The organism is Shewanella sp. MBTL60-007, assembly GCF_019654915.1.
Lineage (GTDB): Bacteria > Pseudomonadota > Gammaproteobacteria > Enterobacterales > Shewanellaceae > Shewanella.
The window spans coordinates 1-55,427 of the sequence record NZ_BPET01000038.1 but is presented as its reverse complement, the minus strand read 5'-3'; the positions used below and the strand labels follow the sequence as shown (position 1 = coordinate 55,427).

The window sequence follows — 55,427 nt, the reverse complement described above, 5'->3', positions numbered from 1 at the left end:
CCCGACCTACAACAAACACCGCTTTTCCCTGCTTTTAACCGGCTTTTCCCATCTCGGCTTTCAAAGAAGAAACTAGATCCTAGGACGCTTCGCTTCTAGGGCGGGCTTCGCCCTGCTAGGAAAATCACAAACATGACGGGCTAAAGCCCGACCTACAACAAACACCGATTTTCCCTGCTTTTAACCGGCTTTTCCCATCTCGGCTTTAAAAGAAGCGGCTAGATCCTAGGGCGCTACGCTTCTAGGGCGGGCTACGCCCTGCTAAGAAAATCACAAACATGACGGGCTAAAGCCCGACCTACAACAAACACCGCTTTTTCCTGCTTTTAACCGGCTTTTCCGTCTAAGCTTTAAAAGAAGGAACTAGAGCCTAGGGCGCTTCGCTGCGAGGGCGGGCTTCGCCCTGCTAGGAAAAACACAAGCTTGACGGGCTAAAGCCCGACCTACAACAAACACCGCTTTTTCCTGCTTTTAACCGGCTTTTCCCGTCTCGGCTTTAAAAGAAGGAACTAGATCCTAGGACGCTTCGCTACGAGGGCGGGCTTCGCCCTGCTAGGAAAATCACAAACATGACGGGCTAAAGCCCGACCTACAACAAACACCGCTTTTTCCTGCTTTTAACCGGCTTTTCCCATCTCGGCTTTTACCGTCTCAGCTTGTACCGTCTTAGCCTTTCCTAGAACCTGCTTTTCCTAGTACCTAGAGCCTTTATTAACTTTCCCATCTTTTCCGTAAGCGCAGCGTTCTGTGAGTGACGCAGTCACGTTCCCTAGGCCGCAGGCCGTTCGGCTTTTCCCGTCTCAGCTTTTACCGTCTCCGCTTTAACGATCTCAGCTCGTTCCGCCTTAGCAAAGCGTCGCGACAATTTGATATATAGAAACAGCGACAAAAAGATCACTCCACCACCTATCAATTTTTGCAGCTCAAGCGTCTCTCCCAGCATAGTAATACTCAATAGCAGCGTCCAAACAGGCTCTAAGATCATCAACAATGCCGCGGTCTCCATACTCACCTTATACTGCCCCATAGTCTGTAATAGGTAGCGCACAGAGGTAGCGATTAAAGTCGAAATCGCAAACCAGATAATCAGATTACTGGAAAAGCCTATGCTATGGGGCTGGGTGTAAAACGAATACATCAAGCCAACTAAACCGACCACAAATAGCTGCAAGCAGATAGAAACCAGTGGCTTTAAATTACCGCTAACGCGTTTATTCATCACAAAGTGAACTGAGAGTAATGCCGATGCCAGCAAGAATAACAACTGACTCGACTCCATCTTCCAGCCATTGGTTAAGCTTAGCAACATCATGCCCGTCGTACTCACTGGCAAGGCTATCCAAAAGGCGTGGTTAGGTTTAACTTGAAACAGGAGCCAAGCGGTCAGTGGCGCGATGATCATCGCCAGACTCATGATAAATGCTCCCTCTGACAAACTGTCGCTAATCGATACCGCGTAGATCCAGACTTGCAATGCGAGCCCGAGAAAAACGCCTACACCACAGGCAGATAGCACCTGCCTCATACTCAGTTTCAACAGACTTTTATAGCAAAATGGCAGTAAGACTATGCTTGCCAATAGAAAGCGAGAGCCGATAAATAACTCACCAGGCATAGATTGCACCACAATTTTTGAGGCTACCCAGCCCACGGCAGCCAACAAGGTGGCGATAAATAAATACAAGACTCCGCGCATCAATAGCACTCTTAAAAAGGGGCGAATAGCCAATTAGAAAATAACATCAGCGTCGATAGAGAATGCATCCACTTCTACGCGCTAAAAACAAAATAGCAACCCTATCTCATGGGGTTGCTATTTAAAGTTTAACGACGGATTTTAATGCAGAACACACCGCTAAAGCTACTGACTATAATCACCGCGATTAGAAATGAATGAACAAGACAAGTAAAAGTAAACAAAGATTGAACACCCTGTAAACAAAGGGTTATCATCACGCCTTGATCAGCATTAAATATACAGCCAAACAATTATAATAAAAGGATAATTATTATATGAAGCTCCTAAGTTTAGTACTTTTTTTTGCCTTACTTTCTGGCTGTGGCGGTGGCTCTGATAGCGGCTCAACCCCCTCCCCCGAGCAACCCGATCCAACACCGAGCGATCCCTTAGCCAAATATATCGATGTTGATAGTGCCTATAGCGGCAATCGCTCAGCTGCAACTCTCAATGAAGCAACACTCGGGCAAGTCTATCAGTACATCGTGTCACTCGCTCCAGAGCTTTTGCCTGATTACCAAGATCATACCGGAGAGGTTGGCTCAAGCTGCAGTGGTGGAGGGAAACTCACTATTTCTGATGGCAATGCTGATAATGAAAAGCAAGTTTCGTTTGAGAACTGCGCTGAAGATGGCATGGTCACGAATGGCCAGGCAACGATTAGAGCTAATAAATTTTCAGCCAATGGTAGCCTAATTGATAGCACCATTATATTCGAAGATGTAAGGGTGACAAACTTGCTAGGCGAAAGAGTGCTAGCGGGCACAGCTCAACATATAGAGCATGGCGATGCTTGCCCAAAAACAGAGGGGCTATATAACTTGATGTTTACCGAACCAAGCTCCGGCCATCAAGTTTACTATGCCGACTTTACCTCTTTTCGCATCGGTGGCAGTAGCATTCTCTGTTCAGATAACAACGGTTTTACCGTTCGTGGGCAAGTATACGATTCAGACTTTGGTTATTGGCACCTATATACCTCAACGCCTTTCGTCCTTAACACAATGATCCCAACCTTAGAAGAACAGGGGACGCTTATCATCAGTGGTGCCGATGAAAATACCGCACAACTTTCTGTTGAGTTTTATACCCAACAAAGAGGTAACGTCATCTCAAATTATCCATTTTATCGAGTCAAACTCGATAGCCAAGGGGAAACAATCGAGTACATCTTCTTGCAGGAGTATTTCGACAACTCGATGCTGTTCTCGTTTGCTGATGATGACGCTGATGGAATGACCAATGCGTGGGAGCTCACATTTGGCCTTAACCCATTAGATCCTAGTGACGCCCAGCAAGATCTGGATGGAGATGGTTTTAGCAACCTAGATGAATTCACTCACTTTGGCCACCCAGCTAACGCAGAATTAACGCCACGGCTTGCTGATATCGGTATTTCACTCAGCCATACACCTAAAAATTATGGTGCTGCAATAGAAGTGTTAGCTTCAATAACGAGTAGTGCTGATTCGGCTCAAAATGCAGTAGTAGATATCACCTACACAACACAGGCTCCAACGCAATTTGATAGCACTCGATATCAATCGGACCGCTTATGCAATGTTTCGAACGACCACTTACAACTTTCGTGTCGAATTGACTATATCCGCCCCGGCAATCAATCTAATCATAAGGTGTATTTAACTGCCAATGAAGAACACACAGGCGCACTAACGAGTAGTCTTTCAGCTACAGCAAAGTATGTTGGCCATGATTTAAACACGACTAATGATAGCGCCTCAATCGAAATCGCTAGACTGCCTATAAATGCTCAATTTGGTTTTCAAGCGCCTTATGACCAGCACCACATTATGATGCTGACAAGTGAACAGGAGCAGGCTGAATTTATCTTCCACCAGCAAGAGACTGACTCAGGGAACTTAGATCCAATTGCAGGTTTTAAGGTAAAAATTCACGTCCCCGCATTTGTAACGCTCACTTCTGCTCAATGTTATGAACAGGATAGCTCCAGCTGGTATGACTGCTTAGAAAGTGATGAGCTTATTTTTACAAAGGATAGTTCTTATAACAAATTTAAGCTGACGGTTTCAGCTCAAAACCAAGGCGATGGTCTGATAGTCTTTACCGCCAGAAGCGACACAACCCAAGATCAGCTCCTTGGCTATGCCGAGTTTCCTATCGTCGCTGGGCAGCCAACCCTGTCACTTCAGCAGCAGATCGATGCAGCAGCAGATAACAGTACTGTTATGGTCCCAGCGGGCATTTACTTGGGCGCACTCGATCTCAGTAAGAAAACAACGCAACTCAAGGCGGAATCACTGGATGCAAAGCTATATTTTGATTTAGACAACGCCACAGCTTTTAGCGCCCCTAGCATAAAAATCGGCAACAATAGTCAGCTCAACGGTTTTACCATTGCGAGTCACTATATTCAGGTAAAACAAGGAAGCGCTGTCATAAAGAGCAACCTCTTTGATGGCACTGACTATCATCTAATTGGTACATTTATCCAGAGCTTTAGTGAGCTTACATTAGAGCAAAATAGACTAGTTGGCGCGGCGCTAGATACAGGGTATGCCTACGACTATGTGCGAGAAAGTTACCATTGCCCCTATATTGAAATTGGCAATTACGACACCCATGAGGCCACAACGACTACCGTCGTCAACAATATCTATTCAGGGAACTTGCTGACTCACCCGGATGTGTATTGGGCATGTGATTTTATTAGAGCTTATCCAAATGCTGAAATAACGATGAATAACAACACATTTCAAGGCATAGGAAAAATGCTTGAGCTAGTATACAGCGGCGCTGTCGCGCCGCATTATGACGCCACCATCAACAACAATATACTCTCTATGTCTCGCTTTTTAATAGAAAACGCCTCCTATTCTAGTAACCTCGCAGAATTCACTCCTAGCACATCTTTTAACCTGACAAATAACCTGATTTACCAAGTCGATACCCATTTTAATGATTTGCAAAATAAGCAGACCGAAATGGGCAGCATCTTTGTTGATCCACTTATTGATCACGCGGGTTATCCGCTAAGTAATTCACCAGCAATTGATGCAGGAATCGCCTCAGCGCTGGATGTGGATATCAATGGGGTAATGAGGCCCTTAGATGGTGATAATGATGGCTCAAAGGTCATTGATATTGGAGCGGTAGAGTTTCAATTAAACTAATTTAAAAACAATTAAATAGATGTTGAAGCCTCAAAACAAAAAGCGAACCCTAATTAGGGTTCGCTTTTCTATGTGAGCAAGAGCTTTAAATCAAATGCATTTAAAGTCGACTAGCATTATTACACAAATTACTTAGCAGCCGCTTTCGCTCGGGCGCTGTGCAACTTCTTATAGCTTTCGATCAAGCGTAAGTGTGGTTCAATCCCTTCTAGCGCCATGCTGGTCTTGGTTAGGCCGAAGAAACGCACTTCACCGCTAACTGAGCCAACCACGTTCTGCATGACTTCTTCGCCAAACATACGATTGAAGCTATGGATAAAGTGCTCAAGCTCAAGCTCGTCGTCCATTTCAACTTCAAGTACCGCATTGACCGCTTGATAGAATAGGCCGCGCTCAACGGTATTGTCGTTATACTGTAGGAAGTCCCCCACCAGCTCCATAGCTTCTTCAGCTGCGCCAAGTGCTAGATAGATTAAGATCTTAAGCTCGATAATGGTTAGCTGACCCCAAACGGTATTTTCATCGAAAACGATACCTATCATGGTACGGATATCGGTGTAGTTATCTAGTTGGCTCTCTTCTAAACGATTAACCAAATCCACCAACTCATCATCAGACAGTGAGTGTAAATTTAAGATATCTTCACGGTAATCTAACGCCTTGTTGGTGTTATCCCAAATCAAGTCATCCACTAGGTAAACTTCAGAGAAGCCCGGTACCAGCATACGACAAGCCGATGCGCCAAGCTGGTCAAATTCAGCTGTGTACACCTCTTTGCCTAAGGTTTCTAAGATGCCAAATAAGCCATCGGCTTCTTCTTGGTTAGTACCAGAGAAGTCCCACTCAACAAACTCATAGTCATGCTTGCTGCTAAAGAAGCGCCATGAGATCACGCCCGTCGAGTCGATAAAGTGCTCGACGAAGTTTTCTGGCTCAGTTACCGCCATGCTGTTAAATGTAGGCTTAGGGACATCGTTTAAGCCTTCAAAGCTGCGCCCCTGTAGCAGCTCAGTTAAGCTACGCTCCAGTGCCACTTCGAAACTTGGGTGAGCGCCAAATGAAGCAAATACGCCGCCGGTTTTCGGGTTCATCAAGGTCACGCACATTACAGGGAACTGACCACCCAATGATGCGTCTTTAACCACAACAGGGAAGCCCTGCTCTTCTAGGCCATTAATGCCTGCAAGAATGCTTGGATACTTCTCTAGCACTTGCATCGGTACATCTGGCAGTACAATCTCTTGCTCGATGATTTGACGCTTAACCGCGCGCTCAAAAATTTCAGACAAACACTGAACCTGGGCTTCCTGCAGATTGTTACCCGCGCTCATGCCGTTACTTAGGAACAAGTTTTCAATCAAGTTCGATGGGAAATACACTGTTTCGCCATCAGAGTGACGCGTGTAGGGAATAGTACAGATCCCGCGGTCGATATTGCCCGAGTTGGTATCGATAAGATTTGAAGCAGCAAGCTCGCCATCAGGATTGTAGATAGCGAGACAGTAATCATCTAGCATACCCGCTGGTAATGAGTCATCGTCCGTAAGCTCGAACCATTTTTCGTTCGGGTAATGCACGAACTCGCTGTTAGCAATCTCTTCACCAAAGAACTGATCGTTATAGAAGAAGTTACAGTTAAGACGCTCGATAAACTCGCCTAATGCCGAGCAAAGTGCGCTCTCTTTAGTGGCACCTTTACCATTGGTAAAGCACATAGGTGATGCGGCATCACGGATATGCAGCGACCACACATTTGGCACGATATTTCGCCAAGAAGAGATCTCAATCTTCATGCCTAAATCAGCTAGCATACCCGTCATATTGGCAATGGTTTGCTCAAGCGGTAAGTCTTTACCTAAGATGTAAGTACTAGCATCGCTGTCGCCTTGATTCATCAACATGGCATTAGCGTCGGCATCTAAGTTTTCAACAGTTTCAATCTTAAACTCAGGTCCGGTTTGCACCACCTTTTTAACGGTACAGCGTTCAATCGAGCGCAGAATACCTTGACGGTCTTTATCAGAAATATCATCAGGTAACTCAACCTGAATTTGGAAAATCTGATTATAGCGATCTTCAGGGTCGACGATATTGTTCTGCGACAGTCTGATGTTTTCAGTTGGAATATCGCGAGCCTTACAGTAAACCTTGATAAAATAAGCCGCACACAGTGCTGACGATGCTAAGAAGTAATCGAAAGGACTTGGCGCAGAGCCATCGCCTTTATAGCGAATAGGTTGGTCGGCCGTAACGGTAAAGTCGTCAAACTTGGCTTCGAGTCTCAAGTTGTCGAGAAAGTTAACTTTGATTTCCATTGAATATGATTTCCACTTAATAGCGAGCGTCGCCCTTGGCTCAGGCATGAGCCTTGCACTCAAATATGAACTGCGGCTCAAAGCGAGCCCTGAGGCCAGATGAACTTATTGGGGGGAATTATCGGTGTTTTTGGCGCATTAGTCTTGGGTTAATTACAGAAAAGCTCAGATTAGCGGCAATGAAGCACAATCACTACCGGCCTAAATAAGACTTAGGCAGGGGAGGTAAAAGGTGTAAATAGGACTAGCTTATTGATTCTTATCGGCTTCACGTTTGACTAAGATAAAGGTCAGGTACATTTTCGTCGGCAATGACAACACCATGCCAAAAGCCACACAGACGGCGCTGATGATAATCCCCCGCACTCCCATGGCTTCTACCGCCTCACTAAAATTATGAAGATAGAGCCCTAAAAGGATCAGGCACAGCCCAACGCAGATGCAGGTTTTTAAGATCAAAATAAGCTTTTGGTCCGTCATTCTCCCTCCATTAGTTCTAAGGCTTAAGATTCTAGAGCGCTTCGCTTTACAAAGAAGGAACTAGATCCTAGGACGCTTCGCTGCGAGAACGGGCTGCGTTTAAAAGAAGGTTCTAGATCCTAGGACGCTTCGCTGCGAGAACGGGCTTCGCCCTGCTAGGAAAATCACAAGCATGACGGGCTAAAGCCCGACCTACAACAGCCACTGCTTTCCGGCTTTTCCTAGTACCTGCTTTTCCTAGTACCTAGAGCCTTTATTAGCTTTTCCCATCTTTTCCGTAAGCGCAGCGTTCCGTAGTGACGCAGTCACGTTCCCTAAGGCGCAGGCCGTTAGGCTTTAATCGTCTTTGCTTTAAAAGAAGCGGCTAGATCCTAGGACGCTTCGCTGCGAGGGCGGGCTTCGCCCTGCTAGGAAAATCAAAAGCTCAAAACAAAAACCAAGCAAAACGCTGTATTCATTCCGTTTTTTCCTTCTTTAATCCTTCCTAGGCTCTAAGGTCTGCTTTTCCAAATACCTAACTCTTTGACGGGCTAAAGCCCGACCTACAACAGCCACTGCTTTCCGGCTTTTCCTAGTACCTAGTTGCTAAAACCTTCTTTTCCAGCTTTCATCGTCTTAGCTTTTAACCTGCTTTTCCCGTCTTTTTTTCTTCCTAGAACCTTTCTTTGTTTTCCTAGCACCTCGAACCTTCTTTTCCGGCTTTTCCTAGAACCTTTCTTTGCTTTTCCTAGCACCTCGAACCTTCTTTTCCTGCCTTTCCGTCAGTGACACCGTCACGTTCGTAAGGCCGCAGGCCGTTCGGCTCTTACCGTCTCTGTTTTTCCTATTCCGGATAGCCAGTAATGTCACGGATCTTGCCATAAAGTGGCTGTAGCTTCTTATAAATATCAAGATAGATCTCGTTATAGAGTCGCTTGTACATAAGATGATGCTGGTTATCGGGTTCGAAGCGCTCACCATCATGTACCATGGCCTTAATTGCACTGTCAAAATCTTCATGCAGCCCTAAGCCCACTGACGCCGCTATCGCCGCGCCCAGCCCTGATGTCTCAACCGTATGCGCCCTTACCGCAGGCAACCCAAACACATCGGCTGCAATCTGCATCGCGGCATCACTCTTCGCGCCACCACCAGAAACCCGTAGTTCCTTGACTTTACAGCCGCCCTTTTTCTCAATCGCTTCCAGCCCCTCTTTTAGGCCAAAGGCTAACCCTTCTAGAATGGCGCGATATAGGTGAGCGCGAGTATGCACATCACCAAAGCCGATCACAGCACCTTTGGCTTCGGGCTGCTTCACTCCCGGCCCCCAATAGGGTTGCAGCATCAGCCCCATTGAGCCAGGTGGCACACTACTCACTAACTCATCAAACAGGGCTTCGGCTTCGATCCCCGCCTGCAGTGCTTTTTCCTGCTCGATATGAGCAAACTGCTCTTTAAACCAACTCACCATCCAAAAGCCACGATAGAGCATCACCTCACTGCAAAATGCCCCAGCGATGGCTGAGGGATAAGCGGGCAAAAACCTTACAGCTTCAGTATAGCGCGGCATAGTCACGTTGATGGTGGCCGTGGTACCGAAGCTTAAACAGCCCACATCGGCGTTTTCACCACCGGAGCCGAGCACCTCACAGGCTTTATCAGCTGCGGCGGCAATCACAGGTAAGCCTTGGGGCAATCCGGTTTGCTCACTGGCTTTTTCGGTTATTTCGCCCACCTTTTCACCGGGCTTTAACAGCGTCAGCAATTGTTCGGGTTTTACATGCAGCGCCCGCCACTTCCAATCCCACCTTGGTGCCCATCTGTGCTTTTTATAATCGAAAGGCAAATAGCCTACCTGAGAACCTACTGAATCGGCCCATTTCCCCGTTAATCTGTGGTGAAAAAAGCCCGACAAAAAGGCAAATTTATGGGTCTTGTGCCAAAGCTCAGGCTTGGCCATATAGAGCCAATTGGGTTGAGCGCGGCTGCGAAAATTAGCAATGGTTTCGCTTAGTCCCAACAGCTTAAACAGTGGGTCCCACAGGCCTCCCAAACTAGATTCACTCTCGGCTCTACGCTGGTCGAGCCAGAGAATAGCCGGATATAAAGGTTCGCCCTCACGGTCTAACGGTAACATGGTGCCCCGCTGAGTGGTCACCGACATGCCTTTAATACGCCTCTTATCAACGCCTTGTTGCCAAAGTGCCTGACAGGCCGCACAAACATTTTGCCAATAATAGTCACCGCTTTGCTCGCACCAACCCGACTGCGGCGATTCATAGGGCGTCAGTTTGATCTGCGACTTAGCGACAAGCTTACCTTTTGCATCAAACACTAAGGCCCGCACGCTCTGAGTGCCATTGTCTATGGTTAAGATCCAGTCTGCTTGCTTCTCTACTTGTGCCTGGCTCTGCTGTTTTTTGTCTATCACAGACACTCCCTATTCACTTGTTGGCTCGGTAAGCGGTAGCTGGTATTCACTATCTGCTCGAATCGCTGCCACTCTTGCTCCGCCTTTGTGTTTGACCAAGCTAGATGCTGGCAACATAAAGATAATATCGTCTCTCGGTACCGACTAATCTCTATGCCCAATAACAATGCTAATCGGGTTCGGCGTAGCAAGAGATCGTCAAGATGCACCACACTCTCATTAGCCAGCGACCATTCAAGCTCTCGCCACTGGCAGCGGCTGATGCCTATCATTTCGGCGTTAGTCATCCCGGCAATTTGAGAGGCGAAATAACCAAAGTAGCCCTGTAAGTGCTCATCGGCGTAACCTAGTGTCACCTGACTAAAAGGCGCTCTTTTCAGCTCACCAGCAAAAAGGTTAGGGAACTGCTGTCGGACTCGATCCAATGTCTCCTTAGCCATCAGGTGATAACTGGTTAACTTGCCACCTGATACCGAGATCAACCCTGGCTTGGACCAGATAATATGCTCACGAGACTCTTTAGACGGCTCTTTGCCTTCTGTTTCATCCTCACAATAGATGGGGCGTATTCCACTCCAACAACTAACCACATCACTCTCGCTAAGCTCTTGTTTTGGGTAGAAGTGCCTTACCAACTCCAAAAGATAGTCGATCTCTTGCTGAGTGATCCCCGGCTCACGGTTTAGCTCGCCATGATGATCTAAGTCGGTTGTGCCTATCACGCTGCAGCCTTGCCACGGATAGATATACACTGGACGTCCATCTTGGGGGTGATAGAAGGTCAAACAGGCGGAGACGGGTAAACGCTCAAATGGCAGCACCAGATGGCTACCACGCAATGGCCTCAAGCCCCCGCCTTGCAGTTCATGGAGCTTGCCAGCCCAACTGCCAGTGGCATTGATGACACACTTGGCTTTAACACTGTACTCTGTGTTATCTGACGCTTGGCTATCTAAAGTATTGGTTAAAACCAGCCTTACACCGCTAACTCGCTCGCTGTTATCTTGGTTTTCCCCTCGCTCGATGAGAGCTGTCACTTTGGCATAATTCAGCGCCTGCCCGCCCGCGAGTACGCCATCTTGCAGTGCACGCAATACTAAACGCGCATCGTCGGTGACTCCATCGGCGAACAGGCTGACTCCGCTAATCCCATCGAAAGATAACTCCGACAGCCAAGTACGCGCTTTTTCCATACTCAGGGGCCGATGGTACTTACTACCAGCAAGCCTGTCGTAAATAGCCAGTACCCGCTGAAAAAGCGCCGCCGAGGGGAAGTCTCCCTTTTTATGCAGCATGATATAGGGCATCAAGTCCACCAAGCCCGGTAACTGCGCCAACATCACTTCTCGCTCTCGAGCCGCATCTCGTGTCATACGCCACTGACCCGTTGCCAGATAACGCAGCCCTCCATGAATCATTTTGGAGGAGCGGCTCGAGGTGCCCCAGGCGAAGTCATTTTGCTCCACCAGCAATACCTTAAGATCTTGATTAGCTGCAAGGTGGAAGATCCCTGCACCAGTTATGCCGCCGCCAATAATAACAAGGTCGTACTCAGCCTCTGCCTGAATAATGGCGTCAGTCGCCGCTTTCGCCGCCTGACTCAAGGTGTTCATGGCTGCGCCTCATCTTGGGTATAGATAGCCTTAAACAGCTTACCGGGATTTAACTGCCCCTTAGGATCGAAGCCGTTAAAATAATCCTGCAGTGAGTCAACCACACGGTCGCCTTTCTCCGTGGCTAGATAGGCAGCATGATCGCCCCCCACACCGTGTTGATGACTGATGGTGCCGTTACTCTCTACTATCAGCTTAGAGGTGGTCGATTTGAGTTTCTGCCATTGACGATAGGTCTGCTCATAGGTTTTCGCCACAGGAAACAGGTAAGTGGTGTAGATGCTGGCGCCGTCGCTATAGAGATGCGATAGATGAGAAAATACATGCACCTGACTGCCAAACTCTGCAAGCCCGCCTTTAAGGCTCTGCTCTATCTTCTCGGTTAACGGCTCTATGTTGGACCAATTAGTTGCCGTCTCTAAGGTGTCTATGGCATAGCCCATCTGCCACAAGGTTTCTCTTAAATAGGGGAAGGCGAAACGCTTATGCGCCCACTTCTTCCCTAGACTTTGGCCGGTATTCACCCCTTTAAATTGACGGATAATCCCCTTTAAGCGCTTATAGCGCTGACGGTTATCGCGCTTGTCGCCAGTTATGCCATACACCAACATGCATCTGTCATCGCCCACACCTTTTAGAGATAATAACTTGCTAAGCCAGTGGCGCTGAGTCTGATTAGCCGACAGAAAAAGCTGAGTCTTAGTCTCTATGCTATTGCTCAATCTAAGCATTGAAAGCGGCAACCCTTGCTGGATCACCTCACGGGCACAGGCGATCCCTTGCTGCCAATTCGGCATAAAGGCCACCCCAAAGAACTCCTGCTCCGGCACACGGCTGACCCGAACTTTCGCCTCGGTTAAAATGCCTAAGTGTCCCTCAGACCCCAACACCAGATGACGCCAATCCGGCCCCGCCGATGACGCTGGCAAGGTAGGAATAACGACCTTGTCCTCAAGTGTCTCAATCTCGCCTCCCGCAAACAGATTTTCTATACGGCCATAATGTAGTGATTGCTGACCACTGGAACGGGTCACCACCCAACCGCCTAATGTGGAAAGCTCGAAAGACTGCGGGAAGTGGCCTAAGGTGTAACCCTGAGCCTGCAGTTGAGACTCCAAAAATGGGCCCTTGACCCCTGCGCCAAAGGTGGCAAGTTGCGAGACTCTATCGAGCGCTAGCAATCGGTTCATCTTGCTCATAGAGATAGTCACGACAGGCTTGTCTGAAGCACAAGGGGTGATATGCCCTACCACAGAGGTGCCGCCGCCATAAGGAATAAGCTGCCAATCATTTTGCTTCGCGGCCTCGATTAAGGCGCGGATCTCCTCGCTACAGCGGGGAAAGGCAACCGCATCGGGAAACAAGTTAAACTCACCGCTCTTCATCGCTAGCCAATCAGGTAGACTTTGGCCTCGGGCGTGGCGCAGCCGCACTTCGGCGTCGATGGTATACAACTCGCTCTCTTCTAGACGCGATGCTGGCACCTTGGCCAACACCTCCTCCAGCGTGGCGATGGGTAATGGCTGCGCCTCACCGAGCGTCTCGGTAATAAAGGCGGCCCCATCTGCTGACAATGCCAAGCTTCTGTCTTTGTCGCCCCAGCCATTCCACTTTCGATTATCCTGCGCAGCTTTATCCATAATATTTGACCAATTTGCATACCGATAAATTTATCTTACAATGTTGCAACATCTTGTCAGTGACAAATATGGACATAATGCGCAAATGGGTTAAACCATGAAAATAAAGGAGGGAGACTAGTGACGATACAAGCTGAGTATAAAACTATCTCTATAGATTCAGCCTCTTCAGAAGCAAGCTATTCAAGCGGGATAGCTTTAGGCACGACATCCTTGCCCCCTGTCCAGCAATTTCTACAGGCGGCACGGCACTGCGGAGTTGAAATCGCACCTGCGCTTGAGCAGGCCAATATCGACCCCGCCAGCCTGCAAATCATAGAAAACCGCCTAAGTGGCGAGCAGTTTCAGCAGTTATTACACTACCTTATTGAGCAGGCAAAGCATCCACTATTTGGGCTCTATAGCGCCCGATTTATCCAGCCAGACCGCTTCTATCTGCTAGGGCAGATAGGGCTAAATTCAGATAATTTCGCTCAGGCCATCAAGCAAGTCATGCCCTTAGAAAAGCTGGTTGGCGACATGGGGATCACCGAATTAAGGGAGCATCCCCAAGGACTAAAGATGGTATGGCACTGCCAATACAGTAACCCACAAGTCATTCCTCACCTGATTGATAACGTGCTAGCGTCCTGGGTCAACTTTGCCCGCTTCCTTATGCAAGACAGCAAGGCCTCCCCCATAGAGGTCAAACTTTCACGGCCACAACCTGCCACCAAAGAGCTAAAACAGTATCAAGCAGTGTTTAACTGCCCTGTGTGCTTTGATCAGAGTGAAAATGCCATCCTCATAGATAAAGCCTTGCTACTTCGGCCACTACCAAGAAGCGATAATCAACAATTAAAACAGCTGATGAACAGTGCAAAAGCGCAACTAGAAGGCATTGGTGATGTCGACCAACTTAAGCTAGCCGCTGCGCGGATTATTCGCCAACAACTGGCCATAAGTAAAATTAACCGAGAGCTGATCGCCAGCCAACTGCACCTTAGTGGCAGAAGCTTACAACGACAACTGCTCAAGCAGGGCACCAGCTATCAAGGCTTAGTGGATAGCGTGCGCCACGATATGGCCGATTACTGGCTTAGCTGCAGTGAACTGTCTTTAAGCGAAATCGCGCTAGAATTGGGCTTTAGTGATGTGCGGGTATTTTTCCGCGCTTACAAAAAATGGAGCGGTCATACACCCCGAATAAAAACTAATTGTGAACCTGTGAGGGAAAAGAGATGAGAGTAAACTGACTCACACCATCTAAGACCGAGCCTTAACGCCACACAAGGATCTGCGTTAAGGCTCAGCTCTACCTTACTTTCTCACTTTCTCATATCGAACAGCGAATAGCGAATAGCGAATAGCGAATAGCGAATAGCGAATAGCGAACAGCTTTACATCGCTTGCTTCAACAGTTCAATAATGTCTTGATGTTCGCGATCAATCGCTAACTCCATCGCTGTAGAGTCATGAATATTCACTTGATGAATCGTCTCTGCCGCACCATTAGCCAGCAGTAACTCGACAATGGCAGTGCGTTCATTATGGACACCAACAATAGCCTCAATAAGTGCAGTATTGCCATCATTAGTTAACGCGTTAACGTCTGCACCAGCTTGCAGTAGTCGCTCGACCACCTCTTTGGTGCTGTTCTTCGCAGCCATGGTCAACGCAGTCTCGCCTTCATCGCCTTGGTGGTTTACCTCTGCGCCTCTAGCTAACAGCTGCTCCATTATCGGCAATAAACCATTGAAGCTGGCAATAATTAACGGCCGAGTACCATAGCTGCCAGTTTGGTTAGGGTTCGCCCCCGCCTCGAGTAGCAAGGTCACAACCTCTTCGGTACTACTCTTCACTGCATGATTAAGCGGTGTATTCTTGTACCAATCGCCCTGTTCCACATCGGCACCATTAGCAATCATCTTGGCAACTAATGCGGCATCTTTATCTAAAATACCCTGAATAAGCGCGGTAAAACCACTGGCATCTAGACCATCTTTATCGAAGCCATCTTCATCAAAACGATCGTCGTTTTCATCATCATCTTCATCGTCGTCTTCATAGTCATACTCGTAATCAGCGCCGTGGCCTTGCTCACGCTCCTCAATATAGGCGCTCAACCCAGGCCAATTACCGTGATCACAAAAGTCGTTAAATTCAACAATAGACTCTTCTGGCGACTTCTCGATTAAGGTTTCTAACAGCTGGGTCGACCACTTAAAAGTTTCAATTGGCGTACCTAAACAGTTGTGATGGAAAATGGCGATCTGCGCAGTGACATTATTAGCCTCAAAGGCGGTCAATAACATCTGTGATAGCGCCTTAATCTCATCTACTTCACACTCTAGGCTGAGTAACAGCAACTGTTTTTCTAATCTGAAGGCATAGATATCCTGCTCAATATGATCCAGCTCAGGGATCAGCAGTTTTATCCCTTTGTCTGCCGTCGTGCTTAGCTTCATACAGATAAAGTAGGGAGCATCGTAACTATCTAACTCATCAAGGTGCTGGCGTAAAACATCGTCCAACTCTAATCTGTCGAAAATATGACTGCTAAGCATGTAAACCTCGTTTTTGAACTATGACTGGGGCAAAAACAGGAGAGTAAAACAGGTATAAGAAGCCCCATAATGCGCAGTAGACTATGCCTTAGCAGATACAAGTACAAGTCGTTATTTTTAATAAGGATAAGTAAGGCTAAAAATTGCTTTTTTGGATCTAGTTATCAAGAATATATTTAAAACTCATTCTGATAATAGCTAACTGCTCGCCATGAGTAAGACGGCAGGCATAATAGCTTTTTACTCGCAAAACTCTTACTATAAGCACGAACTAATTGAGGCGAGTTCCTGTGCAGCCTGCAGTTAGACTAACTCAATGATGGAACCGTTCATCGCTTCAAGACAAGCTTTAATCCTTATGCCTATTATTAAACGACTCAAACAACCAGAAATCTACTGACGAGCTTGCAATCAAGTTTCACCGTCAACCATTTGTATTTTCTGGCTGATTTAAGCCGTTTTAAGATAGGTATGCCCAATGAAACATTGGACTAAAACAGAGAAGTTACATCAAACTAACACCAACCCTAATATCCATATTAAGGGAACTCATTCATATTACAGTGATTACTGGGATCAAGGTTTTGAACTGAGCGTTGTTCGCTACTTACATGGCGATGAACAAACCCGCGATGCCCCACCACCATGGCCAATAGACCAACTCTATATCGGTAACTACGTCTGCATTGGCGCAGAGACCGTTATATTGATGGGAGGAAACCATACCCATAGAGCAGACTGGTATTGCCTATATCCTTTTATGGAAATCATCGTCGATGCTTACCAAAGCAAAGGAGACACCCATTTAGAGGATAGCTGTTGGATAGGTATGCGGGCGATGTTGATGCCCGGAGTGCGTATTGGCGAAGGCGCTATCGTGGCGGCAAATGCCGTTGTGACTAAAGATGTTCCCCCATACGCCGTTGTCGCTGGAAGCCCTGCCAAGATCATAAAGTATCGCTTTGACGCAGCAACGATTGAGGCTCTGTTAGCGCTTAAGATTTATGAGCGCAGTGAAGCGCAGATAAACACCATCCTTCCTGCATTATGTAATAATGATTTAGCGCAATTAACCCATGTGATATCGGCTTTATAGCCGCTATGATGAGCAATGATTAGATTGTCACTTTTCATTGCTCATCGCACTTATCCATAAAAGTTGCTTATCAATGTTGCTAATAAAAGCGTATCGATAAATTGAATAAGCAAGAGCTGTGAAAGCATGACCACTGATTTCATGATGGCAATTTCATTAGCTATCCGCTCAGTCTAGACGCGAGTCTTGCGCTAAAGGCTAAAGTGATAAACCACAGCAGCAACTTGAGCCATTAAGACTGAAATAGATAAGTAAGAGTGTTACAATGCCTGCGCTATTTACGATAAGCTTACTTATCCCAATTAAATGACAAGACTTAAAGCCTTTGCGGCTCACAATAATTTATTGAATGTACCTTGGTAACAACACCTATCAAAGACCCAGTTGTATCCAAAATTTATCATTCAATAAATGTGAGGCTTTATGTCTATATCCATTTTTATGGCCCTTTTCATGGTGTCATTACTCGGTGCTATGTCGCCTGGCCAATCTGTCATCATGGTTGCAAGAAATACACTTGCAGGCGGAAGAGCGCAAGGTATCGTTACAGCCTGCGCTCACTCTATCGGAGTAGGTATCTACGCAGGACTGTCTCTGGCAGGACTCGCCCTAGTATTAAAAAACTCCCCCTTGTTCTACAACACCATCACCTATCTGGGCGCAGCATATCTGGCTTGGTTAGGTATTTGTTCGATTCGTTCAAAAGGTGGAATAACCGATAAACTCAGCAGCGGCAAACCAATGAGCCTTTATCAAGCTGCAAGAAGTGGCTTTGTTATCTCTATACTTAACCCGAAAATCATCATTTTCTATCTAGCCCTGTTTAGTCAATTCGTAGAAAGTGCTGACAATATGGTTAACCGAATCATTATCGTTGCGACACCGACAATTCTCGATGCGGCTTGGTACACATTTATCGCTTGTATCTTGTCTAAGCCATCAACCTTAATAAGGCTAAGGCTGCATGCTCGGACAATAGATAAAGTGTCAGGTGGGGTATTGCTGCTTTTAGCCGGACGTATACTAGTAAGCTAATCAGCAAGAAGGCCCCTATGGAAGGGGGGCACTCAGCGAAGTCGATAGCCCATCGGCTTCGCTATACTGTCTAAACCTTATGCGCTAACAATCTAAAAAAGAAAACGTCCCCTAATAAAGAACTGTTATCGCAAGGCTACCAAGTCTCCGCCTCGAAACGCGCCGTTCTCGCTTCAGCCTGAGTACAGTCGGTAAGGTGAATCAGTTCAGCGAGGGTAATATTCGGATCTTGCTCAATTAAGCGGACTAATTTGGCCGCTAACGGCTCTAACTTATCAGCATGGCTAAGCAACGCGGTATCGACTTTGCGAATAAGGTAAGCAAACTCTGTAGTGCCCGCACTTAGCTGCTGCGTTTTTAAATGCTGGCTAAGAGCTTGGATCTGCACAGCTTCACCCGTTAGACCCCAGTTTCTCGAACGGCGCACGCGCTTAAGCTCACAATTATATTGCTTAGCAAAAAGCTGCGCTTGCTTAACCACTTCACGGCCGATTCGGTGAATAAGTGAAGGAAGCGAGATGGCGATCTCTTGGTTCATAGAGGTGCTTGAGTCTTAGGTTTTGGGTTTTAGGTTCTAGGTTCTAGCTAGTTCTGGATTTAACTATATAGCGCTATTTTTTCAGCCCAGATGAAAAAACTCAAGCCATGTTGGTGGAGCAACGACTGAAAACAACAAAGGCCCAGATAGGCCTTTGTCTTGGGCTAACTTATCACGTTATCCCATAGGTAACTAGCTACGCTACAACTATGCGTTAGCTGGCATCATTTGCTGTCTTTTATGACGACGAAGGTGGAATACACAGTTAGCGACAAACCATACGCTACTAACCGCAATACCCGCAAGAGTTGAGCCAGTGATGCCCATCGCTAGATAACCGAGGAAGGCACCAAAAGCGACGGTAACGGCATATGGCAACTGAGTCATAACATGGTCCATGTGATGACAGCTCGCGCCCGTTGCCGATAGGATACTAGTGCTCGATATAGGTGAGCTATGATCACCAAATACAGAGCCAGCCAACACCGCCGCAAGCATAGGCATTAATAGACTTGCGTCACTGGCAATAGCGATATCACCAGCCAAAGGTAACATGATGCCGAAGGTGCCCCAGCTGGTCCCAGTAGCAAATGACATTCCGCACGCTAGCACAAACACTAAAGCAGGCAGAAGCTGAACCGGAATGCTGCTCTTAGTCAACGCTGCTAGGTATTGACCAGTTTGCATATCGCTCACCACAGTACCAATTGTCCAAGCAAACAGCAGGATAATAATCGCAGGCATCATAGCCTGAACACCTTGTGGCGCAGCAGATAACCATGTTTTTGCTGGCAACTTTAATCGTAGAGCTAATACGATAGAGACTGCGAGACTACACAGAGCCGCATATACTAGAGACGAACCTACATCGGTATGCTCAAGTGATGCAATCAAGCTAAACCCTTGGCCTTTTGCCGATAATGCCTCTGCTCCGCTCCATACCATGAAGAAGATGCTCGACAAGGTTAAGGTCGCAATCGGTAAGACCATATCAATCATGCCACCACGGCCTTGCTCCTCAGTGGTGATCTCAAGCCCTTGCGGACGCCCCTTAGACTCATCCCACAGCTTGCCCTCTTGTGCCCAGCGCTCGTGTTGACGCATAGGGCCAATGTCGAGTTGAAACGCGATCACGACAAGCACCATTAACAGAGTAAACACCGCATATAGGTTCATAGGGATCATCTGCACAAACATGGCAATTGGGCTGACATCGGTAATACCGTTTGTCACCAAGATACCGCCTAAGATCGCAATGATAAATGCCCCCCAAGAGGAAATAGGCATAATGACGCACACAGGGGCGGCAGTGGAGTCCAACAGGTAAGCCAGTTTTGCCCGCGAGATCTTAAACCTATCCGTGACCGGGCGGCAGATGGGGCCAACTGACAAACTGTGGAAAAAGTCATCGATAAAGAAAGCAAAAACCATTAAGCCCGTTAGCATATTGGCGCTGCGGCGGTCTTTACAACGACGCACTCCCCACTCAGCAAAGGCTCTGGTTGCCCCCGTGGCCGTCATCAGGCTGATCAAACCACCGAGCAGCAACATGAACAGCAACATATTGACGTTGCCGTTATTAATAGCGCCATCAGCCCAAAAGATGCCGGAGACAATATTAAACAGATAGTGCAGTGCATCAAGCGGATTATAACTGTTTAACAGTATAGCGCCGGCAAGAATACCAACCCCTAAGGATAACAGTACACGACGGGTCGTAATGGCGAGGATAACGGCTAACAGTGGCGGCACCACCGACAGCAGGGAATCGGAATATTGAACTAAATTCATGATCTCGTAACACCTATTATTTAGGTGGAGATCTACCAAAAGGATAGAGAAACAGATTTCAGTTGAAATAATACTTCTTACCCCTCTAATAGCGCTCCATAGACAACATAACTATGGCAGTCCTGCATTTGTTAAATGCAGACCCAGCGATTGTTGATGACGCAACAATAACTTCGGCGCTGACTCCTTTCTCCAGATGTCTTCGGTGTCACCCTCATTCTGGATACTTTTAGGCAGCGCGCCTCTACTCAAAGGATTAAGCCTAGATAATACTCATAGATTTGTGAGTTGCAAGAGTAATTACTCAAACATTGAAAAGAGTATGGGACTGCGCCTCTAGGTGTGAACAAATTTCGTTCAACAACGTGTAAACGTTCATTGGTGCGGTTAAAGTCACAGTGAATTCAACACAGGTATATTTCATTTAATAAATCTTCAGGCATTAAGATGCTAAAAAGGCCCCGAAGGGCCTTGGATGGGCGTCAAACTTAGGTATTTATGGCGGCTGTATAACTCAAGCTCTCCACCTTTAAACACTCTGCAGGGATGCCATGCTAAAGGTGAAGATAATCAGATACTGACCAGAGCCAGCAACCTAATACCAGTCAATCTAACGCTCAAACACGTGGTATTTTTCGATAGCAAATGTCTTACCTGTTGCGTGACAAGTTGCACAAGACTCGGATGTTGGCTTGGTGTACCACTCGCCATCATCACCCGCACCTTTCTCGGCACTTAACTCACCACCATTTTGGAGCATATGATTTAAGGCTTGGTCGTTGTCATGGCAGGCGTAGCAGTTCGCTAATACCGGGCTAGACATCTTAGTGGTATCGCCAGCATGATAAGCTTGAGCACGAATATACTGATTTGGTACCCCATAAAGATCGATGCCATCGGCATGACAAGCGACGCAGTTTTCTGCATTGAGCTTATCAGCTGAGTTAGCAGCGCCTTCCATATCATTTACCGTATTACCTCTACCCCAATGCATGCTGTGGACCATAGGACCAAACCCAGGTGCAGACATTTTTGACTTGCGGTCTTGGCCATTGTTATGACAAGCAACACAATCTATGCCGCCTTCTTGATAGCTACCATTCTTATGATAGTTACTCTCACTATTGTGACAGCTAGTACAGCTATCATTGGTGACTGCAAGACGACGCTCATAGTTACCAGCATCGGTAAATGTTGGAGGTGTTGTCTGTGGATCGGCAATCTCATAATAATCTGTTTCTGCAACATCAGAGTACGACGTCAAAGTCACCCCCGTATAGCCTGCATTTTCAAGATCTCCCAAGGCAAAGGTTAAGCGGGAGCTCGCTGCCAGATTTGAGTTTTCAAAGCCCGGTACAAGATCAGGATAACAGACCGATCGCGTACCATCTTCACGTTCAACGTACTGATGAGCACCATAGGCATTGGCTCGGCCAACTAAGGTATTGTGCTTGCTGTCATAGCCATGAATATAGGCGCCAGCATAACTTAAAGTCTCGCCATACAAATTGGCAATATTAAGCTGTGTCTGAGTTTCACCTTCGACTTTAAACAGTTTTAAATCGGTACATATTGCTCCAGTAGGTTTATCAGTCCAAGTTACGTCCTTGTCCCAGTATGGTGCAGATAGTGTAGTAGTATGTGACGCTCGGGTCTGTTGACGCTCTTCAATCCCTGATTTCGTCGCGTGAATAGCACGTACATCGACATCGTCAGCAAAAGCGGCAATTTGATCGTTCAGAGCAACACCTGACGCGTGACAATCAACACAACCATTGCCCGCGATGCTGGTGTTCATAACAGGCTCTGCGTGACAGGTATAACAATTAGTCACCTGGAAATCACGGTCGAATACTTGATGATTGATATGACCTATTTTTTGCAGCGTATTTTTCGCATAGCCACCATTTTCTTCGGTACGGGAGATATTGCCATGGCAGACCATACAGCCCGCTACAAAATCCACCTTGCCTTCTAGATCGATAGCGGTATAGCTAGGGTGAGGGAAATCAGATGTAGCGTAATCCACATGACAGGAATAGCAGGTCTCGGTTGTTGTAGTGTGCATGACTTCAGGTTTATCGACAATTAACGGCATGCTGCGAGCAATCGACACAGTATCATTAACTACAGCTCCGCCAACGCGTAACCAAACAATCCCTACGTCCCCCGCCTTCACATGCTCCATCGGCATCACAAAGCTATAATTCCCCGCTTCATTAATGCCCAGTGAGGCACCTTCAGGATTACTATCTTTTGTTGCATCAAAAGTACCATAGCCACCAAGAGTACCTTCTCCAGAGCGGCTTAATCCAATACCTTTTTCAGTTTGTATGGCGAACTTAGCTTCAGCCTTCTGCAGACCATCTATTATGACGCCATCTTCATTAACGGCTTGAAACTCAAAACTAATCTTACCATCTTCGATTGTATGATTTATTAACTCAATTTTAGTTTCCACAGATGTACCAACGGTGGGAGGAATATACTCGCCATCGTTACCATCTTTGCCATCTTTACCATCATCACATGCACTTAAGCTCATTGCTGCTGCAATAACTAATACTAAATAGCGTTTATTTAAATTCATCATAATCACCCTAATCATATTGTTGTTTTTATTGCGCATTAACAGTATTCATTTATTGCGGGGATAATTGTGACCTTGGCAACATTAGTTCAACCTCCAATAAACATTGATACGATATTGCTATTAAGTTCAATTAGTTAAATTGAGCAAAACATGAGTGGAACGGAGATCACAGATAAATATTATGACTTTGAAAAGTGAGAGATACCGATAACGAAAATATCGTTAAACGTCTCGATATATGTTTCTGATAATGGGCTATCTCGGCATTAGGTATTTGTATAGCTCATCGCTTTTATCACCATACTTATCTAGTCAGCACTTCTTTTAACTTAAGCCAAAAGCCTCAGAGCAACACGAAGAGACCACTCGTAACAAGTCACCTCATTAGGTAAACCAGCAATACAGAAGCAACTTTCACCACAAGCACAATATTCAGAGTGTCCTACCAATAAAGTGATAAATTGACCGTAAAAACAGTTATATATTTTGCCATTATTGCACCTCGACTCTGCTAATCCTCATAGGCTTGATTTAGATCAATGAGCTCCTACGCCTTTTCAGGTCATATAAGGGTGAGCTTGATCACAAATAGCATTCAGACTTTCTTACACAGCTCACACAAGCACGGCTTTAGATCTTTTTATGCCGATGTTTTTAATAATGAAACCAAAAATATTGAGGTACCCTATGGAGTTACTACCAAATTGTTATACCGATCTATGCGTTAATGGGAAATGGTTTCACTATGATCACGGAGCCAGTTCAGTGTTTATGCTAAACGGCAGCAAACCGCTCACTTTTGAATTAGATTCACTGCCCAAGACTGAAGATGAACTCGAGATGCACTTAGATGCAATCTCAAGCGAGCTAATCTAATTTGCTTTCAAAGCAAGCCTTCGTTATAGCCGCTTGCGAGTTCATCAAAAAATAGGCCACTCTCGGCCTATTTTTACTTATCAATAGCTTTGCCAGCTAAAAAGTACATTAAGCCCGTTTACCCTCCTGCGGCCAGCTAACGCAAGCTCGCTTTCCTGGCCTTAACTAGGTGATGAGCGGCTAGAGGAAATGGCTTCATAAAGCATCGTCAATTTAAGAGCTTAATGACGTAAAACTCTATGAATAACAATAAATACGCGACCTACATCTAGCCTTACCCTAAAAGTTAGTTAAAAATAGATCTGGACAATATGTAATTATCGCGTACTATTTGTCTCGCTCTGCTATTTAGAGTTATTAATGAAACATAAGTTAAAAAGTAAAATCTCAGTATTCCTTCGTTATTGTTGTTATCCTCAGTTTGCCCTTATCTTCATCGTCACATTAAATAATTCAATTTTCAGTGCATCGCATAATGCGACAATTTTTATGAATTTAAATATAAGGGACACATCATGTCTAATACATCAACTGGTCTAGTAAAATGGTTTAACGAAGAGAAAGGTTTTGGTTTCATTACTCAAGACAATGGCGGCGCCGACGTGTTCGTTCACTTCCGTGCAATCACTTCAGACGGTTTCAAGACTTTGGCTGAAGGCCAGAAAGTATCTTTCGAAGTAGAGCAAGGTCAAAAAGGCCTTCAAGCAGCAAACGTAGTCGCGCTGTAACTTCGTAAGTTGAGGTGAATGGTTTAGTCGCCATTCACCTCATTTAAAATAAAGTTTTCAACCAACTTGCTTGAGCTAAGTCTGCTTTAAACTAATTTAATTTAGTAAAGTAAGATTGAGTAATAATTTATACTGTATCTAGAAAAAGATTAACACTTCAAAAATCTGCTTTCGTATCTAACAATACGCTTCTGATCTACTTCGTTATATTCTTATCAATACAAATTAAACATTAATAACTTAAGGCAAAATTAGAGTCGGTATTATTTTACCTTCAAAATGTCTTAACTCCGGAGATAATTATGTCACGTTCATCAGGTCCAAAAAGATTTTGGTTTCATCAATCAAAAAAGAAATCAACACTAGCGAAAACAACTAAAAAAGGGTTTAAATGAGAGTAAATTTTAATATTTATAAAGATAACATTTCTTGGGATGCATTCATCCATCAGCTAAATAGCGATGTACTATTACGTCATGTTTTGGTGAAGGGGAATGTTGTAGATAGAAACATCGACTTTAGCTATTGCGATGAGACCCGCCAAGGCAAAATCATCAATAGTGACAATCAGCTTATCGGTAGCTTTTCGACCTCTTTCTAACAGGCCATGCAACGACAGCTAATCGTCAAGCTAAGCAGCCTTTCGTAATCCAATGCCCCTAAGATCAAAGCAGCAAAAACGATAAAGCAGGATGAAGGCAATTTCATCTAAGGTATAGCCTCTCACATCAATAGATGATGTAGCGACACCAGATCCTTCGCCTCACCCCACTTACCGTTAGAGCAGTTAGCTAAGCAGTTGTTGCGGCGCTTGGTAGCTAATATGTTGGTGGAAGCGCACAATCAAATCGTCCCGAGACTTGTCTATCGGCAGCTCGGCAGCAAAGCTCTTAAGCGCCTCCTCCACTCGATTCAAGTAACGACCATAGCCACCATCTTTAATGTCCTTGATGCCAGCAGCAATAGTAAAGCTCACCATCTCCACTAACTTGTCGCCATCCCAGTGGCGTATAAACTGCTGCTCCTCAATATTAGGGTCGAAGCCAAGCATCTGCACCTCATCGGTACCATCGACTTGATCGAATTTACTGTTACGCACAAGCGGCGTTAAGCCATTAGCTACCATAGCAATTCGATTTAATTTTTTAGCTGAAGCTGCTTGAAGGAAAGCATCTTCTAGCTTTTGATACAGTGGCGTAAAATCGCTAGTGTGTTCAGGTAATATTGCCTGCTTTAACTTGCGGCTTAGGGGTAACTTCACTGTGACGTAGCAAAGCGAACCGTGATCCTCTGGGATTGGACACTCTCTTGCTTTATACCTGTGGTTAATCGAACGTAGCTTATAGCCATAGGTCTCTTTATTGCCTTTCGACTTGGCGAACAGGTCGTAAGAAATATGCTGATGGTCACGAACCTTAATGGTGAGATCTTTCTCTGGCAGTTGTGGCATGAGCTTGGCGAGGAAAGACTGCACTTTGATATGGAAACTGGCCGAATGACTGCGGATCTCATCACCGGTCGCTAAGAACACAATCCTGATCTTACGGGCACGATAATCATCCTTTGTGTGTAGCGTTTGCGATTCATGATAGACAGGGTTGTAGAAGAAGATGAGCTGTTCGGCAGTTGGGAAGCAATAGGCTTCAGAATGAAAACGTACAACGGGTAACTTATCGTTAGTGATCACATGAAGGTTATATAACTCTTCCTGATCTCCAAGGCTGAAAATTGCGCGACTAAGAGTCTGATAACACGTCTTGTAATCGGGATAATGAGCCAGTAATGCATCGGTTACTTTAATTTCTGCGGTGATATATTGATTCGCCCGAACGTCCTTGGGAATGTACACTTTTTGCTGATGGCTAAGGGACATAAATACTCCTTGAGATAAGTTAACCATGTGTAGCGCTGTAGCAATGGTAACGATAAATGTTGACAAAAATGCTGCGATTGGCCACATTTTTTACCTACTAACAACATGGTACGCCTCGAATATGATTTATTTATTAAATCGACAGCTAAAAATACCCACTTAAGTCAAAATATCCGTAGTCATATTATCTCAAGAAACACGCCTCTAATTTAGACCCACAATCTATCGAACCTTTATTGTAAAGGGCCTATCAGAACCGGTGCGTCAGTTTGGGGATTTTTCAAAAGCGAGCGGCTGAACCTCCATGAGTATTCATATCTATAACGCCTACTCGCTCTTTTTATCTAGATCCCCATAAACCGCGCTAAGCACAGACTTGGTTACGCCCCTTTTTCTTAGCTTTATACAAGGCTTGATCGGATCGTTTCATTGTTTGCTCAAAGGTTTCACCACTTTGATGCTCGGCAACGCCTATGGAGATGGTGACACTCACCGTTCGCTGTTGGTTACTCGTTTTAGTCTTACCACGCTTAGCCTTGGATTGACTCTTACGCTGCTCATTTCGAAGCACAATATCGTACTCATCAATCGTCTGGCGCACCTCTTCGAGGTAACTAAGAGTCGACTGCGCATCCTTACGGGGGAAGATAATGGTGAACTCTTCACCACCATAACGAAACGCTCTACCGCCGCCGCGCACACCAGCAATTTTGCTGGCGACTAACTTCAATACCTGATCACCGACATCGTGACCATAGGTATCGTTGAACTTCTTAAAGTGGTCGATATCCAGCATAGCCACACTGTATTTACGCCCTAAAGCAAGCACTAAGTTAAACAAGGCTCGGCGAGAGGCAAGTCCCGTCAGTTCATCGCGATAAGCCAAAAAGTAGGAGTCGGTCAGCACAGTCAAAATATAGATAATGGCTAATACTGTCATCGAGGTTGCGAGGGAAACTAAGCCCGTAAACTCAAACTGAACAGTCCAAAGCGCGAGGGTGATAAAGATGGCGCTATTAACCAGATTCGCCTGCCAGAGTCCACGAATAAACACCAATACACCACACAGGTACAAGGGGGCTATGACTCTAACCTCCATGTCTATTAGACTAGGTAGTAGCTCATCAAGTTGTACTTTAAACTGGCGGTTAGCCCACAGCCAACCAAAACCGGCCGCAAAGCAAAGCCCGCAACCAACCACTCTTACCAAGCTGTGGGGAGATAACAGCCCCCTATCTTTAATAAAGGCAAATCCGCTAATAGTGAAGGCTCCGCCGAGTAAGAGCTGCTGTGAATATAGCTCCAGCAGCGCAGGCTCTAACAAAAAGTGGGTCACACACAGATAGTAAGTCAGCATGATCGCTGCCAAATAAGCTAAGCGACTTCGGTTAAACTGCAGCGCAATAATGATTGCGGCGGGCAGTAACCAATAGGGAAGCTGCTCTATCACCCCCAGCCATACCTGCAGGTCTGATTGATAGATCTCGGTCAAAGCTAGGCCAAAAGCCGTGAAGACAAGAGGAAGGAAAAAGTAACGGCAACGATGGTAAAAAGCAGACAAAACAAACCTCAATAATAATCGAATAAAACCCTTAGCTCTATACCGGCCTGCTTAAGCAAGCAGCACCACTACTCATACTTAATCTCTTATAAGCCACTAAATAAGCCATTACTTAGGTTAAATGCGAGTGAGTGATTCAGTCATCAAATGGGTTAAGGGTGATAAGTTCGAAACAGCAATACATCCCCTAGTAAGTCGACACTATTTTCATAAGATAAAGCCAACAGGGTGTATTATCATAGCAACTGCAAAATAACGCCTTTGTGGTCAATATCATAGATATAAAATCAACATAAAAAAAAGCCGCTATCGCGGCCTTTCTATTATCATTTCTGTCCCAATAAAAAGCAGAGCCGATAAGTTAATCGCCATTAGCCATTATCACTAAAACGATAACGAACACTATCACTCGTGTTCAGCCTGCTCTGGTCAAAGTCATCTAAACGATGGCGTTTGATCAACGCTCGTAAGTTGTCCACATAGGCCTGACCGCGGCTAGAGTAATGCAGCAGAGATTGCACCAGTTCATAGCCTGTTAACTTTTCTTGCGTCCGCAGCTGCTGCCGCAACAGCCTAAGCTCCTTGTAAGCCCTTGTTGTATTGAGATTATGCATATAGCTTGCAGTGCTCTGATATAGATCGCTAAATGCAGCCACCTTCACATGGCCGCCCGGCGTCGTTAAAAACTTGCCGCCATCGTGGGGCAGGTGCTCACCATAGAGATTATTGCCCGCGATGGCAAAATGGCTTGTGCCCCAACCGCTCTCATCGATGCCTTGGGCGAGTACCATGCCCGCTGGAATAATATCGATATGCAAAAGTAGCTCGGCAATCTCACCTGACTGAATCGCGTAAGAGTCTGACAACGTCTGCACCCAGCGCTTCTCGGCCTCAGACCACTGGGATTTAGGCTTAGCCGATAGCCTGTTTAGCTCATCTCTAACCAGCAAAATTCGCTCGTTCACCGCCTTGATAGTTGGCAAGAGTAACCGAATAAAGCCAGTTGTCTTTTGCGATACGGGCAACGCATTTAAATCGCTAGGCAGATTCTCAACATAGTAACTAGGCAATGTCTTGCTCTGCTCAACGGCCGTGAGCTGATAGTCGTTATCATCAAAGGCAGCGATAAGCTCCTTAGCTGAGTGCAGCATGTTAACGCTTACCTCAGGATAAGGCTGCAGAACTTGTTCGGGAGGCTGAGGCAGACTTAGCGGCAAGCTAGTACTAGCCAAGACAAAAGGAGAAATTAGTAAAAATAAACTAGCAAGGATTCTTGAACAGGACATTCGAGTGTTCTCAATAGAAAGGGAAAAGCCAGGCGAGCTCCCCAATATATCTCAGCCAAACCGTAAAAACTAGTTTGTGTCAGGCAGCTAACACCCACTGCCGCATGCCCTGATTAACAAAAAAGGCCGCTATTGCGACCTTTTTATTTACAAAGAACTCAGCAACTGTGTCACTGATTACTATTACTTGTAGAAAGCTTCTACCTGACCTTTAACTGTCATCATTAGCGGTTGTCCACGACGGTCTAGCGCTTTGTGTGAAGGTACTTTTACCCAACCTTCGCTGATGCAATACTCTTCAACATCAAAACGCTCTTTGCCGTTAACCTTGATACCGATATCAAACTCGAAAATAGCTTCCACATGGTGCGGGCTACGTGGGTTAACAGAAAGGCGATCTGGTAAAGCAGGTTGTGAACTCGTGTCAGTCATAATCGTGGCCTGTAATAAAAGTGGCAGTTATAGAAACTGCAGTAAACAAAAAGTGCGCTATTGTAGGCAATACAGGCCTAACGCTCAATAGTGACCGTAATAAATGTTAGTGGATTCTCGCGAGTATTCAAGATGAACTATCGCTTCACAATCCCCCAGATAAAAGCAATAACCGCAAGAGTAAATGAAGGACTATCCCCCTCTAGTCACTGCAGTCCTCCCCCTCTAGAAGCAACACTCATAATGAGTGTTAACAGGCTACTGCTGCGTGGCTTATCGCCCCTTGTTTTAGGTAATAAATCAGCTCGAAAAACAAGCAAAAACGACTATAGTTTACTTACACCCCAAACCTCCTAACTTCTCCTAGATGAGGATATTAGTGATGAAACCTGCCAAGCACTCAAGATCTTTCCCATCAGTTTTTGATGACAACATGTTCCAAGGCTTTTTCAGCCCAGTATTACGCTCTGATTTTTTCAATAAAGCCAGCAAGATGCCTGCTGTAGATATAGAAGAAACGGAAGGTGAATATACCTTACTGGCCGAGCTACCCGGCTTTAGTAAAGATGACATTCATGTGTCATTAGATGATGGCCAACTGGTTATAAAAGCTGAACATGATGAGCAATCCGAGAAAAAACAAAGTAGCGGCAATATGCTGAAAGAAAGGCATTACGGCAGCTATTATCGCAGTTTTAATTTCGGCAAAAATATTAAAGAACAAGACATTAAAGCTAAATATGAAGATGGTGTATTGGAGTTAGTATTACCTAAGTCAGCTAACAATAAGCAAGAGGTAAAAAAAATTAGCATTGAGTAGTCCCTCCCGCCATTAACCTAAATTATTGGCAAGTAACACCGCGATAATTGCTCGCAGCAGATAACAACAAGAGATTAATCAGGATGGAGTGACTGAATATGAAATTATTACATCTATGCATGCTCGCCCTAATTGCTGCAGCAATATCGGGGTGTGACAAGTCGGTGGATTCCCCTCAGGGTTTTAACCTCCCTGATGGCAATGTGGCCAAGGGAAAACAAGCCTTCTTGAAGTATCAATGTCTCTCATGCCATCAGTTAGAGGGTGTAGAGCAACCACAAGCTATCGAACACTCTATATTATCAATCCCTCTAGGTGGTGAATCGAACAAGGTTAAAACCTACGCTGCTCTGGTCACAGGTATTATCAATCCATCGCACAGCTTCATAGAGGGATACCCCAAGTCTGCGGTTCAAATCGATGGCAAATCTAAAATGGTGAGCTTTAATAGCGTGATGACTGTCGAGGAACTGGTTAACCTAGTCGTATTTTTACAGCCCTATTACAAACTGGCGCCCTCTCCCCGAACGGAATATTCCCCCTATCGATACGATAGACCTTAACTAATAACTGGAGTCATTGAGTTATCGGGTTGTTGCCAACTGAGTAGTTGCTAACTGAGTAGTGAGGAGTTGAATAATTGGGAGTTAAGCGATGAATCCTTACTAAGCAATAGCGAGTAATCACCACATCAAAACTACCAGATAAAAAAAGGCCTGCTATGCAGGCTTTTCATTGATGAACGCTATTGCTGCCTAAAGAGACCTTGCAGCTTATTGAACATGAGTCCAACAGCGACAACCAAAAACTGGACAAGGGCGATACTCCCCACCAATAAGAAAAGGGTTGGCACATCATCTAAAAACGCCATCGAAAACCTCTCGTTCAATTAGATCCCCATAGATAAATCGGGATGAATATTGCACAAAGGTTTGCGGTAGAATTTGATTTTACTCACAAAATAGTTTGCTTGAAAAAATGTTAATCTTAACTACAACGAAAATTAATCTTAACCAACAAAGATGGCAAAAATAGTAAAGCCTGATGAAACTCCATAAAATAAAAAGCCGCTCCCAATTAAGAGAGCGGCTCAGCCCCAGAGGCTATTCATTCAACTATCACTAAATATTAGTGCTGCCATTAGCGCTGATAGGCTGAAAATTAACGGGTTAGATAACAGCGAACAAAGTTGGTGATTGCCACTAAATCGGCTACCGCAATAAACTCATCCGTGGTGTGCACCTTCGACATACCCGTCGACAAGTTAACCGTCTTCAAGCCTTGTTCATTAAAGATGTTGGCATCTGACCCGCCGCCTGTTGGCTTAGTGACGGCTTCAATTCCTATGGCTTCAAAGGCTGCCTTTATCGCCACCACATGGGCATCGTCATCCGAGATATGGTAAGCGTTATAAGAACGGCTTGAGTCAATCTCTATACTCGCGCCATGCTTTTGCGCCGCCGCTTCAAAAGTCGACACCATATGCGCTACCTGCTTTGCCAGCTTGTCATCATTCAATGAGCGAGCCTCAGCCTCAATGTGCAGCTCTGGCATCACGATATTGGTCGCCTGGCCACCTCGCACCACACCGATATTGGCGGTGGTTTCATCATCGATGCGACTCAGTTGCATCTTGCTTATCGCATCGGCAGCGACCGTCAGCGCATTGATCCCCGCTTCAGGCTCGAGTCCCGCGTGGGCAGGCTTACCCTTGATGGTCACTTTTAGGCTTTGCTGACCTGGAGCGGTCGTGATAATGGTGCCAATAGGGCCGCCCGAGTCGAGTACAATCGCTTGCTTAGATTCAATCTTGCTGATATCGAAGTTTTTAGAGCCGTGCATGCCGCGCTCTTCATAAACGGTAAACGCCACTTCGATCGTCTTATGGGCTTCGCCGCTCTCTTGAATGCTACGAACGGCCTCCATCACAGCGGCGATCCCCGATTTATCATCTCCGCCTAAAATGGTGTCGCCTTGAGAACGAATGATTCCATCCTCAATGATAGGTTCAATACCATTACCGGGTGTCACAGTATCCATATGGCTGCTGAAAACTATGCTTCCATCAAGCTCTCCTTGCAGCTTTGCGTAGATATTAAAGCCGTTCGAAATAGTGCCCGGCACAGCTAGCTGAACTACCTCAAAGCCCTGTTGGCCAAGCTGTTCAACTAAAGTTTCAGCAACCGCTTTTTCATTGCCTGATTCACTGTCGATTTTCACCAGCGAGATAAAGTGTTCAACGAGTCTTTCTTGATTGATATTTGTCATCTGTGCGACTTCTATTTACGAAACGAACAAGAATCATAAACCCAACTGACACCCGAGATAGCTGAGTTACATCAAAAAAAGGCGAGAAAGGGTCAGTTGGTTCAGACTCTGAGCCAACTTAATTCCTTATTGATTGGCTATATGTTGATTTATCATTGTTCTCCATAGAGAATAACCCTAATTTTAGGCGTTTATTCAAAAGTATCGATTTAGGAGTTTCAGTTAGATGATGACAAAATGGGCGACACGTTTCTTACAGATGGCCGAGCTCGTTGGTTCTTGGAGTAAAGATCCCTCCACACAAGTGGGTGCGGTGATCACCGAAGATAACCGGATTGTCTCATTAGGTTTCAATGGCTACCCCCATGGGATCTCAGATAGTGCCGAAACCGACAACCGCGAAATGAAACTACTCAAAACCCTACACGCAGAAGAGAATGCCATTCTCTATGCAAAACGCGATCTTAGCGGCTGCGAGATCTGGGTAACTCACTTCCCTTGCCCTAATTGTGCTGCCAAAATAATCCAAACAGGTTTAAGCACAGTCCATAGCCCACAACCAAGCGAAGACTTTTTATCACGCTGGGCCGATAAGATTAAAATTAGCCAAGATATGTTCGACCAAGCTGGTGTTAAGGTTGATTGGATGCAGGCTGACTGAAGCACTATAGACACAAGCAAGCACAAACAAAAGGACGCTAATTAGCGTCCTTTTTAATTATCTATATGCTCTTACTACCTATTCAACTCTACCCATTTCTTGCTCAGGTCATAACGTCTAAGAGACTATTTAAGCTTAACAAAGGAGATTTGAATACATATTATTGAGGATGGGGTCAATGCTTCACAGCCTCAACAGCCTCAAAAATTGTAGGTAGAACTTTGTAGAAAATCGATAATGCCATTCGCGCAGTCTCTGTTTGCGGGTATCCGCCATTCATAGCGATAACAGCACCTGAATCCCTATCCATTGCAACAATCTGACCATGAATACCGACCATTGCCAAGATCTCGCGATTCTCAATCTTTAACAGTCTAAATTGATCTTTATACCATCCATCAGCAAGAGCAGCTTCTTTACTCATGCTCCACGCGGCACGGACAACGTCGTTACCTGCGTATAAACTATCGACCCAAGCCTTAGACAACACTTGTTCGCCTTTGTAGTTCTTGCCATCATTTAGAAATAACTGACCGATACGAGCCAAATCCTTAGTAGACGCATTTAGGCCTGCAGCAGCTACTGCACCACCAGCATGATCAGAAACTAAGTAAGCTTCGTTTTCAGTACCTGCTGACTGAAAAATTAACTCAATATACTCAGCAAGCAATTTACCAGAGGCACGTTCAACAACCTTGCCTAATACCTCGGTGTTTACACACTGATAAGTGTAAGCTTCCCCCATTTTATACTTATGTTCAGTTACCATTGGGAAGTAATCACTAACACCGTTTGGATAGTCTTTAGCGGTATCACCGTAGTATGACTGTGAATCGCTCATACGGTCATCCCAGCTCTTATGCTTAGCGATCTTCATAATGACAGAGGTACGCATATCTGAAACATCTTGAACTGTGGCAGTTTCCCAAGCAGTCCCCTTTAGCTCTGGTAGATACTCAATGACTAACTTGCTCATATCCAACTGGCCTTTGGCCACGGCTAATTGAGCAGCCATTGAAGTGAACGACTTAGTTACCGATGCATCAATATGCGTTGACTTGTCACTCATGTTGTTCCAGTAATGCTCATGCATAATGCGATCCCCCTTTAACACAACCATAGAATGATTCTTTAGTCTGTCACGTAGGAATGTCTCAAGATCGATCTTTCCGTCAATGTCAGACACCATAAGCTTGCTGAGATCTAAAGCATCTGCGCTCATTAACTTTTGAGGGGAGACACCATTTACATCTAACTTATAATAGGCACTAGTGAACTTGTAACCATGGGGAAAGGTTGAGGCCGCATTCTCTGGGCTGTCCCAGTCTTTAATAGAGATAGCATGACTGGCCGCATTCTCTATAAATGCTTCGTCACGCACTTTAAATTCGACAGCGACTGAACCGAATGAAAGTAAACTCGCTAAAGCTAAAACTGACTTTTTCATGGTAGCTCCTTTTGCATGTATTCAGCACTTGAGTAGTGGCTGTTTTAGGGAGTATTTTTTGTACTGTCACAATTAAAACAATGAATATAATTTGTGTAATCACTAACCTTCATAGTATTTAGTAGTAGAACCAAAATGTGACGGAGGCATGAGAAAAAGAACACTATCAGGATTTCTTTTGCTATCAGAAAAACAGAATTGGAATCACATAAATACACAATAAAAACAATAAAGTAATCACTTAACCTTCAGGTGTGTTAGTCTTGCTGCCGCAGTTTTACCAAGCATATGCTCAGGAAATAAAACAATGAGAGAGTACTTTTTCGCAGTCGAGAACATTGATATTCCCTTCTATGATTTTCCCGATGAATATGCAGATGCGGTGCCTTCTAATCTGTTCACCCATCCCCTAGAGCCGGTGCCACTAGTAGTAAGGTTTGCCGCTGAAGAAAACTATCCTCTGGCAGATATATTCCTAGTGCCTTCTTTGTGCATCAAAGACGGCTTATTACAGCAATTAAATATCAGCAACACCTATGGTACCAATTGGGTCAAAATCAAATTAATCGATCAAGGTGAGCACCTTTACCACATGATTCAAATCGGCAACGAAATTAAAGCTATTGACCGCCAGCACAGCGAGTTCGACTACTATGATGAGTTTAATGGCGGTGAGTTTATCTCAGGAATGAAGAAACTCGTTTTAGACGAGAGTCAGCTAGCCCAAATCGCATTAGAGGAAAGGTTAATATTTCGAGACAGCGGCTGGAAGGATAAGGTGTTTTTTCATAAGAGCATAGTCAATAAAATCCTAGAGCATAAGCCGCAAGGCATCAGCTTCTATTCAGTTGATGGCTATAACGAATTTGGCTAGCTAGGCTATAGCTCCCCTAATCATCTATAAATCATGAAAAGAGAAGCACCAGTCTTAGGACAACAAGGCTTAGCTTTTGCTTTCATCCTTAACTTCAACTTCATAAGCAAAGCCGTGGCTGCCATCATAATAAAACTGATCAGCCTTTTTTAATTCAACATTCAATCCTTCACTACGGGCGTACTCATAGGCCGCTTCAATAATTCCCATATGGTTAGCTGTAGTATAGTGGTTAGGTACAATAGACCAGTCCTTATCCATAATGAGTATTCTGTTATCATCAGAGTTACGTGGCATATGAATGGCAATCTCAACACCATTCGATGCCTTAAAGGATGCTTTAGGTGCAGTATGGAACTGCATTGAAGTGTTGATTGATTTAAAGGTTGCAACCACAACTGGCAAAGGCGCCGCTTGCGCAGACATACAGACCGACACAGAAGCCATTAAAATAGCGATGGCAGACAGCAGTGTTTTAGTAAAAGATGCTTGAGCTAAGTTCATAGTATTCCCCTATAAATGTAATGGTTCTTGATAACTAAATTGATGGGATACATATTAACGAGCAAAGTATTACTAAGTTATTATAAGAGTTTTAGTGAAGCCCTGAAATGGAATCCCCCCGTATCGATATTCAATGCAATAACCTTGCCCAGCATTAAAAATACCAATAACCCGCGAGTGACTTTCAGTAAGTGGCTAGCTCAACCCTGGTGTGATCCGCAGTGATGCAAATACACACCAGAGCACGCTAAAGCTATATACCTGTGTTGCTTTTAGTCCAGCGCTAATCGTTGCAAAAAGTATGGGTTAACTGGCGCCAATCAGTCTCATCGCCTCTTAACGCGTCGACTGGAATACTATAGAGACTGCTTCCAAAGTCTGTATATAAATAGCTTAAGATAGCGATATGATTTTCAGGCAGGTATGGCTCTTCAGTGAACTCTCCCTCTTCAGTAAAAACTTCCCGTGTGCGCGCTTCAACCCGAGGCATTAAGCCATAGTCATAGTACAAATCAGTATAAAGTTCAGGATCGATTTCTAAGCTATTTTTGTCGATAACCGCAGTAATTTCAGCTTCACAAGCTGGCAGTTGAGTATATGGTTTCCAACTAAGAGGGTATTGGCCGTTCCTGCGATGGCTAACGTCGAAACCCGAGGGCGCTAGATAGTCCCCAGTTATCGCTCTGTGCTGACACTTAACCCAATTGAGGCTCTCCATATCGGCCTGCTTCCAGAATATCGCTTCGCAGCGACCCGTTAGCTCCTCTCCCTCATCAGGCTCTTGAAGATAAACCTGCAGCAAGCCTTTGCTTGGAAGGGCTGGATTTCGCCCTTGTAACTGGGCAAAGTTAATCTGCAAGGCAAGCCTTAGGCTCTCATCATTGGCGATAAGATCCAAATTAGCGCGAGCGCTAGCGGAGTCAGGAGTTGGCAGCCAAGGGGCGCCAGCAATACGACTCTGGAATTCATTGTCATATTCAGCGGCAAGCATATGAAAACCAACGCAGAGATCATCAAACTGCGCTTCTAGATCCCGCAATTGCAACTGACTTTCTAGCCTGTTTGCAAACGCTTGCCTATAAAACTCACTACCGGATTGGTATTGATTGGTTAAGCCTGCCTGTTCAAACTTAGTTAACAAGCGTAAATAGGGCTCAGCTAAACGGGCTTTCTCAGTAATATCTTCAAGACCGCAACGCGCCGATGGCATTAACTCATCTAATTTATCCATCATGTTATTGGCTTTAGTGAGCTGGAAATGGCCCTTAGGTAAATCAACACTGTATGGATAGAGGCTCGCTTCTTTGGCCGGTTTAAAACTCGATTGGCTAAGCAACCAAGATACCAGCTCAACACATGGGAAGGGTTTCGCAAAAATATATTCTAAGGCGCTACGCCCTTTGGCGTCTCGTTCATGAATGTCTTGCCCTTCAGAGAGCATATTTTGTAATGCTGGCTGATATTCGCCAAACTGCTCATTCGACTTTATCTTTTTAAAAAGCCAAAACCACTCTTTCAACATAACTGCCCTTAAATGACAAAGGTTAAACAACACAAAGTTAAACATAAGAAAGCCAGCCATTATCAATCATGGGTGAGATAAGAGCGGCTTTAGCAAAAGCATTCATTTTTAGCAATGAGTTACTGCAATGGGTTTTCACCACTAACTCCCTAAAAAATAGAATCGACCCGCTTGCTCCAAGATGATGTAACGGTTGCCTTGCTCGGAGCGATAGTTATAGCAAGTATTGATCGAGTCCGCGACAGAACAGCCATTGATCGACAAGCTAAATTGAAAAAGTGAGAGTTAAGAGTGCATCCATGAGGTAGCAGATAAAAAAAGCACAAAAACACCTCATATTGCGACTATCTATTTGAATAAAACAGTTAGCCTTGTATGTATGCTTTAATATCCTAGGTTACAATTTGAAGCTTATAACTTCATTTATCATCAGCTTGTATCATCAGTTTGCTCTATAAAACATTTCCAGTTAACTTGCCTGCTTTTAGGCTTACACATAACAATCTTCATCTTCAGCATTAACCAAGTCCAGAGTAATAAATCCAATATATGCCATTAGCTTATGCTATTAGCTATGGCGTTATAATTATTATGCTAACTTCGCAATAAAATAATTATCAATCCTAAAATATTGAATTTAAAACTCGCTATATAGGTATCCAACTCACTAAGAAAAATCGCCATTCGATTGACAAATTCCACTGCCAGAAACCTTAAACCAACCTTAAAAATAGCTTCAAACAAGCTTAACTTAACATAAATTGAAACTTAATTGTTGCAACACCCACACAAAACAAGCACTTACAACAAACTGTTGACACTGAAAAAACAATCACTTATAACAATAACTCGTTATTCCCGAACAATGTGGCAACAATATTCGAGTTTACACTGACTAGCCATTTACTCTTAACTGTTAAGGTCAGTGAGTGACTATAGCTAACAATAAAAATATGAGTTCTAAATAGGGATGAATAATAAATCTAATAGTAAACCTCTCTATAGGCTGGCAATCACAAGCGATATAGGCAGGTCAAAGGCGGATAGAGTAAAGACTTTAATATACTAAAGCAGGTCACTGGCGGTTACGGCATTCGACTTGTCAATAATATAACAATTTCTGCTTACGATTTATTTATGACTCTCCAATTAGTTGCACTCGAATAAGTCACATATAAATGAGGAACTAAAATGAAGAGCAGTCAGTTATTAATATTACTAACATTAACGCTATCTTTTTCATTACTTGCAGGCTCTACTGAACCGACAAATGAGGAACGAGCAGTACTCGAATCTTGTATGTCACTAAAGAGTGCGCCTGAAGCACTCCCAGCAAACTCCTGCGTTTACTATATTCAGGGATTTCTGGCCGGCTCCTTAGCCGCTAAACCACATTATGTCTTGCATGAAACATCCGGTGCATTTTTGGATAGAGCCTACCGAACCAGAGTCGGAAAAGTGACTTCGGAGGAGGAGCCAGTCCAATTATGTCTACCTAAAGATGTAAGTATTGATCAGTTAGCAGAGCGCCTTGTTGGACATTTGTCGTATCCAATAGACTCGATGCAGTTGTTACACTCACAAATATTCAATGCTCTCGCAATGGAATCTTCATGTTCATAAACCACTGAAAGCCATAGATAGCAGTAATGGCACTACATGTGCTGCCTAGCCAACCCAATAAACCTATTGGTAAAGGTAAGAAAAATGAGCATCAATGAAGATAAAATATTAGAGAAATTAACACCCAATAAGAAACCCAAGTTATTGCCGAGCCATACACTTGGCCTCTGCTTAACCCTGTCTCTCTTTTGGTGGATTAACTCAAATTACAGCAATCCACTGCTGCTATCATTGGGGGGCGGCTCTATCCTGCTAGTCCTCTATATTGCACACAGGATGGATGTGGTCGACCATGAGTCTCTACCAATTCACCTTTCAGCCAAAATGCCCGGCTACATGTTATGGCTAGCAAAAGAGATCGTCATCGCCAATATTTCTGTGGTTAAACAGGTTTGGCTTGGCAATAGCAGCATCTCGCCAACACTTGCCACCATAGACGCCACTCAGAGCACTGATCTCACCAAGGTTATCTACGCCAACTCCATTACCTTAACGCCGGGTACTGTAGCGGTAGGCCTAGTCGATGATCAAGTCATCATCCACGCCTTGAGCAAGGAAAATATCGATACCTTAAAAGCCGGCAAAATGGATCGCCGGGTCACTGAATTGGAAAAATGATGTTAACTGCAGCCACTATCGCAATTCTCGTTGTCATGCTCCTCGCTATCATTCGCTGCATAGCGGGGCCCACACTGTATGACCGGATCTTAGCGTTCAATATGTTTGGCACCAAAACGGTGCTACTGATCTCTGTACTGGGCTTTTTAATGGGGCGGCCCGAATTTTTGGATATCGCCCTAGTATACGCCCTAATCAACTTTATTAGTGTTATCGGCGTACTGCGCTTTTCTGACTCTGCTGAATTTAATCACCAGCGTCCAGAGGCAGCATCAATCAAGAAGGATAAACGATGAACCTCTTACTCGAGATCGCTAGTGGCTTATGTTTGCTGCTCGGTAGTTTTCTCTGTCTATCCGGCGGTATTGGCATCTTGCGCTTCCCAGATTTTTATACCCGCATGCACGCAGTAGGCGTCACCGATACCTTAGGGGCTGGAATGATCCTCATCGGTCTGATGCTACAAACCCCTCATGGGGTGGTACTACTTAAGTTGATGATGATCTTACTGTTCACACTATTGATTAACCCTGCAGCAAGTCATGCTCTGGCCAAAGCCGCTCTGCGTAACAACTTAGATCCAGTGCTCTACGAGCCAACCAACAAGGGAGGGAACAAGCCATCGAAACCTTAGTTGATGTCGTGCTATTAAGCTTTCTCGTCGTGATTGCTATCGCCATTGTTCGGACAAAAGATCTGCTGGCCGTGGTTATGTTGACGGGGATCTATGGCTTACTATCCGCAAGCTTCTTTGTTGTATTAGATGCAGTGGATGTAGCCTTTACCGAAGCCTCTGTGGGCGCTGGTATATCCGGTTTACTGATGCTGGCAGCCATCACTATGACAGGCCGAGCCGAGGCGCCTAAGCGTCACAAACCTTTACTGGCTTTACTTGTGGTACTTATCACAGGTGGAATGCTGATTTACGGCACCTTAGATATGCCCTACTTTGGCAGTTTTGATGCGCCTGTTCATCAACATGTTGCACCTCGCTACATTAACGATTCTATGCAGGAGGTCGGCGTGCCTAATATTGTCACCTCGGTACTGGCGAGCTACCGAGCATTTGACACCTTAGGCGAGGTCGCTGTTATCTTTACTGCTGGCATTGGGGTGTTGTCGCTGTTGGCCTTGCCGCAACGTCGTAAACCTTACCTCGTAGAAGAGTCCGGCAAAGAGCAGATGTATAAGCAACATATCGTGCTCCGCGTGATTAGCAAAGCATTGATCCCTATCATCCTATTGTTTGCACTCTATGTGCAGTTCCATGGCGACTTTGGCCCTGGCGGTGGGTTCCAAGCTGGGGTAATTTTTGCCGCTGCAATCATCCTCTACGCCATGTTATTCGGCTTAGATAATGCCAAACGTATCTTTAGCCTATCCCTGTTCCAGCTACTCGCAGCTCTCGGACTTCTACTATACGCTAGCGTTGGCATGGTCTCGCTATTTAATGGCGGCAACTTCTTAGATTACAACGTATTAGCAGAAGATCCGATTGCAGGGCAGCACTTAGGCATTCTGCTGATCGAACTCGGAGTAGGCTGCACCGTCGCCTCGGTGATGATCATTATCTTTTTCAACTTTGCAGGCCGCAGAGAAGCCCAACAGAGCAGTCCTGAACTCAGCAGTTCAGAACTAATAAGTAGTCCTGAACAGAACAGTCTTAAGCTGAACAGTACAGAACTCAACAACGTCGAGGGGAAGTAATGGTACTCGGACTCTATAACTACTGGATCGTGGTATTGCTGATGATGATCGGTTTTTATATCGTTATCGCCCATGGCAATCTGATCAAAAAGCTGGTTGGCCTAACGATTTTTCAAACCTCGGTTTTCATCTTTTATATCAGTATAGGCAATGTCGATAGCGGTAGTGCCCCTATCTTAGCCGAAGGCGTAAGCCGTTACTCTAACCCTCTCCCCCATGTGCTTATTCTCACCGCGATTGTGGTCGGTATTGCAACCACTGCGCTAGGACTAGCATTGGCCGTAAGGATAAAAGAGGCTTATGGCTCTATAGAAGAAGATGAGATTCAAATCCAAGATCAGCTTACCGAGGATAATTCAAAGTGTTAGCCCATCTGCCTATTTTACAAGTCGTTGTGCCACTGATGGCAGCGCCGCTATGCTGGTTCCTTGATCGCTCCAGACTGGTGTGGCTGTTTGCCCTCTTAGTGAGCGGCTTTTCCTGCCTAACCAGTATTGCCCTACTGCAACAGGTGATGAGCTCCGGCACCATTATCTATCAACTCGGTGGTTGGGATGCGCCTTGGGGGATCGAATATCGCATCGATGAGCTCAATGCCCTTTTACTGCTGATCATCTCAACTATTAGTACAATAGTCCTGTTTGCAGCACAAACCAGTCTTCAAAAAGAGCTACCTAAAGAGCGTCACACGCTGTTTTATAGCCTTTACCTACTGTCATTAACGGGGATGTTCGGCATCGTCGCCACAGGTGATCTATTTAATGTATTCGTATTTTTAGAGATCTCCTCGCTATCGGGCTACGCGCTGATTGCTTTGGGCAAGGATAGACGCGCTCTTTGGGCCGCTTATCAATATCTGATCATGGGGACTATCGGTGCGACCTTTATCTTGATCGGCGTCGGCCTGCTCTATCAAATGACGGGCACGCTAAATATGGATGATCTCGCCAATCGACTACCTGAGGTTGAGCAAACACGCACCCTATTTGCCGCATTTGCATTCTTGATCGTCGGGGTCTGTTTAAAGTTGGCACTGTTCCCACTGCACCTGTGGTTACCTAACGCCTACGCCTATGCCCCTTCAATCGTGACCGCTTTTCTCGCTGCCACGGCGACTAAAGTGGCCGTTTATCTACTGATCCGTATCACCTATACGATATTCGGTATTGAGCTGTCCTTCTCCATCCTACCCCTGCAGAACTTATTTATGGTTCTCGGGCTGGTTGGCATATTCGCCGCTTCTACGGCAGCGATATATAAAACCAATGTTAAACATATCTTTGCCTATTCGAGCATCGCTCAAGTTGGCTATATGATCATTGGTTATGCCATCAATACCAGCACAGGACTTATGGCTACCCTGCTGCACCTATTTAATCACGCCTTAATGAAGAGCGCGCTGTTTTTGGCGTTAGGCGCGGTGATGTACCGCATCGGCAGCGTACAACTTAGCCAATTCCAAGGGCTAGGACGCCAGATGCCTCTCACCATGGCAGCTATTGTGGTTGGCGGATTAAGTTTGATTGGCGTGCCACTGACTGTCGGTTTTATCAGCAAGTGGTATCTACTCCTTGCTGCGATTGAGGTAGGTATGTGGCCAGTGGCAGTACTCGTACTACTGGGATCACTGCTGGCAGTCGTTTATATATGGCGAATCGTTGAAACAGCCTACTTCAAGCCCCCGTTACCGGGTCGTGAACCAGTCAAGGAAGCCCCTTGGACCTTCCTCGCGCCAATTTGGGCACTGGTACTGGCCAACATCTATTTTGGCATCGATACCCGCCTTAGTGTGCAAGTGGCACAGGCGGCCTCTCAAAGTTTGTTTGGAATTAACCCATGAATCTATCTTTGGAGCTGTTGCTGCAGCTAACCATTATCTTGCCTCTGATCGCGACACTGGCGATCTGGGCTACGGGGAAGCACCCCAATCTCCGTGAGGCTGTAACGATAAGCATCAGCCTTGTGGTACTTTTCTGCGTGATAAACCTATATCAAGGGCTTAGTGCTGGTGCATCTATCGAGGTGTTTTGGTGGCACCTGATGCCAGGTTTGGCTATGAGTTTTGTGGTCGAGCCCTTAGGGATGCTGTTCGCCCTAATTGCTAGCTTTCTCTGGCTCATTACCACCCTTTATGCCATTGGGTATATGCGTGGCCACGGCGAGGAAAATCAAACCCGTTTTTACCTCTGCTTCGCGCTAGCCATAAGCGCAGTCATGGGGCTGGCATTTTCGGCCAACCTGTTCACGCTCTTTATCTTCTACGAAGTGTTAACCCTGTCCACCTATCCTTTAGTGACCCACGCAGGCACAGAAAAGGCCAAGCAAGGTGGGCGAGTCTACTTAGGCATTTTAATCGGCACCTCCATCGCCTTTTTCTTGCTGGCGATTGTCTTGACCTGGTTTGTAGCCGGCACCTTGGACTTTAAACCTGGCGGCGTATTTCACACCGATGTGGATACCAGTTTGCTGGGCGCCATACTGGTACTGTTTGTGTTTGGCATTGGTAAAGCCGCAATCATGCCGTTCCATCGCTGGCTACCCGCCGCTATGGTGGCGCCAACACCGGTAAGTGCCTTGTTGCATGCCGTAGCTGTGGTCAAGGCCGGAGTGTTCACCGTCTTAAAAGTTTGCGTGTTTATCTTTGGTATCGAGCTACTGCCAACACTGCCAACGACCGAGTTTCTACTCTATTTAGCTGCGGCATCGGTATTGCTGGCCTCCATCGTGGCGATGCGCCAAGACAACCTAAAGGCGCGACTCGCCTACTCGACGGTGAGTCAACTGGGTTACATCACCATAGGCGCACTGCTGGCCACCTCATCAGGGGTGATCGGAAGCTCAATGCACATTGCCACCCACGCCTTTGGCAAAATCACCCTGTTTTTCTGTGCTGGCGCCATTCTGGTGGCGAGCCATAAATCCAAAGTGAGTGAAATGCGCGGCCTAGGCTTTGCTATGCCTATCACCATGGCAGCATTTTTTGTCGCCAGTTTGAGTATCATAGGTGTTCCCCCAGCGGGCGGCACGTGGAGTAAGTGGTACCTGTTAATGGGCACTATGGAAACCGAACATTGGATCATTATGATGGTACTGATGGTCAGCTCACTGCTCAATATCGCCTATCTGCTACCTATTCCATACCATGCCTTTTTCTCTGGTAAGGATCAGCCTGTGGCAAAAGCTGGGATCAAGGAGGCACCGCTGGTGTCATTAATCGCAATCACCATCACCACCTTAGGTTGCCTTATTTTATTTCTCTATCCACAACCCCTCTATGAGTTGGCAAAAACCATCTTAACGGTACCGGGAGTCAGCCATGGACAGTAACCAGAAACAGAACAAGCAGTATCTCTTTGATAACCCCAAAAACGTCAACCGTATTTTGTATCTTCTGTATGCATGTTGCACGCTGCTTGTGGTGCTTGATTTTGTCATTCATCGCCATGTCTATCATAGCTGGGAGAACCTGCCGCTTTTCTACCCCATCTATGGCTTTGTCGGCTGTGTCATCTTAGTACTCGTAGCACGCTGGATGCGAACCTTTCTGATGCGCTCAGAAGACTATTATGACGATTCCAATGACAGTCTTAGTGACAACAATAGTGAAGGCCATTTAGAAAAAACCACTGATGAAAACACCCACACAGGTGCAAGCAATCAGACTCAAAATAAAAAAATAGGTGATCACCATGTGGATGCTTGAGTTACCGCCCTTTACCCTGTTCTTTATCGGCGGGCTTATTGCTGCAATGACCCGTGGCAAACTACGCGGCGCGATAATGGTGGCCATTCCATTCGTTAGCGCACTGCACCTGTGGACTGTGCCCGAAGGCATTCACCTACAGCTGGCGTTTTTAGATTATGAGTTGGTGCCCTACCGCGCAGACAAACTCAGCCTGATGTTCGGCTATGTATTTCATATCGCCGCATTCATCTCCATCATCTACTCACTACATGTTAAAGATACCGTGCAACAGGTCGCCACCATGTTCTATGCGGGTAGTGCGCTAGGTGCGGTATTTGCGGGCGATCTGCTGACGTTATTTGTGTTCTGGGAGCTACTGGCCTTTACCTCGGTATTTCTGATCTGGGCGCGCAGAACCTCTCGCGCCTATCATGCGGGTATGCGCTACCTGATCATTCAAGTGCTGTCCGGCGTCATTTTGCTGGTAGGCGCACTATTTTACGCCGCCGAAACGGGCTCACTAGCCTTTAGCTACATAGGCCTAGAAGGCATCGCTGGCTGGCTGATATTTATCGCCTTTGGTATTAAATGTGCCTTTCCTTTTGCCCATAACTGGCTCACCGACGCCTACCCAGAAGCCACACCAACCGGAACGGTTGTCCTCAGTGCATTTACCACTAAGGTGGCCGTTTATGCACTGGCTCGCGCCTACCCCGGCACTGAGCTGCTGATCTACATTGGCGCAGCCATGACCTGCTTCCCCATCTTCTTTGCGGTGATTGAAAATGATCTGCGCCGAGTGCTGGCCTATAGCCTGATTAACCAGGTTGGCTTTATGGTGGTCGGCATCGGCATAGGTACCGCACTGGCAATCAACGGTGCGGTTTCCCATGCCTTTAACGATGTGATCTTTAAAGGCCTGCTGTTTATGAGCATGGGCGCAGTGCTACATATGACAGGTCGAATCAACGGCTCAGATCTCGGCGGCCTGTATAAAACCATGCCCAAGACCACGATTCTGTGTATCGTTGGCGCAGCCTCTATCTCGGCCTTCCCACTGTTTAGCGGCTTCGTTAGTAAGTCTATGGTGATGTCTGCCGCCCTTGAAACCGGACACGACTGGGTTTGGTTGATGCTGCTATTCGCCTCTGCTGGTGTGTTCCACCATGCCGGGATCAAGATCCCCTACTTTGCCTTCTTCGCCCACGACTCGGGGCTGCGTGCCAGCGATCCGCCTAGCAATATGTTGTTCGCCATGTTTATCGCTGCCAGTTTGTGTATAGCCATCGGCATCTACCCTGCGGCGTTATACTCGCTGCTACCATATGACACGGGTTACAACCCTTATGATGCAACCCACGTATTGGCACAGACTCAGTTGCTATTCTTCTCTGCCTTAGCCTTTGTTTGGTTAAACCTCAGAGGCATGTATCCGCCAGAGCTACGCTCGACCAACTTAGATGTGGATTGGATCTACAGGCGCGCCATTCCCTCAGTGCTACACAAGTTGTTCGCGGTAATATGGAAGCTTGATAGGGCGCTACGCCAAGCGATACGAGGCAAACTAAGCCAATACCAGTCCATTATTGCTAACAAGCATAAGGGCTTAGGAGGCTTACTATCGGGCTCTTACCCATCGGGCAACATGGTGCTTTGGGTTGCAGTGATCCTAGCGTCATACTTGTTTATTGGCTTTCTTGGCTAGGGAAGGTTGAGAGCTGAATTAAATGTTAACCGTGGTCGAATTAGTACTATTAACTAATTCGACCACCTAACCTTAACCCCTACTGTGCGATACTTAACGCATCAAAAGGCTGTCCTGGAGGGTTACTATAGATAGTACGCAATACCCTCTGTGCATTTTGATTAAATGCACCGCCATTACCAAAGCCATCGAAGTGGTTGTTCATGCCAAGAGCATGGCCTAGCTCATGAAGGGTAACTTCGTTATCAGCAATGGTTGTACAGCTTGGATCTGGGGTCGGGCTTCCGCTATCGATATTGATCCAAGTAAATGTATTGCCTATAGGCTGAATGATACCGTAATCAAGTCCAACACTATGGTTGACAACGTTAGTCGTCATAGGGCCTACAGATACGGTACCCGAACCGCAATTACCTGCAGTGGTACCTTGGCTCCAAATGAAGCCCCAGTCCGTAGGGACACTTGAGTAATCAATGTTATTCGTGTCGCTGATATCCAGCTTGATCACGCCTTTTCTATCAAATAGCTGATAGCCAACTAAGCTTTCCGCTTTATTCATTGCGTAAGTAAAACGGGGGTCTTCAGCGTTGAGGAAATAAACAGGAATAAGCCCCCCCTCAGGCCAACGTGTCAAACTTGGGCTTTCTGCAGGCGCTGTACCATCCTCAAAACAATACACGCTATTACAAGTAGCCCATGTCAGATCTATCTGCCCCCAAGCGCCATAAATATTTTGAGTACATAAGCCACCTTCGGCCAAATTAGTACACTTTACCGTTTCAGCAATGATTGAGTCTGACACATGATTGTCACTACTATCACTGCCACCACAACCAACTAGTACGACTGTACCTAACACAAAAGGGAGTAAAGACTTCATCAATTCACAATTCCAAAGTTTAGCCAAAAAATACATAGAACTTTTCCCACCAAAACAACAAAGAAGGTATAAGCGATTAAATTAATAGGGAAAATCACGCGGATTATATGTTGAACATGACTGACAGAGGCAAGCTAAATCGCAAAATTTGCTAATCCGTTATACTTCTATCACATATGGATACAGAAATGAGTGGTGCGCTGCGACTTTGAACAAGGGGTAAATTCTGCAATACAGGCTTAGAAGATGCTTCTTGCTTGTTTAACATGATGCATATAGCAAACCTGTCAAAGTGGCAGATTGGACGCTAGCATCCGAGATGTCATAAGCTTAAAAACACATCGGCAAAAACATCGCTCCCACAATAAATCGTTAAGTTGCCGTACAGCATTCCGTTGCTATATTAATCATCAAGTTAGGATGATTAAGCAGAGGGCGTCAGATGAAGCAATTAACTAAAATGCTAGCAACAACTTTGAAAACGGTAGCCACTATCACTCTGAGCTTATTTATCTCAATTAGCAGCGTCCATGCCTCGCCAAATACGGCAGTAACGGCAAACTTAGTGAAGTATCAAGCGAATGAGAACTTACTTATCTGTCAATACCAGACAATCTCAGCGAGCCATTTTCAGGTATTTGATACCGTTTTAGACAATGAATCGACCTGCCCGACCAACATACAGGTCGCACCTCAGCCGATGCTTACCAAAGCTGAAGAAGCCCAACTCAAACAGATGCTTTCTCGCCAGAGCAATTAGAAGTTAAGTCAATCTAACTTAAAAAGCCCCGAGTATGTCGGGGCTTTGTTGGATTACTGCAAATTAGAATTTAGCTTTAACCCAAACCATGCGGTGGTCAGAAGAAACGTCTTTACCATTACCGTATTTACCGATACGTTTATCGTTAAATAACATACGGCCTTCCTGGTAACTTGCTTGCCAATATACACCTGAATCTACAATATTGAGCGATGCAGATGGAATAGCGTGGTCGGCATTAATACCGCCGTACGGGTTGTGGAATTCAGCGGTAATACGGTTAGGGTACGGATGTTCTGAGCTTCTGTCAGAAGCATATTCAGCAGCACCATAACTTGTAGGGTATAAATCACCGTTAGTCACATTTTGGTTTACGACTGGGTCAGCATGTAGCGCAGCCATCACCTCAGTAAAACCATCACCTGCGCCCGTTGCAGCATCAAGGTTTTGATCGCCCACAATCACAAAGTGTGCACCTTCTTTTAGTGCACCAGTATTACCTGCGTCATCATAAAACGCTTGTGCGTTAGTGACATAGTTATGCCAGAACTCTACTTCAGCAGCGTTTTGAAGTTTATTCTTACCCGTGTCAAATACTGGTGGTGTCGGGTGAGACATCAAGATATGGATAGTCTCAGTACCGTCTTTAGTTGGTACTAAAATAGGCGCATCAACGTGGTTTTTAGATGATAGTGTCATCTCCTGCCACTCTTCATCTGTGTACCAGTTTTGACCATCTAATAATGGGTTTTCAGCACCTTCAAGATCTTTCCACTTAAAGTTTTGGAAAGTACGAGTGTTTTTAGTATCGATTTCGAACTTAGACATCAGCGCGAAAGCGTATTTACCGTGGTATTCGCCATATCCCCATGAATCATTAGCGTAAGCTGGCGTGCCAATATCGGCTTCAGTTGCGATATAACCATCGTTATTCAAGTCGAAGCCACTAAGACGGCCTGTATTGGTAGCGTAGCTTTCGGCAAATGGATATTCAATCGGCTCTAGGTTTGCTTCACCACCTGCACCATCGATGCTTTGAGCAACTGACAGATAGTTAGTTTGGAAGCCTTTCAGAGCCGATAGGTCTTCGCCAGTACCATCGTTATTATATTCACCCATCATGAGCACATCAGGGCGGTTCTTCTGAATAATGGCAGCAACGTTACGGATTTGGATAACTTTTGCCGCAGTAGCTTGCTCTGCTGGTTCCATCGCATCGCGATCTTCCAGATAAGCTTCTACCAGCGTGTTTTGCTCAGCAGGAGCGATCGCCATTTCAGCGACTAAGTCTGCGAATGTATTGCGATCAAAGGAAAGATTATAAGTCGCAATTTTAACTTCAGTATGATCAACATACTTTACGTCATCATCATTACAACCCGATAGTAGTGCAACGCCTACAGCCAAGGCTGCAGCAGTTTTTAGTAATTTCATATAGTGACCCATCTTTAATTAATTATTATATTGGCTCAATTAATTTGAGCTCCCGACGGAGTCTATACAGGTGTATAGAAAAAGATAGGATAGCCCTATCTTTTTGTGACTTAGACCATTAGCTTGCCAAGATAAACTGCACGGAGTTAACAAAGTGCCATTATGAAACAGCTGCATAATTAAATTGGGCTATACCTAGGTAGGCTTAGTGCATGCTTCTGTTGCTGGGTTGCTGAGTTGTTGAAAACGATTGAGCGCCCGTAGCCCAATACAAGATTGGGAAACCTCTTACTCTGCAAACCACGAGGCCAAGTAAGAGGTTGATACATTAGGTAAGCCTGAATTGATAAGTAAGCGCTTTATAGCCCACGATACGCGACCTGCGCACCGTCTTGAGAGATGATTTCATCCCCTTGGATCACAAGACCAAAGCCATGCTCTTCATCCCAAGCACATTCAAAGAGCATCCCTACTGCGTTTTTGTCTGGGTGATGCAACACAAATGCGGAAAGTTGCATTAACTTAAAGATATCCCCAGCCCGCATATCGGCTTCATTCACCTCACCGACACAGGTTTCGTAAGATTCTGAATCTTCGTCAAACACATCTAAAAATTCAGAATCTTCAAGCAGTTCTTGATAGTTTTCATTCACATAATCGCAGACTAGCGCATAAATGCGTTTTTCATTATCAATGAACCATTGCTGCATGTTATCAGCAATAGCAAGGTCTTCTTGGGTGAGAAATTCAACACTGCCGTAGCCTTGAAAATCATGCCAAGCATTCAGCCCAGCCGTACCTTCATGAAACTCTTCACCTTCTTTCCAAGTAATATTTATTGGCTTCATAATAAACTCGCAAAAATGAGGATTATATTTGAAACGGTTTCACATTAATGTGCTGTCAAAGCGCAAAATGAATTTTTGTTATAAAAAACAAAGCGAAAGAATGTGGTTCCAGAATGGAGCCATAAAGATAATGAGCAGAGATGTCTCTCCTACTTCAGCAATCCTTACGCTGAGCAGGAGGCCAGCAAACATGCCATTTACGATGGGGGGCTATGATGATTTCCACTTATTATGTTAGCGCTCTTTCCCTGCCTATTAGTATATTTACTCCAATAGAGCTTAATGGTAGATTATTTTTTGAACAGGACGTTTAGCTTAGGAAATAAGGAAATAAGGAAATAACCATGAAAAATCACATTTATGCATTAACACTTAGTTTTTACTTACTCATCAACCCTGCAGTTGCAGCTGAAATAGCTCCCACAACCAATATTGATAATATTCAGTTTCACAATGACAATGCTGAAAACCTATTAGTAATTAGCAATCCAAATAACCCAACAAGCTATACACCAGAAAATACAACATATATAACTAGTTTGTTCCGTAATATCAGTAAGATCCCAGAACAGCAACAGCGTATAAAAGAAACCGCAGACTTGTTGGCTTCGCTATCACAGAAATACAAGTTATCCACCCAACCAAACTGGAAAGATCACGTCATCAAAATACAGTACACGACAGAGGCTAGCGGCTCACTACACAGATTATCTAAAGGATTAAATAGAAAAGACTTCGATATTTTGCTCAAGAAATTTTTAGAAAATAATTAAACTTATTTCCTACCTATAAAAATTCAATTAACGCTTCTAGTACAGGAGCAAACAAAGAAGTAAAACTGTAGCCTTTGACTTCAGCAATAGGTACAGCTAGTGAGAGTAGTGCAAATACGTAATTAACTATAGAGGCTACGATTGATTTTCTACAATACACTTAGCTCATAGCTATGAAACAGCTTGCGCCAGTTGTGAAACTAACCTCCTAATCACCGCTTGGAGTGAAATGATAAGCATCTGTCTCCTCCCCCGTATCTAAATTTTTAAATGTGATAAACTCCTCACCGGCATCATTTCCGTCCCACCAGTAATCATAGCCATCTCCCCAACCTAAAGCTTGCTCTTCTGCCCATTAAATATATTCATCATCTTCACTAGAGTCATCATCGTCATCTTCATCTTTAACATCATTTCTGAAGAGAATAGTCATTTTTTAAAAGCTACCTCATTAATGCTATTAGTGTAGCCATTTAAAACATAAGTGACATCTTCTGCTATATTTTGCGTGAAAGAGTTGGAGTTTAACATTGACAAATATCTGAAATATAAATTGTAGGCTTCATCACTTATAATATCATTACCAAACAATGAAATAACATAGCCAACAGGTAGATCATTATAACCTCTACTGCCATTTACGATTACTTTTATCGATTCATCATAACCATTGCCCAGCTTTAAGGTAAGGTTATATTTATCAGTGACTCTAGATAAAAACAGGTTAACAAAGCTAAGTTTGTCACCCACACTATTTAATTGATTATAGGTTTGCTTATATCTTTTTACTAAATCTCGGATCTCAGCTCTATTTGAATCTAAAGCTTTGTCATAACTCGATTTAACATCAACACTATGTATATTGTACCTTTCAAGAAACAGTTCTGTATAACCACTTTTGGTAGTACAACCATCTATCGCAATACCATACTTTGAAGCACATTCTGAACTAACTTTTTCCTGTGACATTGCATGCTGTGAAAACATACAACCGCTAAGTATAAAAGCACATATAAATCTATAATTAGCCATAACTTTAGTCCCTTTAAATATTATACATATGTTGTCCTTAACACTCCTTCAAACTAAACAAATTCCCTTTTCACGTCAACTCTGTAAAAGTTTTATGCTAAATAGCTTTAAAAAAGCCTAGTGAGTGTGTTTCTAAGACGGAACTGATAGAGAAAAGTTACCTTCTACTTCAGCAATACCTGAAGGGAAAAGTGGGGTCAGAGTAAACTAAAACTATTCATCTATACTCATTAACATAGTGAACATTGCAAAGGGAACTTGCACATGCCTAGAAAACCCAGAGCCAATCCGATAGGCATACCTCAACATATCATTCAACGCGGTAACAACCGCCAAGCATGTTTTACTTCAGAACAAGACTTTATTGCCTATGCCGGATGGTTAAAGGACTACGCCAAGAAATTTCAGGTGGAAATCCATGCTTGGGTATTTATGACAAATCATGTCCACCTACTTTGCACACCACGAGAGACTAATGCTATTAGCCAAATGATGCAGTCCCTTGGGCGACAGTACGTAAGATACTTTAATTACACTTATAAGCGCTCAGGAACATTATGGGAGGGACGATATAAGTCTTGCTTAGTACAAGCTGAAGACTATCTACTGCAACTATATCGGTATATAGAGCTCAATCCAGTTAGAGCAAATATGGTCGATGAACCTTGTAAATATCAATGGTCTAGTTACCAAGTCAACGCCTTAGGCAAAGCTTCCGCACTATGTACGCCTCACCCAGCTTACCTTGCTATTCATCCTAACGATAAAACCCGACAAACATGTTATCGAGCCCTGTTTAAACATCACCTAGACACAAAAATGATTGAGGATATTCGACAAGCAACCCACAAAGGCATGGCAATCGGAAATGATAAATTTAAAGATGAAATTGAAAAACTAACAAACACAAACATGAGACCACAGAAAATGGGGCGGCCAACAAAGCCAACAGCATAAAGTTTACTCTGACCCCACTTACCATGAGACCACAGAAAATGGGGCGGCCAACAAAGCTAACAGCATAAAGTTTACTCTGACCCCACTTATTCCTGACCCCACTTATTCACTTATTCCACTTATTCCTTGAAATCAAAAGTTAGCCTTGTTTCATTTTCATGATTAGAGCAAACTGTTCTTTCATACAAAAATTTTATTGCTTTGTCAGGAAAAGGATTTTATGGGTAAAAGTGCAGTTGTTTTTTATTCGACTAATGATGAAAAAGAAACCGTTAGTAAAAGGGTTACATTACTGGATGAGCAATTAGAGTATGCTCGCACTAAAAAAAATGAGTTATTGAGCTACTTAAAGAAAGAACTATCGAATAATCTCAACATTCCAGTAGGTTATTGGCTTCAAGGCTCATATAAAAATAGAACATTAATTAGACCCGTTAGAAAGGGCGAAGAATTCGACATAGATGCTGGGGTCTATTTACTTTTTAATGCCGAATCAAGTGCTATAAGTGCGATAGATGCTAAATCTATATTTCGTAAAGTGTTGTCTTTGTTTTGTGAGAGAAGCTCTGAGGCAAAATTAGAAGATCCGAAACCTAATTGCGAAAGAATCAGTTATCCGGGAAGTTTTCACATAGATCTTCCTTTATATTACTTCGATAAAGAAAGTGACTTATGCAAATTAGCTACACAAAATTCAGGGTGGATTGATAGTGATCCGAAGTCTATACAAGATTGGTTTGACGCAGCAATTAGTAAATATGATGCAAATCAGAAAGCCCGTCTACGAAGATGCATCAAGAACATAAAAACTTGGGTGGCTTTAAAAAGAGTCAAGCTGCCTTCAATAGCAATTACTATATATATTGCACAAAAATACCGTGATTTTGAACATGATGATGATGTATGTATTCAAAATTTTTATAACCTAGCAAACTACCTTATTGGTGGTGGTGAAATTCTAAGCCCTATAAATGGTGATGATCTTATTGGAGCTAATGAAGAAGAAAAACAAAAACTACACACTGAAGCCAAATCTTTAATTCAATATATTACAAGTGCAAATGATAGTGATTCTGCTAGTGAAGCTCACCCTTATTGGTCAGCTATTTTTGAACACGTATATCCTCCTTTTGCAGAAATTGAAATAGAAAACGGTACTATTAACTTGCCCGCATTAACTACGCCTCCAATTATAAATGTTCGTAAAAAGGATAAAAATGGTCGATTTATTGCGGATTCTTCGGCAGATATCATAAATGGCTATATTGATGAATCTCTAGATTTTACAATTACTAATAGTGCCAATTATCCATACAATGCAACAGCAAAATGGATGGTGAGAAATAAAGAAACAGATGCATCATTGGCTAATGATTTAGGGCATTTTCAGATATATCCAGTTACTCAAACCTGTCCTGAATATTGTGGTTATAGAGGAACACATTATATGGAGTGTGTAGTCGAAGCTGATGGAGTTGTTTTGGGGATGAAGTCGATTCAAGTAAGAGTTAGTAAAATGGCTAGGCCACTAAGAAACCCACAAAGAAAGTCATATGGCGTTAGGAGGTGATTTATGTGGAAAGTTCTTCCTAGAGTTGGTTTAGTA

General features: G+C 44.7%; 47 protein-coding genes and 1 riboswitch. Of the genes, 24 read left to right on the top strand and 23 right to left on the bottom strand.

All coding sequences use genetic code 11. The features are described from left to right. Window positions 1-769: 769 nt before the first annotated feature. Entirely contained in the window at window positions 770-1,696 is a 927-nt protein-coding gene (locus tag K5Q92_RS15055; protein WP_220769804.1) for a DMT family transporter, read from the bottom strand. 317 nt (window positions 1,697-2,013) lie between these two features. Between K5Q92_RS15055 and K5Q92_RS15050 the strand changes: the two genes are divergently transcribed. Further along, complete coding sequence (locus K5Q92_RS15050) at window positions 2,014-4,890, top strand: choice-of-anchor Q domain-containing protein (RefSeq protein ID WP_220769803.1); 2,877 nt, start codon at window positions 2,014-2,016, stop codon at window positions 4,888-4,890. Between the two features lie 128 nt (window positions 4,891-5,018). On the opposite strand, the gene K5Q92_RS15045 is transcribed toward K5Q92_RS15050, so the two are convergent. The 5 genes from K5Q92_RS15045 to K5Q92_RS15025 all read right to left on the bottom strand — a co-directional run bounded on the left by K5Q92_RS15045 (window position 5,019) and on the right by K5Q92_RS15025 (window position 13,348). Next, window positions 5,019-7,205 (bottom strand): OsmC domain/YcaO domain-containing protein, encoded by a 2,187-nt coding sequence (locus K5Q92_RS15045; RefSeq protein ID WP_220769802.1) that lies wholly within the window; start codon window positions 7,203-7,205, stop codon window positions 5,019-5,021. Between the two features lie 249 nt (window positions 7,206-7,454). Then, window positions 7,455-7,685, bottom strand: a complete 231-nt coding sequence (locus K5Q92_RS15040) for a hypothetical protein (RefSeq protein WP_220769801.1) — start codon at window positions 7,683-7,685, stop codon at window positions 7,455-7,457. Window positions 7,686-8,508: 823 nt separating this feature from the next. Next, on the bottom strand, window positions 8,509-10,095 hold the full coding sequence (locus tag K5Q92_RS15035; protein ID WP_259649592.1) for an FGGY-family carbohydrate kinase: 1,587 nt from the start codon (window positions 10,093-10,095) through the stop codon (window positions 8,509-8,511). Then, window positions 10,092-11,708 carry a glycerol-3-phosphate dehydrogenase/oxidase gene (locus tag K5Q92_RS15030; protein WP_220769800.1) on the bottom strand — a complete coding sequence of 539 codons (1,617 nt, stop codon included), beginning with the start codon at window positions 11,706-11,708 and terminating at the stop codon, window positions 10,092-10,094. Before K5Q92_RS15030 ends, K5Q92_RS15035 begins: the two co-directional genes overlap by 4 nt. Next, window positions 11,705-13,348 (bottom strand): FAD-binding oxidoreductase, encoded by a 1,644-nt coding sequence (locus K5Q92_RS15025; protein WP_220769799.1) that lies wholly within the window; start codon window positions 13,346-13,348, stop codon window positions 11,705-11,707. Before K5Q92_RS15025 ends, K5Q92_RS15030 begins: the two co-directional genes overlap by 4 nt. Window positions 13,349-13,468: 120 nt before the next feature. Between K5Q92_RS15025 and K5Q92_RS15020 the strand changes: the two genes are divergently transcribed. After that, entirely contained in the window at window positions 13,469-14,572 is a 1,104-nt protein-coding gene (locus K5Q92_RS15020; RefSeq protein WP_259649591.1) for an AraC family transcriptional regulator, read from the top strand. A gap of 155 nt (window positions 14,573-14,727) precedes the next feature. Here the strand turns inward: K5Q92_RS15020 and K5Q92_RS15015 are convergent, their stop codons facing one another. Next, a complete protein-coding gene (locus tag K5Q92_RS15015; RefSeq protein ID WP_220769798.1) occupies window positions 14,728-15,894 on the bottom strand; it encodes an ankyrin repeat domain-containing protein in 1,167 nt (388 codons plus the stop codon). Between the two features lie 478 nt (window positions 15,895-16,372). Here K5Q92_RS15015 and K5Q92_RS15010 point away from each other — a divergent pair, with 478 nt between their 5' ends. Next, window positions 16,373-16,990 (top strand): CatB-related O-acetyltransferase, encoded by a 618-nt coding sequence (locus K5Q92_RS15010; RefSeq protein ID WP_220769797.1) that lies wholly within the window; start codon window positions 16,373-16,375, stop codon window positions 16,988-16,990. Window positions 16,991-17,413: 423 nt separating this feature from the next. After that, window positions 17,414-18,025: a LysE family translocator gene (locus K5Q92_RS15005; protein ID WP_220769796.1), complete on the top strand. Its 612-nt coding sequence runs from the start codon at window positions 17,414-17,416 to the stop codon at window positions 18,023-18,025. A 136-nt stretch (window positions 18,026-18,161) separates the two neighbouring features. Here K5Q92_RS15005 and K5Q92_RS15000 read toward each other — a convergent pair whose 3' ends face one another. The 3 genes from K5Q92_RS15000 to K5Q92_RS14990 form a co-directional block, all read right to left on the bottom strand. Beyond that, complete coding sequence (locus K5Q92_RS15000; RefSeq protein WP_220769795.1) at window positions 18,162-18,563, bottom strand: ribosome recycling factor family protein; 402 nt, start codon at window positions 18,561-18,563, stop codon at window positions 18,162-18,164. Window positions 18,564-18,770: 207 nt separating this feature from the next. Beyond that, on the bottom strand, window positions 18,771-20,354 hold the full coding sequence (locus K5Q92_RS14995) for a Na+/H+ antiporter NhaC family protein (RefSeq protein WP_220769794.1): 1,584 nt from the start codon (window positions 20,352-20,354) through the stop codon (window positions 18,771-18,773). An 81-nt stretch (window positions 20,355-20,435) separates the two neighbouring features. After that, window positions 20,436-20,609: riboswitch (Lysine riboswitch) on the bottom strand. Window positions 20,610-20,964: 355 nt separating this feature from the next. Further along, window positions 20,965-22,947 (bottom strand): hypothetical protein, encoded by a 1,983-nt coding sequence (locus K5Q92_RS14990; protein ID WP_220769793.1) that lies wholly within the window; start codon window positions 22,945-22,947, stop codon window positions 20,965-20,967. Window positions 22,948-23,634: 687 nt separating this feature from the next. Between K5Q92_RS14990 and K5Q92_RS14985 the strand changes: the two genes are divergently transcribed. The 3 genes from K5Q92_RS14985 to K5Q92_RS14975 all read left to right on the top strand — a co-directional run bounded on the left by K5Q92_RS14985 (window position 23,635) and on the right by K5Q92_RS14975 (window position 25,152). Then, a complete protein-coding gene (locus tag K5Q92_RS14985; protein ID WP_220769792.1) occupies window positions 23,635-23,823 on the top strand; it encodes a hypothetical protein in 189 nt (62 codons plus the stop codon). 515 nt (window positions 23,824-24,338) lie between these two features. Then, window positions 24,339-24,551 carry a cold-shock protein gene (locus K5Q92_RS14980; protein WP_220769791.1) on the top strand — a complete coding sequence of 71 codons (213 nt, stop codon included), beginning with the start codon at window positions 24,339-24,341 and terminating at the stop codon, window positions 24,549-24,551. Between the two features lie 391 nt (window positions 24,552-24,942). Then, complete coding sequence (locus K5Q92_RS14975; RefSeq protein ID WP_220769790.1) at window positions 24,943-25,152, top strand: hypothetical protein; 210 nt, start codon at window positions 24,943-24,945, stop codon at window positions 25,150-25,152. A gap of 186 nt (window positions 25,153-25,338) precedes the next feature. Here the strand turns inward: K5Q92_RS14975 and K5Q92_RS14970 are convergent, their stop codons facing one another. From K5Q92_RS14970 to K5Q92_RS14955, 4 genes are all read right to left on the bottom strand, one after another. After that, entirely contained in the window at window positions 25,339-26,424 is a 1,086-nt protein-coding gene (locus tag K5Q92_RS14970; RefSeq protein ID WP_220769789.1) for a DUF3083 family protein, read from the bottom strand. Window positions 26,425-26,788: 364 nt separating this feature from the next. Then, window positions 26,789-27,916 (bottom strand): diguanylate cyclase, encoded by a 1,128-nt coding sequence (locus K5Q92_RS14965; RefSeq protein WP_308443596.1) that lies wholly within the window; start codon window positions 27,914-27,916, stop codon window positions 26,789-26,791. Between the two features lie 440 nt (window positions 27,917-28,356). Next, window positions 28,357-29,136: a glucosaminidase domain-containing protein gene (locus K5Q92_RS14960; RefSeq protein WP_259649590.1), complete on the bottom strand. Its 780-nt coding sequence runs from the start codon at window positions 29,134-29,136 to the stop codon at window positions 28,357-28,359. 318 nt (window positions 29,137-29,454) lie between these two features. Beyond that, window positions 29,455-29,703 (bottom strand): DUF3297 family protein, encoded by a 249-nt coding sequence (locus tag K5Q92_RS14955; protein WP_220769786.1) that lies wholly within the window; start codon window positions 29,701-29,703, stop codon window positions 29,455-29,457. A gap of 382 nt (window positions 29,704-30,085) precedes the next feature. Here K5Q92_RS14955 and K5Q92_RS14950 point away from each other — a divergent pair, with 382 nt between their 5' ends. Together K5Q92_RS14950 and K5Q92_RS14945 are read left to right on the top strand one after the other, a co-directional pair. After that, window positions 30,086-30,523, top strand: a complete 438-nt coding sequence (locus K5Q92_RS14950) for an Hsp20/alpha crystallin family protein (RefSeq protein WP_220769785.1) — start codon at window positions 30,086-30,088, stop codon at window positions 30,521-30,523. Window positions 30,524-30,621: 98 nt separating this feature from the next. Further along, window positions 30,622-31,086: a c-type cytochrome gene (locus tag K5Q92_RS14945; protein WP_259649589.1), complete on the top strand. Its 465-nt coding sequence runs from the start codon at window positions 30,622-30,624 to the stop codon at window positions 31,084-31,086. Window positions 31,087-31,268: 182 nt separating this feature from the next. Here the strand turns inward: K5Q92_RS14945 and K5Q92_RS14940 are convergent, their stop codons facing one another. Both K5Q92_RS14940 and K5Q92_RS14935 read right to left on the bottom strand, forming a co-directional pair. Next, window positions 31,269-31,412 carry a hypothetical protein gene (locus K5Q92_RS14940; RefSeq protein WP_220769784.1) on the bottom strand — a complete coding sequence of 48 codons (144 nt, stop codon included), beginning with the start codon at window positions 31,410-31,412 and terminating at the stop codon, window positions 31,269-31,271. A gap of 272 nt (window positions 31,413-31,684) precedes the next feature. Continuing rightward, a complete protein-coding gene (locus K5Q92_RS14935; protein ID WP_220769783.1) occupies window positions 31,685-32,791 on the bottom strand; it encodes a M20/M25/M40 family metallo-hydrolase in 1,107 nt (368 codons plus the stop codon). Between the two features lie 226 nt (window positions 32,792-33,017). Between K5Q92_RS14935 and K5Q92_RS14930 the strand changes: the two genes are divergently transcribed. After that, window positions 33,018-33,452 (top strand): dCMP deaminase family protein, encoded by a 435-nt coding sequence (locus K5Q92_RS14930; protein ID WP_220769782.1) that lies wholly within the window; start codon window positions 33,018-33,020, stop codon window positions 33,450-33,452. A gap of 175 nt (window positions 33,453-33,627) precedes the next feature. Here K5Q92_RS14930 and K5Q92_RS14925 read toward each other — a convergent pair whose 3' ends face one another. Next, the gene (locus K5Q92_RS14925; protein ID WP_220769781.1) at window positions 33,628-34,899 is read right to left on the bottom strand and encodes a serine hydrolase; all 1,272 of its coding nucleotides are present in this window, start codon (window positions 34,897-34,899) and stop codon (window positions 33,628-33,630) included. A gap of 307 nt (window positions 34,900-35,206) precedes the next feature. On the opposite strand from K5Q92_RS14925, the gene K5Q92_RS14920 reads away from it, so the two are divergent. Next, a complete protein-coding gene (locus K5Q92_RS14920; protein WP_220769780.1) occupies window positions 35,207-35,773 on the top strand; it encodes an imm11 family protein in 567 nt (188 codons plus the stop codon). A gap of 69 nt (window positions 35,774-35,842) precedes the next feature. Here the strand turns inward: K5Q92_RS14920 and K5Q92_RS14915 are convergent, their stop codons facing one another. Beyond that, on the bottom strand, window positions 35,843-36,277 hold the full coding sequence (locus K5Q92_RS14915; protein ID WP_220769779.1) for a hypothetical protein: 435 nt from the start codon (window positions 36,275-36,277) through the stop codon (window positions 35,843-35,845). Between the two features lie 283 nt (window positions 36,278-36,560). After that, a complete protein-coding gene (locus K5Q92_RS14910; protein WP_220769778.1) occupies window positions 36,561-37,799 on the bottom strand; it encodes a DUF1963 domain-containing protein in 1,239 nt (412 codons plus the stop codon). A 1,707-nt stretch (window positions 37,800-39,506) separates the two neighbouring features. Here K5Q92_RS14910 and K5Q92_RS14905 point away from each other — a divergent pair. The 9 genes from K5Q92_RS14905 to K5Q92_RS14865 are packed head-to-tail and all read left to right on the top strand — an operon-like array spanning window position 39,507 to window position 47,137. After that, window positions 39,507-40,040: a Na+/H+ antiporter subunit E gene (locus tag K5Q92_RS14905; protein ID WP_220769777.1), complete on the top strand. Its 534-nt coding sequence runs from the start codon at window positions 39,507-39,509 to the stop codon at window positions 40,038-40,040. After that, on the top strand, window positions 40,040-40,336 hold the full coding sequence (locus K5Q92_RS14900; RefSeq protein ID WP_220769806.1) for a monovalent cation/H+ antiporter complex subunit F: 297 nt from the start codon (window positions 40,040-40,042) through the stop codon (window positions 40,334-40,336). The genes K5Q92_RS14905 and K5Q92_RS14900 overlap by 1 nt, the downstream gene beginning before the upstream one ends. Then, entirely contained in the window at window positions 40,333-40,674 is a 342-nt protein-coding gene (mnhG, locus tag K5Q92_RS14895) for a monovalent cation/H(+) antiporter subunit G (RefSeq protein ID WP_220769776.1), read from the top strand. Before K5Q92_RS14900 ends, mnhG begins: the two co-directional genes overlap by 4 nt. Before the next feature lie 32 nt (window positions 40,675-40,706). After that, on the top strand, window positions 40,707-41,747 hold the full coding sequence (locus K5Q92_RS14890; protein WP_374758453.1) for a Na(+)/H(+) antiporter subunit B: 1,041 nt from the start codon (window positions 40,707-40,709) through the stop codon (window positions 41,745-41,747). Next, window positions 41,747-42,115 carry a cation:proton antiporter subunit C gene (locus K5Q92_RS14885; protein ID WP_220769775.1) on the top strand — a complete coding sequence of 123 codons (369 nt, stop codon included), beginning with the start codon at window positions 41,747-41,749 and terminating at the stop codon, window positions 42,113-42,115. Before K5Q92_RS14890 ends, K5Q92_RS14885 begins: the two co-directional genes overlap by 1 nt. Continuing rightward, window positions 42,109-43,587 (top strand): monovalent cation/H+ antiporter subunit D family protein, encoded by a 1,479-nt coding sequence (locus K5Q92_RS14880; protein WP_220769774.1) that lies wholly within the window; start codon window positions 42,109-42,111, stop codon window positions 43,585-43,587. The genes K5Q92_RS14885 and K5Q92_RS14880 overlap by 7 nt, the downstream gene beginning before the upstream one ends. Continuing rightward, window positions 43,584-45,074, top strand: a complete 1,491-nt coding sequence (locus K5Q92_RS14875) for a monovalent cation/H+ antiporter subunit D family protein (protein ID WP_220769773.1) — start codon at window positions 43,584-43,586, stop codon at window positions 45,072-45,074. Before K5Q92_RS14880 ends, K5Q92_RS14875 begins: the two co-directional genes overlap by 4 nt. Further along, on the top strand, window positions 45,064-45,450 hold the full coding sequence (locus K5Q92_RS14870; protein ID WP_220769772.1) for a hypothetical protein: 387 nt from the start codon (window positions 45,064-45,066) through the stop codon (window positions 45,448-45,450). Before K5Q92_RS14875 ends, K5Q92_RS14870 begins: the two co-directional genes overlap by 11 nt. After that, window positions 45,437-47,137, top strand: coding sequence for a Na(+)/H(+) antiporter subunit D (locus tag K5Q92_RS14865; RefSeq protein ID WP_220769771.1), 1,701 nt, complete (start codon window positions 45,437-45,439; stop codon window positions 47,135-47,137). Before K5Q92_RS14870 ends, K5Q92_RS14865 begins: the two co-directional genes overlap by 14 nt. Before the next feature lie 79 nt (window positions 47,138-47,216). Here the strand turns inward: K5Q92_RS14865 and K5Q92_RS14860 are convergent, their stop codons facing one another. Continuing rightward, a complete protein-coding gene (locus K5Q92_RS14860; RefSeq protein WP_220769770.1) occupies window positions 47,217-48,017 on the bottom strand; it encodes a hypothetical protein in 801 nt (266 codons plus the stop codon). Between the two features lie 442 nt (window positions 48,018-48,459). Here K5Q92_RS14860 and K5Q92_RS14855 point away from each other — a divergent pair, with 442 nt between their 5' ends. Beyond that, window positions 48,460-48,777: a hypothetical protein gene (locus K5Q92_RS14855; protein ID WP_220769769.1), complete on the top strand. Its 318-nt coding sequence runs from the start codon at window positions 48,460-48,462 to the stop codon at window positions 48,775-48,777. A 63-nt stretch (window positions 48,778-48,840) separates the two neighbouring features. On the opposite strand, the gene K5Q92_RS14850 is transcribed toward K5Q92_RS14855, so the two are convergent. Beyond that, window positions 48,841-50,211: an endonuclease/exonuclease/phosphatase family protein gene (locus tag K5Q92_RS14850; protein WP_220769768.1), complete on the bottom strand. Its 1,371-nt coding sequence runs from the start codon at window positions 50,209-50,211 to the stop codon at window positions 48,841-48,843. 359 nt (window positions 50,212-50,570) lie between these two features. Next, window positions 50,571-51,059 carry a DUF6985 domain-containing protein gene (locus tag K5Q92_RS14845; RefSeq protein ID WP_220769767.1) on the bottom strand — a complete coding sequence of 163 codons (489 nt, stop codon included), beginning with the start codon at window positions 51,057-51,059 and terminating at the stop codon, window positions 50,571-50,573. 344 nt (window positions 51,060-51,403) lie between these two features. Between K5Q92_RS14845 and K5Q92_RS14840 the strand changes: the two genes are divergently transcribed. Continuing rightward, entirely contained in the window at window positions 51,404-51,832 is a 429-nt protein-coding gene (locus K5Q92_RS14840; protein WP_220769766.1) for a hypothetical protein, read from the top strand. 429 nt (window positions 51,833-52,261) lie between these two features. On the opposite strand, the gene K5Q92_RS14835 is transcribed toward K5Q92_RS14840, so the two are convergent. Then, window positions 52,262-52,864, bottom strand: coding sequence for a hypothetical protein (locus K5Q92_RS14835; protein ID WP_220769765.1), 603 nt, complete (start codon window positions 52,862-52,864; stop codon window positions 52,262-52,264). Between the two features lie 264 nt (window positions 52,865-53,128). Here K5Q92_RS14835 and K5Q92_RS14830 point away from each other — a divergent pair, with 264 nt between their 5' ends. Both K5Q92_RS14830 and K5Q92_RS14825 read left to right on the top strand, forming a co-directional pair. Continuing rightward, window positions 53,129-53,821, top strand: coding sequence for a transposase (locus K5Q92_RS14830; RefSeq protein WP_220769764.1), 693 nt, complete (start codon window positions 53,129-53,131; stop codon window positions 53,819-53,821). 220 nt (window positions 53,822-54,041) lie between these two features. Further along, window positions 54,042-55,391, top strand: coding sequence for a cyclic GMP-AMP synthase DncV-like nucleotidyltransferase (locus K5Q92_RS14825; RefSeq protein ID WP_220769763.1), 1,350 nt, complete (start codon window positions 54,042-54,044; stop codon window positions 55,389-55,391). Window positions 55,392-55,427 lie beyond the last annotated feature (36 nt).

What these genes read in the sequence shown, in the direction of transcription:
- K5Q92_RS14970 (WP_220769789.1), bottom strand. Translation starts at nt 26,424, where the DNA reads ATGTCCCTTAGCCATCAGCAAAAAGTGTACATTCCCAAGGACGTTCGG.
- K5Q92_RS15005 (WP_220769796.1), top strand. Translation starts at nt 17,414, where the DNA reads ATGTCTATATCCATTTTTATGGCCCTTTTCATGGTGTCATTACTCGGT.
- K5Q92_RS14955 (WP_220769786.1), bottom strand. Translation starts at nt 29,703, where the DNA reads ATGACTGACACGAGTTCACAACCTGCTTTACCAGATCGCCTTTCTGTT.
- K5Q92_RS15025 (WP_220769799.1), bottom strand. Translation starts at nt 13,348, where the DNA reads ATGGATAAAGCTGCGCAGGATAATCGAAAGTGGAATGGCTGGGGCGAC.
- K5Q92_RS14915 (WP_220769779.1), bottom strand. Translation starts at nt 36,277, where the DNA reads ATGAACTTAGCTCAAGCATCTTTTACTAAAACACTGCTGTCTGCCATC.
- K5Q92_RS14835 (WP_220769765.1), bottom strand. Translation starts at nt 52,864, where the DNA reads ATGGCTAATTATAGATTTATATGTGCTTTTATACTTAGCGGTTGTATG.
- K5Q92_RS15050 (WP_220769803.1), top strand. Translation starts at nt 2,014, where the DNA reads ATGAAGCTCCTAAGTTTAGTACTTTTTTTTGCCTTACTTTCTGGCTGT.
- K5Q92_RS14980 (WP_220769791.1), top strand. Translation starts at nt 24,339, where the DNA reads ATGTCTAATACATCAACTGGTCTAGTAAAATGGTTTAACGAAGAGAAA.
- K5Q92_RS15055 (WP_220769804.1), bottom strand. Translation starts at nt 1,696, where the DNA reads ATGCGCGGAGTCTTGTATTTATTTATCGCCACCTTGTTGGCTGCCGTG.
- K5Q92_RS14995 (WP_220769794.1), bottom strand. Translation starts at nt 20,354, where the DNA reads ATGAATTTAGTTCAATATTCCGATTCCCTGCTGTCGGTGGTGCCGCCA.
- K5Q92_RS14925 (WP_220769781.1), bottom strand. Translation starts at nt 34,899, where the DNA reads ATGAAAAAGTCAGTTTTAGCTTTAGCGAGTTTACTTTCATTCGGTTCA.
- K5Q92_RS14830 (WP_220769764.1), top strand. Translation starts at nt 53,129, where the DNA reads ATGCCTAGAAAACCCAGAGCCAATCCGATAGGCATACCTCAACATATC.
- K5Q92_RS14935 (WP_220769783.1), bottom strand. Translation starts at nt 32,791, where the DNA reads ATGACAAATATCAATCAAGAAAGACTCGTTGAACACTTTATCTCGCTG.
- K5Q92_RS14900 (WP_220769806.1), top strand. Translation starts at nt 40,040, where the DNA reads ATGTTAACTGCAGCCACTATCGCAATTCTCGTTGTCATGCTCCTCGCT.
- K5Q92_RS14910 (WP_220769778.1), bottom strand. Translation starts at nt 37,799, where the DNA reads ATGTTGAAAGAGTGGTTTTGGCTTTTTAAAAAGATAAAGTCGAATGAG.
- K5Q92_RS14990 (WP_220769793.1), bottom strand. Translation starts at nt 22,947, where the DNA reads ATGATGAATTTAAATAAACGCTATTTAGTATTAGTTATTGCAGCAGCA.
- K5Q92_RS14930 (WP_220769782.1), top strand. Translation starts at nt 33,018, where the DNA reads ATGATGACAAAATGGGCGACACGTTTCTTACAGATGGCCGAGCTCGTT.
- K5Q92_RS15030 (WP_220769800.1), bottom strand. Translation starts at nt 11,708, where the DNA reads ATGAACACCTTGAGTCAGGCGGCGAAAGCGGCGACTGACGCCATTATT.
- K5Q92_RS14855 (WP_220769769.1), top strand. Translation starts at nt 48,460, where the DNA reads ATGAAGCAATTAACTAAAATGCTAGCAACAACTTTGAAAACGGTAGCC.
- K5Q92_RS15010 (WP_220769797.1), top strand. Translation starts at nt 16,373, where the DNA reads ATGAAACATTGGACTAAAACAGAGAAGTTACATCAAACTAACACCAAC.
- K5Q92_RS14975 (WP_220769790.1), top strand. Translation starts at nt 24,943, where the DNA reads ATGAGAGTAAATTTTAATATTTATAAAGATAACATTTCTTGGGATGCA.
- K5Q92_RS14850 (WP_220769768.1), bottom strand. Translation starts at nt 50,211, where the DNA reads ATGAAATTACTAAAAACTGCTGCAGCCTTGGCTGTAGGCGTTGCACTA.
- K5Q92_RS15045 (WP_220769802.1), bottom strand. Translation starts at nt 7,205, where the DNA reads ATGGAAATCAAAGTTAACTTTCTCGACAACTTGAGACTCGAAGCCAAG.
- K5Q92_RS14875 (WP_220769773.1), top strand. Translation starts at nt 43,584, where the DNA reads ATGAATCTATCTTTGGAGCTGTTGCTGCAGCTAACCATTATCTTGCCT.
- K5Q92_RS14950 (WP_220769785.1), top strand. Translation starts at nt 30,086, where the DNA reads ATGAAACCTGCCAAGCACTCAAGATCTTTCCCATCAGTTTTTGATGAC.
- K5Q92_RS15000 (WP_220769795.1), bottom strand. Translation starts at nt 18,563, where the DNA reads ATGAACCAAGAGATCGCCATCTCGCTTCCTTCACTTATTCACCGAATC.
- K5Q92_RS14865 (WP_220769771.1), top strand. Translation starts at nt 45,437, where the DNA reads ATGTGGATGCTTGAGTTACCGCCCTTTACCCTGTTCTTTATCGGCGGG.
- K5Q92_RS14920 (WP_220769780.1), top strand. Translation starts at nt 35,207, where the DNA reads ATGAGAGAGTACTTTTTCGCAGTCGAGAACATTGATATTCCCTTCTAT.
- K5Q92_RS14985 (WP_220769792.1), top strand. Translation starts at nt 23,635, where the DNA reads ATGGAGTTACTACCAAATTGTTATACCGATCTATGCGTTAATGGGAAA.
- K5Q92_RS14840 (WP_220769766.1), top strand. Translation starts at nt 51,404, where the DNA reads ATGAAAAATCACATTTATGCATTAACACTTAGTTTTTACTTACTCATC.
- K5Q92_RS14870 (WP_220769772.1), top strand. Translation starts at nt 45,064, where the DNA reads ATGGACAGTAACCAGAAACAGAACAAGCAGTATCTCTTTGATAACCCC.
- K5Q92_RS14825 (WP_220769763.1), top strand. Translation starts at nt 54,042, where the DNA reads ATGGGTAAAAGTGCAGTTGTTTTTTATTCGACTAATGATGAAAAAGAA.
- K5Q92_RS14885 (WP_220769775.1), top strand. Translation starts at nt 41,747, where the DNA reads ATGGTACTCGGACTCTATAACTACTGGATCGTGGTATTGCTGATGATG.
- K5Q92_RS14905 (WP_220769777.1), top strand. Translation starts at nt 39,507, where the DNA reads ATGAGCATCAATGAAGATAAAATATTAGAGAAATTAACACCCAATAAG.
- K5Q92_RS15040 (WP_220769801.1), bottom strand. Translation starts at nt 7,685, where the DNA reads ATGACGGACCAAAAGCTTATTTTGATCTTAAAAACCTGCATCTGCGTT.
- K5Q92_RS14860 (WP_220769770.1), bottom strand. Translation starts at nt 48,017, where the DNA reads ATGAAGTCTTTACTCCCTTTTGTGTTAGGTACAGTCGTACTAGTTGGT.
- mnhG (WP_220769776.1), top strand. Translation starts at nt 40,333, where the DNA reads ATGAACCTCTTACTCGAGATCGCTAGTGGCTTATGTTTGCTGCTCGGT.
- K5Q92_RS15015 (WP_220769798.1), bottom strand. Translation starts at nt 15,894, where the DNA reads ATGCTTAGCAGTCATATTTTCGACAGATTAGAGTTGGACGATGTTTTA.
- K5Q92_RS14945 (WP_259649589.1), top strand. Translation starts at nt 30,622, where the DNA reads ATGAAATTATTACATCTATGCATGCTCGCCCTAATTGCTGCAGCAATA.
- K5Q92_RS14845 (WP_220769767.1), bottom strand. Translation starts at nt 51,059, where the DNA reads ATGAAGCCAATAAATATTACTTGGAAAGAAGGTGAAGAGTTTCATGAA.
- K5Q92_RS14960 (WP_259649590.1), bottom strand. Translation starts at nt 29,136, where the DNA reads ATGCTGCACTCAGCTAAGGAGCTTATCGCTGCCTTTGATGATAACGAC.